This is a genomic window from Cognatundibacterium oligocarboniphilum (assembly GCF_013377855.1).
Taxonomy (GTDB): Bacteria; Pseudomonadota; Gammaproteobacteria; order Burkholderiales; family Burkholderiaceae_D; genus Undibacterium; species Undibacterium oligocarboniphilum.
In genome coordinates, this window is record NZ_JABXYJ010000004.1 from 230,685 (window position 1) to 288,355 (window position 57,671).

The window sequence follows — 57,671 nt, forward strand, 5'->3', positions numbered from 1 at the left end:
GCTTTGCGCGTGCAGTACCAGCACTACATCGCCGCCATGCTGGCGCTGGCCAATGTGCCGCATCCCGAGCTGGCAGCGCGGCGGGTGTTTGATCTGGAAATGAAAATAGCAAAAGGCCACGCCACGCGTGAAGCGACTTCCGATGTCCTGAAAGCGGACAACAGCTGGCGCAGAACCGAGTTTGCCAAAAAAGCGCCGGGGCTGGACTGGAATACTTATTTTGCTGCCGCCGGGCTGGAGGCGCAACCGGTGCTGACGATATGGCATCCCGGTGCAGTCAGAAATTCGGCCGCGCTGGCTGGCAGCGTATCGCTGGAAACCTGGAAAGAATATCTGATTTTTCATGCGGTGAATCAGCGCGCCGGCGTGTTGCCGCAGGCGTTTTTTGAGCAGAAATTTGCGTTTTACAGCGCACTGAGCGGCGTCAAAGAGCCGCTGCCGCGCTGGAAATATGCGGTCAGTGCGACCAATGAAGCGCTGGGTGAAGAGGTCGGCAAACTCTATGTGCAGGAACATTTTTCTGCTGCCGCCAAAGAGCATATCCGCGGCATGGTCGATAATCTGCTGCAGGCATTTGCGCGCCGGGTGCAGACGCTGGGCTGGATGTCGCCACGCACCAAGGCCGAAGCACTGGCAAAGATTCAGAACACCTATGTCGGCGTCGGTTATCCCGACCAGTGGCGCGATTATGCAGGGCTGCTTGTCGCGGCTGACGATGCTTACGGCAACCGCGAACGGGCCGAGCTGTTCCAGTATCAGCAGGCGCTGGCAAAGTTCGGCAAGCCGGTGGACGTGCGCGAATGGTGCATGAATCCGCAGCTGGTGAATGCGGTCAACATGCCGCTGCAGAATGCGATTAACTTCCCGGCAGCCTATCTGCAGTCGCCGAATTTTGACCTGCATGCCAGCGATGCCACCAATTACGGCGCAATTGGCGCCACCATCGGCCACGAGATCAGCCACAGTTTCGACAATTCCGGCGCCATGTTCGATGCCAGGGGCGAGTTGCGCAACTGGTGGAGCAAAGCCGATCTGCAGCATTTCATGCAGTCGTCCAAAGCGCTGGCGGCGCAGTTCAGCAGCTACCGCCCTTTCCCCGATCTGGCGGTGAACGGCCAGCAGACGCTGGGGGAAAACATTGCCGATCTGGCGGGGCTGACGGCAGCGTATGATGCCTACCATGCCTCGATGGCGCAAAAAGGGCAGGCGGTGACGGCTGACACCGAGCGGGAATTTTTCCTGTCGTATGCCCGTTCTTTCCGCAGCAAGGTCAGGGACGAAATCCTCCGCACCATCATCATCACCAATGAGCATGCGCCGGAACAATACCGGGTGCAGACGGTGAGGAATCTGGATGCCTGGTATCAGGCGTTTGATGTGCAGCCGGGACAGACTTTGTATCTGACACCGAAAGACCGGGTTCGTATATGGTAAATGCCGGTGCGGGATGATCCGGCGCAGGCAAGCCGTCATCCGCAGGCTGTCCGGCCTTCATCCGGACAGTCTCGGAGTGCGCCTGCAGAAGCGGGCAATGTCGCTCATAATGCTAACCAGTGAACTATTCCGGTTGGTCCGGCAGCATGAATGACAAGGTGACAGCATGGCGCGTTTATCAATACTCGATTTATCTCCGATTGCGCAGGGCAGTGATGCGGCGCAGTCATTTAAAAATTCCCTCAATCTGGCGCAGCATGCCGAACGTTGGGGATATCAGCGTTTCTGGCTGGCAGAGCACCATGGCATGCCGGGCATTGCGAGTGCCGCGACGGCGGTGCTGATCGCGCATGTGGCCGGCGGCACCTCGCGCATCCGGGTTGGCGCAGGCGGTATCATGCTACCCAATCATTCGCCGCTGGTGATTGCCGAGCAGTTCGGCACGCTGGAATCGCTGTTTCCGGGGCGCATTGACCTGGGGCTGGGGCGGGCACCCGGTTCCGACCAGCGCACAGCGCGGGCATTGCGCCGCAATCTGTCCGGCGATGCCGATGCGTTTCCGCAGGACGTGGCGGAGCTGATGGACTATTTCGCCGATGCCCCGCATGCGGCAGTACGCGCCGTGCCCGGGGCAGGTCTGCAGATTCCGGTATGGATACTCGGCTCCAGCCTGTACGGTGCGCAGCTGGCGGCAGCGCTGGGGCTACCCTATGCCTTCGCCTCGCACTTTGCGCCGCAGCAGATGATGCAGGCGATTACACTGTACCGTGCGCAGTTCCGTCCTTCGCAACATCTGGCACAACCGTATGTGATGCTCGGTTTCAATGTATTTGCGGCAGACAGCGATGAACATGCGCATTTCCTGGCGAGTTCGGCGCAGCAGGCGTTTCTGAATCTGCGCAGTGGCCGGCCAGCGAAAATTCCGCCGCCGGTGCAGGATTTTCTGCAGCAGATTGGCGAAGCGGAACGTTATCTGCTGCAACAGATTCTTGCCTGTTCCGCGATCGGCTCACCAGAGACCGTCCGCACCCAGATACAGGCGTTTATCACGCAGACCGGAGCGGATGAGCTGATGATTGCATCGAATATTTTTGACCACGATCAGCGTTTGCATTCGTATGAAATCGCTGCCAGCGCAATGGCGGCCGTTGCTGCCTGAAGCCGGGAAAATACGGCTGTAACGGTGGGCAAACGCGGGGCTATCCGGACGTCATCGTCCCAGAAAAAAACCCGCCAACTTCTGGTTGGCAGGCTGAAAAATGCTGGAGGATACTTAGGAGCAGACACCAGCACGAGGGTAACTTATCCGGCGATCTGATCTGAAGCGGCATCCGGCAGCGGACTGATTTTGTCGCCCGCACTGCGGCGGCCGCGCAGCAGTGACCACAGTTTTCCCAGACTGCGATAGATCAGGCGCACGAAAGTCAGCGTCAGCAATGCTTCGATCATCGTCACAACAAAGCCATACGCGGCATTGACGCGGGTGCTGCGGGCGCGCATTTTTGCCATCATGCGGTCATGGGCAATTTCAATACTGTCGTAGAAGGTCGGCACCACCAGCAGTGTCAGCAGCGTCGAAGTGATGGTGCCGCCGATGATAGCAATCGCCAGCGGACGGTAAAATTCACCGCCTTCCCCCAGTCCCAGCGCGACCGGCATCATGCCCGCGATCAGCGCGAAGGTCGTCATCAGGATCGGCCGCAGGCGGATGCGTCCGGCCTGCATCAGCGCCTCTTCACGGTCCATGCCTTCGGCTTCGTTTTTACGCGCCGCATCCAGCAGCAGGATCGCATTCTTCGCCACCAGCCCCATCAGCATGATGACGCCGATCAGACTCATCAGGTTGATCGTGCTGCTGGTCACCAGTAACGCCAGCACAACACCGATCAGCGACAACGGCAGCGACAGCATGACCGCCAGTGGCGCCGTGAAGGAGCTGAACTGGATCACCAGAATCAGATACATCAGACCGATACCGGACACCAGCGCAATCATCATGGCGCCAAACACTTCTTCCTGATCCTGCCCGGAACCGGCGATCGACAGCCCGTAACCTGGCGGGTAATTCATGGATTCCGCCAGTTTCTTCGCATCGGCAATCACTTCGCCATTGGAGCGACCCTGGGCATTGGCAGAGACGGTGATAGTGCGCTTGCCGTTACTGTGTTCGATACCGGACGGTCCTTTGCCCATGGTGATCGTGGCGATCTGGTCCAGCGGCACCATCTGATTGGTGCCGGATACCGCGATCGGCAGGCGCTCGATGTTTTCCTTGCTGACTCTGTCATCCGGATGCAGACGTACTGCCACGTCGCGGGTTTCGCCGGTCGGGTCCACCCAGTCACCGACTTCAATCCCGGCAAACGCGACCCGCAATGCCTGTGCCGCGTCACTGGAAGAGATGCCCATGGAATTGGCCAGGCCGCGATTCAGCTCGATCTTCAGCTCTTTTTTCGGATCCTGCTGCGACAGGCCGATGTCCACCGCGCCGGGTACGTTCTGCAGTTTTTCCATGTAGGCGTTGGTGATCTCCAGCAGCTTGCGCGAATCCGGGCCGGTGAATTCAATCTGCACCGGCTTGTTGGCGCCATTGTTCAGGTCATCCAGCACGGTATATTCCGCGCCGACTAACGGCTTGATCTTCTCGCGTAATTCCACCGCAATCTCTTTCGCGCTGCGTTTGCGCTCGGTCCGCTTGCCGATGTCAACGTAAATCCGGCCGCCAGCGGCATTGATATTGCTGTTGGTGTCCTTGGTTTCCGGGATGCTGCGGGCGATGGCCGCAGCCCGCTCCATTTTCAGCCGCGCATATTCCAGCGAGGAGGACGCCGGTGTGCGAACCTGGATCATCAGATTGCCGGAATCGGCTGCCGGCAGAAAACTGGTGCCGCCCCATTTTGCCTGCAGGGCTAACGCAGTGATCAGACTGACCAGTGCGATGGTACCCATCCAGCGGCGATGATGCAGCGCCCACGCAATCACCTGGCTGTAACGGTCGGACTGATGGTCGAACCAGTCGTTAAAGCGGGCCAGGATTTTTCCCACGCCTTTTTTCGGCGCGGTATGGTGATCCGGCGGATCACCCCAGTAAGCCGACAGCATCGGGTCGAGCGTGAAGGAAATGCCGAGGCTGACCAGCACAGAGCAGGTTACGGTCAGCGCAAACGGACGGAACCATTCTCCCGGCATGCCCGGCATAAACGCGACCGGAATAAACACTGCGATAATCGAAAATGTGGTGGCAGCGACCGCCAGCCCGATTTCTGCGGTGCCTTCCAGCGCTGCCGTGCGGCGGTCAGAGCCCATCTGCATGTGGCGGACAATGTTTTCGCGCACCACAATTGCGTCGTCGATCAGCACGCCAATCGCGAGCGACAGACCGAGCAGGGTCATGAAATTCAAGGTAAAGCCGCACAGCCAGACTGCGATGAACGCTGCGATGACCGAGGTCGGCAGACTCAGCGCGGTAATCATCGTGGAGCGCCAGGAATTGAGGAAGGCATACACCACGAAGATTGTCAGACCTGCACCCAGCACCAGCGATTCAATCACGTTGTTCAGGCTGTTCTGCGCATCTTTGCCGCCATCGCGGGTAATTTCGAGTTTGGTGCCGGGATGTTCTTTGTCAAAGTTATCGTTGATTTCCTTGACCATATCCCGCACCTGTTTGGCAACAGTGACTGTGCTGGCATCGCGTGATTTAGTGATCTGCATGCCGACATTCGGCTTACCGCTGCGGATGCTGAGACCATCGATATCCGCGAAATTATCATCAATCGACGCGACCTGTGCCAGACGCACAATCTGCTCGCCATTGCGTTTGACCACGACTTTCTGGAATTCTTCCGGCGACTCGATGCGACCGACCAGGCGTATGCTTTCCTCATCCAGATTGCCGCGTACCTTACCGACCGGCGCATTGGTATTCTGGTTGCGTAATGCGGTCACCACTTCACCGACGGAAACGTTATATTCGCGCAGTTTTTCCGCATGCAACAGGACAGACAGTTCCCGTTTCAGCGAGCCGTTCACCACTACCGTGGCAACGCCGGGAACAGCGCGGAATTTATCGGCCAGCTTGTCTTCTGCCAACCGGGAAATTTCAGCGTGTGTCATGCTGCTGGAAGATAAAGCCATGTTCAGAATCGGCTGGGCAGAAGGGTCCCAGCGGTAGATCACCGGCTCCCGCATTTCGGTCGGCATCTTGTAACGCACATTGGAAACGACATTGCGCACATCATCGCTGGCCTCGATCATGTTCTTTTTAAACACGAACATGATGTCGAAACGCGCCACGCCCTCATTGGCGGAGGAGCTCAGTTCTTTCACACCCTGAATGCTCTGCAGCGATTTTTCCAGCCGGTTGATGATGTCGCGCTCCACCGTGTCCGGCGAAGCGCCGGGGTAGTTAATCACCAGCGACAGGCCGGGTACCTCGACGTCGGGATTCTGATTGACCCGCAGCTTGCTGAGTGCCAGCAGACCCATCGCCATCAATGCAATGATCAGCACAATGGTGGCGATCGGGCGCTTGATACTAAAGTCGGATAAGAACATGCTCAGTTTCCTCCTGCATCCAGGCTTTTCGCCGTGTCTGTGGTGCCGGCAGCATTGGCGACCGCCAGTTTGGCGGCAGCCATTTCAATCGCCTGTCCATCCTTGAAACTGGAGTTCGGACTACGCATCACAATATCGCCTTCGGTCAGGCCGCTGCGGACTTCGTAATTGCCGGTGCGCTGATCGCGTTTGCCGATATTCAGGCTAACCCGTTTCAGGGTTTTTTCCGTCACGCGCCACGCGTAAGACTGATCGCCGGATTTGACCACGGCGGCTTCCGGCAGGGTCAGCGCATTGACCGTGGTGGATTCGATATTGCCTTCGGCATACAGCCCGGATACCCGGGGCTGGCTGCTGTCGGCAAAAGCCACCAGCACCTCTACCTGACGTGTGACGTCATTGGCGGCGGGATCAACCCGGGTGATCTTGCCGCGGAATTCCTGGTTGCCATAGCCGTTAATCCGGAAGCTGACCGGCTGACCAGTCCTGACCTGCGCGATTTTGTCGGTCGAGACATGACCGGCGAAACGCATGCTGGCCGGGTCGATCACTTTGACCAGCTCTTTACCGATGGCAGCCGTATCGCCGGCAGATACCTTGCGTTCGCTGACCACGCCGTCAAACGGCGCACGCACTACGGTGCGCTGCAGTTGCTGGCGGGCAGTGACGGCACGCGCTTTGGCAGCAGATAATTCACTGCGGGCGGCGTTCACTTTGACTTCTGCATCGTCCATTGCTTGCAGGGAAGTCATACCAGACGCACGCAGGGTTTTCAGCCGCTGCAGTGCACGGTCAGACTGATCCAGTGCCAGCGCGGCGCTGCGTGCTGCATCGTCTGCCGAATTGAGGTTGTCGCGGATCGCGGTTTCGTCCAGCCGCACCAGCACGTCGCCTTTTTTGACCGCATCGCCATTTTCCTTCAACACCTGCAGCACAATGGTGGAGACTTCGGCACGCAGGTCGGCCTTGCGTTCCGGCTGGATCGAGCCGGTAATGACCGGGCCGGATGCCAGTGCATTGCTCTCGACCTTCAGCACGTCTTCAGGCGCAATCAGCAGCTTGACCGGCGCAGCTGCCTTCGCGTCTGTTGCCGCTGGTTTGGCACTGCTGGCCGATGCGCTCGCAGAGGTACTGGCGCTGCTGGCTTGTTGATTCTTATCGTTATCTTTGCTGCAGGCCGTGATCGCAAAGACCGAGACGATAGCGAGGGCCAGATATTTTTGAGTGAGCATAATAGGTCTCTTGCACTGGTGAAATAAAGGGGGGCGACAGGGATGTTGCAGTATTCCTAAATCGTGCAACTGAGACAAGTGATAAGGATTTAAGTTGCAGTTTTGGTAGGATGAAATGCGTATTTCGGGGAACGAAACGCAGCAGGCTGAATTAATCAGCCTGGAAATAATGCCAATATTATAATTTATTTTATCAGAACTCCGCCAGTCCAATCCGTGCTCTGACATTGCCATCTATGGCAGCAAGCGGCGGGTATTACTGTGCGTCAGGCGTGTTCCTGCAGGCTGGCCAGCAGACCGTCAGCAGCGTCTTCGATGTAGTCCAGCACGGTATCAAAACCACGGGGGCCACCATAGTAAGGATCAGGAATTTCTTCTGCGACTGGATTGCGTGCATAGTGCATGAACAAGTGCAATTTATGTCGATAAGCGGCCGGGCAGGCGGCTTCCAGCAGTTGCAGATTATTTTTGTCCATTGCCAGCACCAGATCAAACCGGATAAAGTCTTCCGCCCTGACCTGACGCGCTCTTTGCGATGACAGATCAAAACCGCGTTTAATCGCAAACACATGCGAGCGCGCATCCGGAGCTTCGCCCACATGGTAGGCATGGGTACCGGCAGAATCAATCACCAGCTGATCCAGCAGGCCGGCCGCTTTTGCTTTCGCACGAAACACCCCCTCTGCGGTAGGAGAGCGGCAGATATTTCCCATACACACAAATAGGATAGAGCTGACTTTGGGACTGCGTATCGTCATTGCGGGGAGTAAATAAAGCGGAAACCAGAGTCGCGATGTTAGCACCGATGTATAGCCATAAACCTGATCAGCACGGTTTGTAAATGTCAAACATGTATAAATCAAATTCAGCGGATTGAACTACCGGTAGCATGCCATGCAACACTGCAGCTGCGCCCTGGTGGGTTGACTTCGCCGTATTCGACACGGTAAAAAACGAAAGAACAACAATTTCTCTTATTTACATTTACTCACACATTTCGTGTCAACAGAATGCAGAATCACCGCGTTCTTGGCTCACGTAGACTGACTACGCAAGGCAAGCAAAATTAACTTACTCAAGAACAGGACTCATCATGAAAACGATTATCTCCGCTATCATCGCCACGACATTTGCTATGGGTACAGCTTTTGCTCAGACACCTGCTGCACAGTCTGCACCAGCTGCTCCGGCAGCAACCGCCGCCAAAGTGGCTGCACCGGCCACAGCAGCACCTGCTGCCGCAGCCGACACCAAGGCAGCGACACCAGCACCAGCGAAAAAAGCAAAACATAAAAAACACGCTAAAAAAGCAGCCAGCGCTGAGGCAAGCAGCGATGCAGCAAAAGCAGCACCTGCAAAATAAGCGTATTTTTATCAGAGAAGTTACTGACTTCCGGAAAACGGCACCGTCGAGAGACTGGTGTCGTTTTTTTATGTCGTCTTTCCGGCCGGCACGGCATTACCGGAATATCTGTCCGGCAGCAGATGAATGAGGCCGCACTGCGCTCATGAGCGTGCGGTTTGCAAAGAACGGCGCCTCAATCCGGTTGACATCAAAACACATCAACCTGATCGTATAGAACAAATCTCCTAAACCGGGAATTTTTAAAAAAACTGCGTCAACACAAACCTGCTGCATCGCGTTCTTGGCTTACGTAGACTGGCTACGCAACGTAAGCAAAATCAACTCACGAAAGAACAGGACTCATCATGAAAACGATTATCTCCGCTATCATCGCAACGACATTCGCTATGGGTACAGCGTTCGCCCAGACACCAGCAACAACCACTACAACTGCGGTAACAGCCACAGCGCCAACTGCCGAAGTGAAAGCAGCCGCTGCTTCTGCTGCAGCCAGCACCGAACATAAAATGCATCAGCACCATGCCGCGATGCATGCTAAAAAAGAGGCTGCAGAACAAAAAGCTGAAGCGAAAACAGAAGCGAAAACAGAAGTAAAAACTGATGTGAAAGCGGAAGCAAAAACAGCAGTCAAGGCAGGCGTAAAAGCAGAAACCAAGACCGATGCAAAAGCAGATGCCAAAGCAACACCAGCGAAATAATCACTGATCATTTCCCAGTCGTCTGTTTCACTCGCGGAACAGGCAAAAAAACCGGCATCACAGATGGCGCCGGTTTTTTTATTTTTACAGTACAGCCCAGAAGCGCTGCATGCACTTCAGCACTTCTTCATCAATCAGGTTTTCATTTTTTTGACAATTTCGGAGTGATTTCTTTGTTCTCATTGCGTTGACAGCAATTTTGACCGGCGGCAGCCACTCGCCGGTTTTTGGACGGAAATATCCATTGGCGGGATTCCAGAAGCGAAAAGGTAACCTGGGCAGTCAGATGAGCAGGCAGGCTAAAATTTTTTCACTATAAGAAATCCATCATCGTTATCAGTTTCCAATCTTCAAACACACGAACCGATTCGGAATTTTTTATAACATTCTAGTTTATTCCTGCGACGGACTATGCGATATTTTATTTGTGTTTCCGCATGTAAATCACCCGCGGGCAGGGATTGGCGGCAGACATTTGCGGGCACCAGAACGATACCGTCACAGACCATTGGCGACAAGAAATTTCCATCAGATCTGGGCGGTCGCCCATACCCAGATTGCAGGTGGATTCCAAAGCGCGGTCTATGCTGTTTCCCTGAAAAAATCCGTAGCCGCTGATTTTGCGCAGTGCATCGGCGGCTTTGTCCGGTGCAACACTGCCTGGGCGTATGATCAGGTCGCGTTCTTTCAGCGCAACGCTGGTTTCTGTCTCGGCGGCATCGCAACTCCAATGACGACCGTCCCGCCCGCACTGCGCCACGTAGTACAACGGCTTGCCTTGCAATTGTGCGTGCGGACGGCATCGGACATCTGCAAAATGTGCCTGCCCATTGTTTTCAAATGCTTGCGCATCAATCACCGCTGCAGCCAGTCCATAGCGATCACCGCATACCATTTGTTCGATTTGTAAACGTTCCTGACGCGACAGTTTTGCCGGGTAAGTGGTTTCTGTCTGCGCCCGTACCGTTCCGTACAGCAGTGCAGCGCACATCAGTGCCGCAGAAAAGAGAAAATCAGCTCAGTGCATTATCAGTCGCCGCTAAGCCGGTGCAGAGTCAAACACAGGTGAGTGATTGTAAAACCAATCATGCCGTCGTGAACATGATGTGGGTGAAAAGAAAGAAGGGGAGAGGCAGCAGGTCGTCTGGTGACGCGCAGGCTGCATCCGGTATCAGAAAAACGCAACACGGCACCGGATGTTGCATGGCAAGAACAGCGACGCAACAGCATCGTGGACAGCCACTGACCAGCGTCAGTGGCTGAACGCAGATCAGCGGTAAAACGCCTCGACCACGCCTTTGACCTTGATCATCATCGGATTACCTTTGCGGTCGCGGGTCTTGCCGGCCTGCACGCTGATCCAGCCCTCGCTGATGCAATATTCCTCAACGTCGGTGCGTTCTTTGCCGTTGATTTTGATCCCGATATCGTGCTGAAATACCTCAGCATTGTAAAAGGGGCTGCGCGGATCGATGGACAAACGATCCGGTAATGGGGGGAGTTGTGATGTCGTATTCATGGGGCAGGATTATCCATCAGATAGCCGCCGGGTTCAATGGCTGAATCGGCTAACTGGAATCACCGTGTGGCAGCTTGCGCCATCAGTGTCCGCAGACGCTGGTGTGCCGCATCTTCATGGTCAATTTTCCATTGCTGTTTGGCGTACAGATAATGTCCGGTAAACACATCCAGATAGGCTTCCAGCGTCTGCGCCGCCAGCGTTTCGCCCGCCAGCGCCAGGCACAGCGCGGCCACTTCCGAGGTACACAGATGATCGTCGCGGCGCGAACGGCGTAGCTGATAACGTGACACTTGCTCCGGTTCCAGACTCAATACCGGAAACGGTAACAGGTAAGGGCTTTTTTTAAAAATCTTCCGAGCTTCCGACCAGGTGGCATCGAGCAGGATGAACAGCGGACGCTTTGCTATATTGGGTATCGCTAAGGCCGTATCGCTGTCCGCATTGGAGACAGCCGCCGGTACCGCAGGCAGCAATTGCGTAATCACCCGTTCCGGCGCGACAAACTCGCCCGGAAACACGACGTAAGGCTGCCATTGCGGGTCCGCCAACAGCGTCAGCAAAGCCGGATCGGTTTCCGTGCGCGCCCAGCCAAAAGCCATCGTATCCGGTACCACATCGGCGATCAGCCAGCCGGTATTACTTGGTTTTAAAGTTTCATGTTCTGCCATCAGCAGACAAAAACCGGCGTGCGTCGGCACCACGGTGCGCAGATGACACAGGCAATGACTGAGAATCAGACGGCAGCCGCCACAACGCTCGCCATGCGGGCCGCCACGCGCCAGAAACGGCCGTGTACTGCGCGCCAGCCGGGCGGTACGCAAACGGGAGACAGCATGAGGAGAATGTGCAGCAGATGACATCACAAAAAACGAAACAACGAAATAACGAAACAATCAATCAGCCAGTACAGAAAAGCACTGCGATACAGAAAGCGCCCGCCAGTCTGCAGCAAGGCCAAACAAAAAACCACCTGCATGATAACAGGCGGTCTGTATGAAAACCGGCGAACGAGACAGCCGGTTTATTTCGCAAATTTAGCGTAATACGCCTGCACTGCCGGCAGTGCTGCAATGCGCGCCATGTGCGCATTCAGCGCTGGTGCGACTTGCTGCACCAGGTCTGTCGGTACATGGTCCAGACGACCGGAATTCAGCGCGCGGATATCGACAAACACTTTCAGGTCAGCCACCGTCAGGCGGCCATCGGCGAAGTATTCACCGCCATGTGCGAGTAACTGCTGTTCCAGCCAGCGCAGATACACCGACATCGACCCATTCACCAGCGCCAGCCGCGCCGCCTTTTGCTCTTCACCTGTCATGCGAAAGGTCGGCCCTATTTTGATGCCCGCTTCCTCTACCACGAAACTGACTTCATCGCAGTACAAAGCCTGCAAAGGATCTGTCGGATACAAACCCGCCAGCTTGCCTGCATAGCGCAGCATCGCATCACACTGCGTCACTTTTACCCCATCCACCTCCAGCACAGGCACCTGTCCGAACGGGGCAGTTTGACGCACATCGGCAAATTCAGGATATGCAAAACGGTGATCCTCAAACGCCACTCCGCCAATCGCCAACGCCAGCCGAACCGGCTCACCACGGCCACCGTGAAAATCGAAATAGGTCAGTTTAAGTTGAGGCATAGGGTTTCCTTGAAATAAATTAATGCATCGATTTGTCGAGTAATAGGTAGCTTGGTCGCCGCGTCGATCATAGCATGCGCGGAAATTGCGAGTGAGGTGTCAAATTGAGGATGGATTTTTAACTTTCTATATTTGGGGAGTCACCGTTCTTAGTTCATTGTTAAAGCAAGTGCTGTTAGATGAGATGTATTTCGATGCATTGGCAGTTGGAATACCAGAGTTATTTTTTGAAGATTATGATGAAGAATTGGATCATGACTGCCATGAATTTGATCGTTTGGATTTAGTAGATCTACCATTAACGGATGATCAAGGTCGAGCCATAGACGATTTTTTTGCAAGGTTAATGACCGCAAAATTTAAACAAACGTGTCTTTGAAGAAAGTAGATGTCAGCTTTGGATACGGAGATTGATTAGGTAATGATTAGCCTAAACTTATCAACTGGGGAATCAGGGGAGCTCTCACACTGCTATATTAGTTAAAATTGCACAACCACCTTGTGATTTTCAATAATTCTGCGAAACGCTGGACTTATCGTCGCCCAATCAATCACGTCGACCTTGAACGGTAAATCTGACTCGGAGAAATCGTGTTCAATTGCGGCGAGCAAACTGAGTGTTAAAGAGGTATTGCCGATGATGGCGAGATCCAGATCTGAATAAGATTTTTCAGTGTGGGTTGCCCTTGAGCCAAACGCCCAAACTTCGTTCTCTGGGACGTGTTTTTGCAATATGGCAGAGACGATCCGCCATTGCTCTGGCGTGATGGCGATGTTTGGCTGTATGTTGGCTGGATTTGTCATCACGTGTTTCACGTTGGGGGTGTACCGCGTTTTTTCAGTTCTGCGATTAATGCCTGCCCCTCAAGCAAAAAATCCGGCACGATTTGAATGACTTCGATCGCTTTGGATTCGTCATAGGTATGGCTGGTGATACTCCGTGCTTTACGGTAATCTTTCCAGCGATCCCAGCCGTTGCGCAGTAAGCCTTGCTCGCTGCCTGTCCTGATTAAGTCCGCGAATGGCAGCTCATCGATTTCAACCGGATTAGCTGCTGCAAGTTCGAGATAACGCTTGAGCATCTTGTGTGAGAGCTCGTAGCAGAATTCAAAGCGTTGAATGCACGCATCGCGATAAAGTGAATTGTGTGCATCAGCAGCGTAGGCTTGTAATGCTTCGCTCAGACGTTGCAAGGCATTTTCTAGTGAGCTCAGGTCGAGTTGAATAGCCATGATTTCTTCGCTGGTATTCTGATAAAGAAAAATCTTAATTCAGTGCGGCCTTGTCGCGCAATGTTTATGCGCCTCGCAGGGGCGAATGACTGAAAATACGTGTCGATAATATGTATCCGGCCTTACTGTTTTATATTTTCTCATTCAACAAAAAAGCTCGGCCAAGCGGCAAGGCTTTTTTGTTATTGTAGGATCCTATTTTAGCTTGGATAGTCAACTTTCTAAATCAATGCAGTAGAACTCCAAAATAGGAAAGCTTTGATCTTTTCTCTCAATTTTTTAGATTTTCCTATCTAGCTCAAATGATGTGCTCAGATCTTTTCTTGCTGATGATCCAAAATGGTCGAGTGGCGTCGGACCAGACACATTTCAAAGTTCCTCGGTGCTATTAAAGTGGAACCTGCAGAAGCATCAGTGGCGGAGTCTACACAACGTTACACGTCAATATTCCCCGCCCTCAACGCATTGCCTTCGATGAAAGCGCGGCGCGGCTCCACGTCGTCGCCCATCAACGTTGTGAAAATCTGGTCGGCGGCGATGGCGTCTTCGATTTGCACTTTCAGCAGGCGGCGCACGGTGGGATCCATGGTGGTTTCCCACAGTTGTTCTGGATTCATTTCGCCCAGTCCTTTGTAGCGCTGTTTGGAGACGCCGCGTTCGGCTTCGTCGCGCAGCCACAGCATGGCGTTGTGGAAGTCTTGTACTGCGATTTCCTTGGCTTTTTCGCCTTCGCCGCGACGGATGAAAGCGCCTTCGCCGATCAGACCTTTGAAGGTGTTGGCGGCGTTTTCCAGCACTTTGCAGTCGATCCCATCGACAAAATCGGCATCGATGTGGCTGACTTTGATATTGCCGTGATGCAGACGTTCTACGCGCAGGCTGAAGCTGCCGGACAATTCGTCGCTGCGTACCACTGCTTTGACGGATGGGTCGGCAATCGCGGCGGTCATGGCGTCGGCTGATGTTTGTGCATTTTCTGCGCTATCGAGTTTCAGGGTGACGCCGGTCATGATGGCGGTCAGTGCTGCGCGGTCAATCAGACGGGATAAGCGAGTCATGACGGCGTTGGCCAGGTTGTACTGGCGCACCAGTTCGCCCAGCGCCTCGCCCGTGATGGCATCGGCACCGGTAGCCGGGATCAGTGCGGCACCGGTCAGGGCGACTGTCATCATGTATTGTGCTTCTTCGGCATCATCTTTCAGATAGCGTTCATCGCGGCCGGCCTTGACTTTGTACAGCGGTGGCTGGGCGATGTAGATGTGACCGCGCTCCACCAGTTGGGGCATCTGGCGGTAGAACAGGGTCAGCAGCAGGGTGCGGATGTGCGCACCGTCGACGTCGGCATCGGTCATGATGATGATGCGGTGATAGCGCAGTTTGTCGACATTGAATTCATCGGGACCGATGGAAGTGCCCAGCGTGGCGATCAGGGTGGTGATCTGTTCGGAAGACAGCATTTTTTCAAAGCGCGCTTTTTCGACGTTCAGCACTTTACCGCGCAGCGGCAGGATGGCCTGGAATTTACGATCGCGGCCTTGTTTGGCCGAGCCGCCCGCAGAGTCACCCTCGACGATGTAGAGTTCGCACAGTGCCGGGTCTTTTTCCTGGCAGTCCGCCAGTTTCGAGGACAAACCCAGGCCGTCCATCACGCCTTTGCGGCGAGTGAGTTCGCGGGCTTTACGGGCGGCTTCACGGGCGCGGGCCGCCTCGACGATCTTGCCACAAATGATTTTGGCATCGTTCGGCTTTTCCATCAGGAAGTCGGTCAGTGTTTTGGCGACGATTTCTTCGACCGGGCCGCGCACTTCGGAGGACACCAGTTTGTCTTTGGTCTGCGAGCTGAATTTCGGTTCCGGCACTTTGACGGACAGCACACAGGTCAGACCCTCGCGCATGTCGTCACCGCTGACTTCGACTTTGGCTTTCTTGGCGAAGTCGTTTTCTTCGATGTATTTGTTGATGACGCGGGTCATCGCAGCGCGCAGGCCGGTTAAGTGGGTGCCGCCGTCGCGTTGCGGGATGTTATTGGTAAAGCACAGTACTTGCTCGTTATATGCGTCATTCCATTGCATGGAGACATCCACGGTAATGGTTGTGCCCTGATCCGACTGGCGCTCGCCGGTGGCCTGGAAAATGGTCGGGTGCAGGACGCTTTTGTTTTTGTTGATGTATTCCACAAAGCCGCGGGTGCCGCCTTCGAATGCAAACAACTCTTCCTTGCCGGTGCGGTGGTCGTTCAATTTGATGCGTACGCCATTATTCAGGAACGACAATTCACGTATGCGTTTGGATAAAATTTCGTAGTGGAATTCGACGTGATTGAAGATTTCTTCATCCGCCCAGAAATGCACTTCGGTACCGCGCTTGTCGGTTTCGCCGGTGACTTTGATCGGGGATGTGACGACGCCGTCCACGGTTTCGATTTCGCGATTTTGCACCACGCCTCTGGCAAATTCCATCTGATGCACTTTGCCATCGCGGCGGATCGTCAGCTTCAGCAATTTGGACAGCGCATTTACGCAGGACACGCCCACGCCATGCAGACCGCCGGAAACTTTATACGAGTTCTGATCGAACTTACCGCCGGCATGCAGCTCGGTCATCACGATTTCAGCGGCGCTGCGCTTGGGATCATTTTTGTCGTCCCATTTAATGCCGGTCGGAATACCGCGGCCATTGTCGGTAATCGAAATCGAGTTATCCGAATGAATCGTGACGTTGATTTCGGTACAGTGCCCGGCCAAGGATTCGTCAATCGAGTTATCCAGCACTTCAAATACCAGATGATGCAAACCGGTGCCGTCCGAGGTATCGCCAATGTACATGCCGGGGCGCTTACGCACGGCTTCCAGGCCTTCCAGAATCTGGATGGAGGACGCGCCGTAAGATTGATTGGGCTGCGCTGGAGTGTTGTCTTGGGTGTTATCGGACATGGCTACCTTCTGTTATTTGGTATGACTGGTTCTAACTGATCTGGGGTTCCGGCACCCTCTTACTTTGACGGCAGAGGGCGGGGAGAGGGACAGGCGTGCTTGCAGCTGAAATGAACTAACCAGATTGCACACGCTGATCCGGCACCGGAGACTGGCTGCTGGCATGCCCCTCGCGACGCACCTCTGCTGCTGACAAAAGAGGTGCGCTCAGGCTTCATCAGCCTTAAATGCGCATAGGCATCACGACATATTTAAAGTCAGTATTATCTGGAATCGTGATCAGCGCTGACGAATTGGAGTCGCCCAACGAGATGCTGACCTGATCGCATTTCAGGTTGTTCAGCACATCCAGCAGATAACTGACATTGAAACCGATGTCTACGCTGTCGCCGCTGTAATCGATTTCGATTTCTTCCATCGCCTCTTCCTGATCGGCATTGGTCGACAAAATCTGCATACTGCCCGGCGTGATCACGCAGCGTACACCCTTGAACTTGTCCGAGGTCATGATTGCGGCGCGCTGCAGGGAACGCAGCAATTGCTCACGGCCGAGCGTGAAGCTGTTTTTATAGCCTTTCGGGATCACGCGGTTAAAGTCGGGGAATTTGCCTTCGACCAGCTTGGAAATCAGTTCAATATCAGCGAAAGTCAGTTTGACCTGATTATTCGCAATGTCGATCTGCACAGGATCGTCTTTGTCTTCCAGCAGACGCTGTAATTCGAGAATGGTTTTGCGCGGAATGATGACTTCGTGACGAGGAAATTCCTGTTCGACTTCGACCTGGCAATACGCCAGACGGTGGCCGTCGGTGGCAACGGCGATCACGTTTTTGCCATCCACCACCAGCAGCAAGCCGTTCAGGTAGTAGCGGATATCCTGTTGCGCCATGGAGAAATGCACCATGTTGAACAGGTGTTTCAGGGTTTTTTGCGGCAGGCTGACGCTGGCGTTGAAATGCTCGGCCTGCGCTACAGTCGGGAATTCTTCTGCCGCCAGCGTCTGCAGCGAAAACCGTGATTTACCAGACTGCACGCTCATGCGCTTGTTGTCCAGCTTCAGCACCACATCCTGGTCATCGGGCAGGGCGCGCAGAATATCGAGCAGTTTGCGCGCCGCGACGGTCGTGGCGATGTTGTCACCACCCGAGCCGATTTCTGCTTTGGTTGTGATTTGTACTTCGATGTCTGTAGAGAGGAAAGATACCTGTTCACCGTCTTTACGGATGAGAATATTGGCCAGAATCGGCAAAGTGTGCCGACGCTCGACAATACCACTCACAATTTGCAAAGGCCGGAGCAGGGTATCCCGGTGGGTTTTAACCAATTGCATTTGAAATCCTCGCTGTGGTTGTCATTGATCAATGATGTTTTTTGTACGTCTTAATACTGAACGCTTACTATCTACTGTCATGCCGGGTTGCCGGAAATGTCCTGTGCTTTGTTAAAAGAATAAAGGCAGACTTTATTCTGGCAACCTGTTTGCTTCATACCGGTCAACCTTTGAGTGTCTGTTCCAGCACATGCAGTTCGTGATTGCACTCCGGGTTTTTGGTGCGGTCCGCCGTAATCTTGCGGACTGCATGCAAGACTGTGGTGTGATCGCGTCCGCCAAACAATTCGCCGATTTCAGGCAAACTCTTCTGCGTCAGTTCTTTTGCCAGATACATCGCAATCTGGCGTGGTCTGGCGATATTGGCCGGACGTTTTTTCGAATACATATCGGCGACTTTGATGTTGAAAAAATCAGCCACGGTTTTCTGGATATTTTCTACCGAAATCTGTCGGTTCTGCACCGACAGTAAATCTTTCAGAGCTTCCTTGACGACATCAATCGTGATGTCTTTGCCGTGGAAACGGGAATACGCCAGAATTTTGCGCAATGCGCCTTCGAGTTCGCGTACGTTCGAGCGCAGATGTTTGGCAACGAAAAACGCCACGTCATCCGAAAAATGCACACCTTCGGAATGGGCTTTTTTGAGCAAAATGGCAACCCGCATTTCCAGTTCCGGCGGCTCGATCGCGACCGTCAGGCCGGAGTCGAAACGCGAAATCAGACGGTCGTCCATGCCGGTGATTTCTTTCGGATAAGTATCGCTGGTGATAATGATCTGTTTTTTTGCCGCGATCAGCGCCTCAAAGGCATAGAAAAACTCTTCCTGCGTCCGGCTCTTGCCGCCGAAGAACTGAATATCATCAATCAGCAACAGATCGAGCGAGTGGTAGTAGCGTTTGAATTCGTCGAAACCTTTGCGCTGGTAGGCGGTCACTACGTCGCGCACATACTGTTCGGCGTGGATGTAGCGGATTTTGGCATTCGGGTTATCGACCAGAATCTGGTTGCCGATCGCATGGATCAGGTGAGTCTTGCCGAGCCCGACGCCGCCATACAGAAACAGCGGGTTATAGGACACACCCGGATTATTTGCCACCTGGATGGCTGCTGCGCGCGCGAGTTGATTCGCCTTACCGGTCACAAAACTGTCGAATGTCAACTCGACGTTGATGCGACTCAGGTCGCGCCGCGGCGAGACTTCGGGCGCGCTGCTTTCATTGATAATTTCGACGGAAGCCACGCCCGGCTCTGTATCCTGAGCACCGTGGCGGACTGTCGCCGGTGCCGGAGCGGCTGCTGGCTTCTTTCCGCCGCGCGGGTCCAGCACGAACTGCACTTCAACCGCATCGTCCCAGTACTGGTTGGCCAGCTCGCTGATGCGATTGGCGAATTGCGCCTTGACCCAATCCAGCTTGAAGCGGTTGGGCGCGGCAATGCGCAGCTTGCCGTTCTCGAAATCAAGCGGGACAAGCGGTTTGATCCAGGCGCTGAATTGTTGCGAAGGAAGCTCTTGCTCTAGTTGTGACGAACAGGCTTGCCAGAAATTTTCCATGAATAACTTTACTGTATTAAATGCAAATGCGCGGTCCGCATCTATCAAAACCGTACAGAACCTGAGTGAGTACCGGGAAGCAGCCCGGAAGGCAGGATCCGCAGCAGTTCTTTTAACCTGTCCGGCCAATGATCGAATTTGCCAGGAAAGTTGCCTGAAAGGCATAAACCGGTGCCGCGCTAATCCTCTATTTTAACCGCGACTGACCGAGTTATCCACAGCCGCTGCATTAAATTTATTCTGTGCGCTGCAGCAGCCGGGAAATCCGGGGACGATTAAAATTTGCGCTAAGTGATTGACACGTAAGCTAAAAATGGTGTCTAATTCAGGGTTCCCTACCCTCTTTTATTGGATAGTGCATTACCTCTATGTCTATATCGGTATTGCAGCAGCCATGAGCAGCGGTTTTGGGGCAGTAAAGGCGAAAGGCCTGACGAAATGCGTGAGCCGAAGTCGTACGCACGACAGCCTTTATCCGTAATTCCGATTTTTTTTATTGCTCAAATAGCGAGACCAACATGAAACGTACTTACCAACCTTCCGTCGTTCGCCGCAAGCGCACTCACGGTTTCCGCGCACGTATGGCAACCCGCGGTGGCCGCGCTGTTCTGAATGCACGCCGTGCCAAAGGCCGTAAACGCCTGGCAGCCTGATTATCCATGTTGGTCTGCGACGGCCCAGGCTGAAAACGCATGATCAATTATTCAGCTGATTCAGTTCAGGCTGGTGCAGGCAATGCGGATTTTGCCCGTATCCGGCGTATCGTTAAAACGGATGAGTTTTCATCCGTTTTTCGTTTGCGTCCCGTGTTCAGGACATCGCACTTTGTTCTGTATGCCAGAGCGAACCATTTATCGCATGCCCGTCTGGGCGTCGTGGCCGCCAAACGGTTCGCGCCGCGCGCAGTCACGCGCAACACGATCAAACGTGTCACGCGTGAGATTTTCAGGTGCGCTGCACTGAAAAACGTTGATTGCATCGTGCGCCTGTCCCGGCCGGTCAATAGTAAAGACGGCCCCGCCACGACTGCCTGCCTCAGGCGGGAGTTGCGGGCGGAAATTTTGCGCCTGTTCGCGGCGCCAGCTTGCCAGCAAACGGGTTGATATGAAAACGCTGCTGCTCCTGTTATTGCGCTTTTACAAGTATGCAATCAGCCCTATGCTGGGGCAGAACTGCCGTTTTTATCCCAATTGTTCCGAATATGCCGCCGAAGCAATCCGGTTGCATGGCGCCGCCAGGGGCAGCTATCTGGCGGGCCGGCGTGTGTGCAAATGCCATCCCTGGCATCCGGGCGGTGTCGATCATGTTCCGCCTGTTGCTGAAAAAACAGAAACCGTCCCCACATCCGGCAAGTGTCATCATGAACATTCTGGTGATGCTGGTCATTCTTCACATCTTTCCTGACATAAAAAATGGATATTAAACGTACCGTCCTGTGGGTTATTTTTTCCATGTCGTTGCTGCTGTTATGGGATAACTGGATGCGCCACAACGGCAAATCTTCGATGTTTTTCCCGGCAGCCAGCACACAGCAGGCTAAACCGGCTGCGGCCTCTGCAACAGGCGCTGCTGGCATTGCGGCTCCTGCAGTCAATTCTGACAGCGTTGCCGCCAGTTCTGCAAACGCCACTGCGGTTGCCGCCAAAACTGAACTGATCACGATCACAACGGATGTGATTAAGGTGGATATCGATACACTGGGTGGCGAGGTCAGACGACTGGAATTGCTGAAATACAAAGATCATCCGGCACCGGAACATTTCTATCTGCCATTTCTTGAAGCGGTTGGTCTGAAAGAAAAAGCCAAAACCGAACGGAATGTGGTGTTATTTGATGCCGGTGAAACCCGCACGTATCTGGCGCAGACCGGTCTGGCGAATGCAGCGTTGCCGAATCACAAGTCCGTGTTTACCGCTTTGCCGGGCAAGCGCAGTCTCGACGGCGCTGACAGCGTGCAGCTGGTGCTGGAATCGCAGCAGGGTGGTGTGAAACTGACCAAAACGCTGACCTTCAAAAAAGGCGACTATGCGATTGGCGTCAAACACACGGTGACCAATAACACTGCAGCGCCGATTACACCGGCACTGTACCTGCAACTGATTCATGACGGCACCAAGCCTGCCGGCGGTTCCATGTTTACCGGCCCGAGCGAGTTTTACGCACCGGCCATTTATACCGAGGCAGAGAAATTCCAGAAGCTGGACTTTGAAAAAATCCACAAGGCCGAGCAGGAGCAGCCCGGCAGCAGCAATAACAGTCATGTGAAATCGGCAGATAATGGCTGGGTCGCCGTGATTCAGCATTTCTTTGTCTCGGCGTTTGTTCCCCAGGACAAAGGGGCGCGTGAATTCCGTACCGAGAAGGTGCGCGATAACGTGTATTCCATCAGCACCATTTTGCAGCTGGGTACGATTGCGCCGGGCGCTGCCAAAGACAGCGACGCAGTGCTGTATTCCGGTCCGCAATCGACCGCGACACTGGAAAAAATTGCACCAGGTCTGGAGCTGGTGAAGGATTACGGTATTCTCGCCCTCATCGCCAAGCCGTTGTTCTGGCTGATGGAGCTGATTCATGGTCTGATCGGTAACTGGGGCTGGACGATTGTTGTCTTTACGATCTCGATCAAACTGGCACTGTTTCCGCTGTCGGCTGCCGGTTATCGCAGCATGGCAAAAATGAAGGTCGTCACGCCGAAGATGCAGGCAGTGCGCGAACGTTATAAAAACGATCCGCAAAAAATGAATCAGGCCATGATGGAATTGTACAAAACCGAAAAAATCAACCCTCTCGGCGGCTGTTTCCCTATCCTGATCCAGATGCCGGTATTTCTGGCGTTGTACTGGGTGTTGCAGGCCAGCGTGGAAATGCGCGGTGCACCGTGGACTGGCTGGATTACCGACCTGACTTCGCCGGATCCGCTGTTTATTTTGCCGCTGATTTATGCAATCTCGATGTTCATCACGACCAAGCTTAATCCGGCTCCGGCTGATCCGGTGCAGGCGAAGATGATGATGTTCATGCCCCTGATTTTCTCGGTCATGTTCTTCTTCTTCCCGTCCGGTCTGGTGCTGTACTGGGTTGTGAATAATATCCTGTCGATTGGCCAGCAATGGGTGATTAACAATAAGCTGATCCCGCCTGAACATAAGGCATAACGGCCAGCCAAAAAAGCCCGCAGTCAGCGGGCTTTTTTGTTTCGAGTGCAGAATCGTCCAGTCTGTCTGCCGCGGAATGGGGCATTCAGGGCCGCATCCTGCATATCTGTGGCATTTGCGTCACAGCACCGATTAAAATTCCGCACCTCCGGAGTGCGGGCAACGATAAAATTTCATCATGATTTACGATCCTGTTCCTATTGCCGCCATCGCTACCGCACCCGGACGCGGCGGCATCGGCGTCGTCCGCATTTCTGGCAGAAATCTGGCACCCATTATCCGCGCTTTGTTTGGCAATACGGTGTTGAAGCCGCGCCATGCCAGCTATCTGCCATTCCGGCACGCTGATAACAGCATCATCGATCAGGGGATTGTGCTGTATTTCAACGCCCCGCATTCCTACACTGGCGAGGAGGTGCTCGAACTGCAGGGGCACGGCGGCCCGGTGGTGATGCAGATGTTGCTGGCGCGCTGCCTTGAGGCCGGCAAAGACGGCGGCTTGCGGCTGGCGCAACCGGGTGAATTCACCCAGCGTGCTTTTCTGAACGACAAGCTTGATCTGGCGCAGGCGGAGGCGGTGTCCGATCTGATCGAAGCCTCCACCGAAGCGGCGGCCAAGTCCGCATCGCAATCTTTGTCCGGCGCGTTTTCCAAAGTGATCCATGAACTGGTCGACAAGGTTGTGCATCTGCGCATGCTGGTCGAGGCGACGCTGGATTTTCCGGAAGAGGAAATCGATTTTCTGGAAAAATCCGATGCACGCGGCCAGCTCACCACGATACAGGCGGCGTTGCAAAAAGTATTTGACCAGGCCGCACAGGGCGCTTTATTGCGCGCCGGTCTGAATGTTGTTCTGGCAGGTCAGCCGAATGTCGGCAAATCGTCCTTATTGAATGCCCTGGCCGGCGATGAGGTGGCCATTGTCACACCGATCGCCGGTACCACCCGCGACAAAGTGACAGAGACCATCCACATCGAAGGCATACCGCTGAACATCATTGATACTGCCGGTATCCGCCATGAACATGATGATGCGGAGCCGGGTGGCATCGTCAATGCGATTGACACGGTCGAGCGGATCGGCATCGAACGTACCTGGGCGGAGGTCGACAAGGCAGATGTGATTCTGCATCTGCTGGATGCCAGCCGCGGCCCGACCCGTGCCGATGAGGCAATCGTGGCGCGCTTTCCCGATGGTGTGCCGGTGATCCGCGTATGGAACAAGATTGATCTGTCCGGCCATCATCCCGGCGTCGACCAGATGAGTGATGCCACGCATATCTACCTGTCGGCGCAGGAGCATGCCGGCATCGAGTTATTGCGTCAGGAGTTATTGCGCATCGCCGGCTGGGAGCAGACCGGCGAATCGCTTTACCTGGCGCGCGAACGCCATCTGATCGCCCTGAAACACGCCCATGAACATCTCCAGCAGGCTGCTGAATATGCGGCACAGAACGATCAGTCGCTGGATCTGTTTGCGGAAGAGCTGCGTCTGACGCAGGATCGTCTGAACAGTATCACCGGCGAATTCAGTTCCGATGATTTGCTGGGGGTGATTTTTTCCCGCTTTTGTATCGGCAAGTAAGCCGACTCAGTATCCCCCTCTGAAAAGAGTGCAGGTTCGATTCCGGACCAAGATAGTATGGCTTTTATGCAACGAAAACGTTAGCTATACCCGCATGGCACTGCTCTTTTAGATGCTGTTTATTTCCGAATATCAGCAAATCACCGCGTTCCATCAAAAAATTGTAATCCGTTTATTTGCAGTTGTAGGCACCAAAACACGCCTTAAAAAGCACCTGTAGCACCGACAAATTCCCCTTGAAACTGCTGATCTTAGTTGGTACCTCGCCTTTTGGATAACGCCGAATAGTGGGTAGCTCCACACATCGATAGCCAAGTTTAGGTACCCGGTACGACAAATATGCCAGCAGTTCATAGGTCTGGAATATATTGCGAAACGGAGCAATTTTCGGATCAAGTAACATTTTTCGGCTGTAGGCCCTAAACCCCTGTGTGGTGTCTGTCCAATTGAAACCAGAAAACAGGCTCAGCATAGGTGCATGGATGAAGCGGATAGCAAAGTCACGGGATAACGGCGTGTTTTCAGCCACGCCGCCGGGCACAAAGCGTGATGCCTGAACAAAATCCAGCCCTTGCTGCAGCTCCTCGATAAAGCGCGGAATAGCTGCCGGGTCGTCCTTGTCATTGCCGTCAATCGAGATGATGCCCTCGTAACCCTGATCCAATGCAAATGCATAAGCACAGCGTAGTTGCCCACTCAATTTTCCCGGTCCGGTCTTGACCAGCAGGCCACGCACACCTTGCGCCTGCAAGCGATCAATGGCCAAAGAACCATCGGTACTGCCACCGTCGACGATGATGATGTCTGCCATGGCGGCAATCTGCAAGGTTGCCATCCGATCCAGTAGACTGCCAATTCGCGCCCCTTCGTTAATCACCGGGATCACTACGCAATAGGTGTGTTGCCTCTCCAACCATAGGGGTGTATTGAACGTAGGCACCTGCCATGAGGTACGCACACTTGTATCGATAGATGTATTCATGTTTTTATTCCGACAAACTCAGGCGACCCGCGCCGTAATCAGCACCACACCGGTAACCACCAGCAAAATGCCTAGGCCGGTGGTCCAGTAAAACGGCTCTTTGAAAAGCAGCACCGACAGCAGCGCCACAGCCGCCACCGCACCCGAAGTCAACACGGGGTGCGCCACATTCAGTGGCAAGCGCGAGAGTGCAGCGGCATACAGCAGAAATGCGGCCCCATACAAGCCTAGGCCCAGCCAAAATGGCCAGTTGCTCATGGTACCCAAGGGATCACGCAACGACGGAAACTGGCGCGGTGGCATCATCGCCAACTTGACTAACACACTGGCCGATGCGTTGGCGGTAATGCCCAGAATCAAAATCAGCCACTTCATGAACTCAGACCCTTGGCTTTACTGCGGTAGTGAGCAATGGCTACCCCAAGCGCGCGCTCAATCGACTCCAAATGCGATTCCTGCTGAGTGGTCAACATCTCAATAGTGACCAGGTGGTGTGGCAGATTCTGTGACAAGGCCTGGCACATGGCGGAATGGTCCGTGTTACCATCGCCCAGCGGCAACAAATTGGGTTCACTCGCGTGCACATGACCGATCAGTCCAGCGCTCATCTGCAACACAGTGGCCGGGTCTTCCCCATTGATGGTTAACGCCCCGGTGTCAAACTGCATGCGGATAGCTGTGTGGGCAATTTGGCGGACCACCTGCTCAGTCTCAAAGCTAGTGGTCATGAAATTAGCACCATAGCAAGTGGGATTAGGCTCCAGACAAATCATCACGCCGTGTGAGGCCGCTATATCGCCTAGTCGCCGGAAAAACGACGTGGCGATTGCCATCGTCTCATCATAACTCAGACCACTACGGTCTCGGTTTTTGGGAGAACCAAAAACCATGCGTGGAGCCCCCAGAATCTCGCCGATCCGGCACACCGCGTCCAGATGGTTCAGCAGCGCAGTCTGTAACTCTGGCGTGCCAAAGACGTTAAGCCCCTGGGTGTTAAAGAGCAAGGCCTGCATACCGCTAATTTCGATGCCGCGGTCCATCCACCATTGCCTGACCCGCAAGATGTCAGCTTCCATGGCCTCCCCCGGCTTTGGAAAATACTTGCCAGGGACAATGTCGATGGCATCCACTTTGTAGCGTTGCAGCAAGGCGGCAAGTGCATCGTCTTCTGTTATGTCCCAGGCAATGTTAGAAATGCCCAGCCTCATGCGCTCCCCCCATCTTTGAGTGGCAGAGTCTTTGGTTCCGACTGAGCATAGGCACGAACGGCCAGAAGGGTTTCGCGTTGGCTGTATTGGTAGTGGCCCTTACCACCAAATACCGCGGCATGGCGTGTGCGCATGTCATAGATGACTGCTTGGTTGGCCGAAGGTTGGTCGAACGTTTTGCCAAATCCCAATTCCGACAACTCTGCTACGCTGATTGGCTCGGCGGTCAGATGTACCAACTTCAAGTCTGCTTGCAGCGCCGTTTGAATGTCCCTCCACAAATTGACCATTGGATAGAACTGAAAAATACCACGGCTGTCGATAGACTGCAGATTGTTGTCGTTCAAAAAATCAAAGATCACATTCTTGCGCAGACCGGGGCCGACAAGACCGGGGAGCCGTACAATCAGGTGCCTGGGAAAGTGACTCTCAATAAATTTCTCAAGCAAACGCCGATGTAGACCATAGGCATGCAAACCTTCCTCGTCAACCGAGGTATCCTCATCAACGCCGATAGGGTATTTGAAGACATCGACGGTGCTGATCAGAACGAAGGTGTTGCAGGTGACGGTCTTGAGGTGCGCGATCAGCCTGTGGATGTTTTGACTGTCGGCAAGCGGATCCCGATTGGCAATCCATTTTTGTGCTGGGGCAGCAGCGCAAACAACCGTATCAAAAACATTACCTTCAATAGCGCTTATAGTCCTAGAGCGATAAGTTACTCCAAAATCTGTTTGACTTAACAGAGTACCCCCAACAAAACCCGTGTAACCAATTAGTGCATTCATTGCTACTCTCTTTATTATTTTGGTGTGGCGAATACATAGCCATTACCTGAATCGTGAAATATGTAATTTTCTTGAATAAATCGATTAATGGCCGGTAAACGATCACGCATGTGCCGACCATAAATATTCATAGACCAGAAGGGTGAGTCGTAGACGATAAGCCCAGGTGGATTATTTCTTAATTCGTTTAATACAGAAGCCTCGTCATTCTTTGATATATACACGGCATATGTGTATTTGGTGCAATAAGTTTTTTTTAATAGCAGCGAGAATACTCCTTCGTTTGACCACAAGAACACGCAATCAAAATTATATCGATTTGCTGCGTCTATCCCATAATGTTTACCATCAATCAACACTTGATCAGGCAATGGATGAACTAATTGTCTAGCCTTATTAAGATCAGAGACAATCGAATTAGAAAATATTATTATTAATAATAATTCGACGCCCCAAATAATCCTTTTATCTGATCTACTGAGCACTGCGTAGGTTCTATTTACATAACTGAACAACTGAGCTAGATGTTCATTCACTCCACGGACCATGTCTGATTTTGGTGGCATTAAGATTAGCAAAAAAAACGAAGGCCAAACAAAGTAATAGCTAGTTGGAAATCCTGGCAAACTGTACATCTTGGTGAGAAAAACCAATTGAATAAAGATGAGCCCCAACGCAATAGGTAGCAATCTTTGTTTTCCCTGATGAGTTGACTTTATGATGGCATGAAATATAACAACTAGCGAAAAAATCAGCATTGCTAATGCGCCAGGCAATGCTGGCAGTTTATACTTAAAAGCTAAAAACCAGACGTCTTGAGTATTTTTTAACCAATAAACAATGTTGTGATAATTATCTAGAAGTGAGCCAAAGATCGTTGATTGCGAAACAATCACCAACGTGGCGATGTAGCCAAGAGCAATAGCGAACGCGGAGGCTCCGTTTCTCTGAAAAAGCAGCGTCACTGCATAAATTATTACCCATATTGCAGACAAAATACCACGATCGTAGCTCCAATAAAAAGACATAGCGGCAAATGCACCTGATGCAATCATATGGAAATAGGCACTTGATACACTGCGGCAATACAAAGCCCTTGCACCGACCCAAAGACTAAGAAGTAAGAATAGATCCCGAGTTCCTAAAAAAGCTTGTTGTTTTTTTAGTGGATCATCCCCTGTGGCGATAGCCATCCAAAGAAACAATACGTAGAACAATAGACCCCATACTATTTTCTCTGACTGCTCCCTTAGCATGATGCGAGACAAATCTATATACAAAACCCAACATAAGGCTACCGCGAGAATATTTAAAAAACGAGTCCAGATCAATAGATGACTATCACTTGCAATCACGCTCGCTAAAATTGATGGCAAATAATCCATTGCCCCATGTATCAACATTGGAAAAACAGATATTCCGGAGTAGTAACTACGAATGGCATGGAGATTACCAATGTATTCACCCTCGTGGAACCCGTCGGTTAATGGCTTGGTTAAGTTAACATCGAATGCCAGTCCAATCGGAAATAATATAAAGACAAAAACAAATATCAGTTTTTTGGTGAATTGGGTCACTTAAAGACTTTCATTTTCTAATTTCGTTAGTACATCATAAATATTATCAATCTTCCCGCCCAATACCGAATAACACCCCGGCAATTCCGGATGCTTCTCAAATAAAATAGGTCGCCCGTCATCCCCTTCGTTTTTCACCAAAATGGTTTTCACTTCAAACAAAGATTCGACATATTTAGCATCCAGTACGGCAGGCAGATAGCGACCCACATCACGTACCATACGGTCAACCCGCGTCGCTTGGTCATAGTTGGTTAATTTTTGGTAAGGATCTATTCCTTGTGCATCATTCCAGTGCAGATGCGGCGTGTAACGCACATGGGACAGAGTGTGCAGACCACGCGCTGGAAACGGCATCATCGAAAAGAACGGACCATCCATTACCGTGATACCCAGCCCCTTCAGTGCGGGCGGAGCCTGCATCAACGCCATCTCAGTTATTTCCTGTTTCAGCCGGGTTTGGGTACCAGGAAAATCGCCCTTGAATTGGTTCAACCCACTGTAAGTGCAGTTAAAGATGAAGCGGCTGGTGTAAAGCTCCTCATAGCCTTGTTCGGGGGCGGCTGTCACCTGTAGCCCGCCATGTGGGCCATTAGCTATAGCCGTCACCCGAGTTTGCAAACGCGTCTGAATGCCGCATGCCTTCAATTCCGCAGCAACCCAACTGGCCAGCTCGGTTGTATCAAAGGCGTACTCTTCAACCAGAAAGACAGCTTCAATCAGGCGCGGCTCAAACAAAGCCGCTTGTGCGGGTGCTGCGGGTTGAATTTTGGCACCAATTTCATGACAAAAGCGTTCAAACTGCCGGGCGGTGACTTTGGAGTTGCGCCGGGCGATGGCGTATAGCTTGGTGAAGTCCTGTTTGACTGCATTCGGCCAGTCACGCACAAACTTGGGTAGATTAACTCGGCTGCGGTAGGCCGTGGTGAAGCTACGTGGGTAATGGTAGCCGTTGTGTACGCGGGCCTGGTTGTTGTAGGACGCACGCTTTAATAAAGCTGGCTCACGCTCGATCAACATAATGCGTTTGAACCCGCGTTCCTTGGTCAGGTAAATGGCAATGGCAGCACCGTAAAAGCCACCACCGATGATGATTGCATCTTGTTGGGCGGTGGCGCCACTCATTTTGGCACGCGTTCAAGGCCAACGCCCATAAGCCCATTAGGCGCAATTGATTTTGCGGCGACTTCTTCGATATTGAGCTTTTCGTGCCGGGTCATGCGGGCGCTAGTGAACTCTTGCCCCACATGGTAGAGCGGACCTTCGTTCGACAGACTAACCATATTGACGATATATTCGCCAAGAACCAGCAACACCATTGAGATCAGAAAGAACATGCCGGACTGCTGGAGCGACAGACTCACCCAACCGGGCGCCACATCCGACTTAAACAAACCAACAGCCACCACATAAAACGAATACAGCAGGTTGGCGAACGCGCCGAACATGGACAGCATGGTGACCAAGCGCATGGGCGCACGTGTGGTTGACACAAGTAGCCTCATGCCCCGATCCACGCTTTCCCACAAGCGCTTGGGCTGCTCTGTTTTGGGTGGCGCGCTGTAGTCAAGGTTGCTTTGCGCAAAACCGCCAGTGGCCGGCAAATGACGGTAGCTTACGGCGGGTTGTGGGTGCTGCAGAATGAAGTTAACCACGCGTTTGCTCAGCACCCGATATTGCGGTGCCTCCTTGGCAAGGTGAATGCCATTCAAGCGCTTGTAGAGGCTGTTAAAAGTCGCATACGCAACACGGTATGCCAGACTTTGCGGTGATTTTTGCGCATTGCTGGCAAAAACGACCTCGACACCACTGACTGCCTTGTCCAGCATCGTCGGTAAAAAGTTGACATCGTCTTCCAAGGGATTAATCACAGCGACAAAGTCGCCTAGGGCGTTTTCCAAGCCGACCCAGGACGCGGTGTCAGCATCGACCTCTTTGGTCAGGGCGTACACCTGCAAATTGGCGAACCCCTGCTCACCCGTGAGCACTTTCAAAACGGCAACGCTGTCGTCGTTTGAGGCGTTGTCCACAATGATAAGTTCGTAGTCGCTGACCAGCCCGGCCAAACCGACCTCGGCATCTTTAAGTATTTTTTCAAGCTGAGTGGCTTGGTTACGCATTACCAAAACAACAGACAAGAAAACCGGAAACAATGCCATTAAAACCTTTCTTATTACTATTATTTTCCAACTTGAGTGAATTGTTGAGTTGCAAATTTTACCACGAAGTCAAAAAAATTTTAAGTAAATTTAAAAAGCATCCGTAAATAAACGATAATTCGTTTCCATATGCGATTCCGATGACTGTGCTTTGAGGCGAGATGACAAAAGCGAATCACGGGAAATCACAGATATTTTTTTGGGAGCTGCGTGCAGCCAGTAATTCCAGTGCACCAACGTGTGCCAGACCAACCTTACCAAAGCAGAGTTGGTGGTGGGCGCAAACCAAAAGAACCACAACTACTCTTAGAAAGCATCGTCTAAATGCTGCCAACCGGATTACCTACCCCATCCACTGCCACATGAATCTTGCTGGTTAATCCGTTACGCGAACGACCTATGGCTTGCCGACCTGTTTTTTGGGTGTCGGCTGAATGTAGATGAACTCGCACAATTGTGCTGTCTACCATCAATAATTTCATATCCCTGCATGGCTGACTGCCTCAACGATGCTTTGCCATACACCCGTCTCGCCCCAACGTTTGAACCGGATGTACGTCGTTTGCCAACTCCCCAGTTCCACCGATAAATCCCGCCATGGTGAACTGGTGCGAACTATCCATAGAACAGCCTCAATAAATAAGCGGTTACTTGCTATGACCAACCTTTATCTCCCGCCTTATCAGGCAACAAGGACGCTAATTTATGTCACTAGTCATCCCTTAATATCTTGCGTACTGCACTTATTTCGACATCTCAAATTTCAAATACCGAATGTAAACACATTTTACTAAATTTAACAGTCCCCTTGCACAGACGGAAAAATATAATTCTACCTATCGTAAAATAAGTACGCAATCTGGTACGCAGCCAGTCGCCTGCACAGAATTTTTGGATGTCACAAAAAAGGATGCGTAAGCATCTGTAAATTAATCCCATGAAAGAGCATGTCAACTTGCCGATATTTGGTTGCTTGAAGAATTAGAGCAATACGCACGATGGTTCTCTTTGGCTTAGAGGGTTTCCTGAACGTCTAGTATGCTTAGAAGGTACGCAGAGGCTCGGATACAGGCACTTTTTGCAATTGAAACACTTAATAACATAACATTTTTTTTAGTACACAAAATGACTGACGTTTTCAGAGAGTGTTTCTGGGTAAGGGTTTCATGGTGTTGTCTAGCTTCTGTATCGAAACCGTTTTTTGTGAATCACAAATATCCTGATCAGATCGGTGTGGACTGATCGGGAAATGCTTTTGACCAGTGCAGGATTTCAACGCTGGCACGCAATCCATGTTGCCAGAATGGGTCTGTGACGATGAGTGCATTGACTGCTGCTTTGCCTGCTGCCTCAACGATCCAGCAGGCTCCCAGAGGCGCCTGCTCTGGTTCGATACGCAGTGATCCTGCGACCCGGATTGACTGCTGATGCTGGCTGAGCCAGTCAAGATGGGCCGCCATGTGCTGCTGACGTACCGTCAGCTTATCCTGGTGGTCGTGAAATATCAGGATGAAGAGCATCAAAATCCCCGTGCAGGTCAGTACAGCATTTGATCATAAAGAAGTTTGCATATGTTAAGGTATGTGGATACCGATTTTTCTGTGTGCATCATGTGTCAATTACTAGGAATGAATTGCAATACGCCGACCGATATCGTGTTCAGTTTCACGGGATTTGCGACGCGTGGCGGGTTGACGGACGAGCATAAAGACGGCTGGGGCATTGCTTTTTTTGAAGGCAGCGGCGTGCGCCTGTTCGTCGATCACCAGCCGGCAATCAGCTCGCCGGTGGCAGAACTGATCAAGCATTACCCGATTCAGTCAAAGAATGTGATTGCGCATATCCGCAAGGCGACCCAGGGTGAAGTGACGTTGGAAAACTGTCATCCGTTCGTGCGTGAATGCTGGGGGCGTTACTGGGTTTTTGCGCATAATGGTGATCTGAAAAATTTTACTCCTGCGCTGGATGGCAGCTTTCTTCCGGTCGGCAGCACCGACAGTGAGCAGGCATTCTGCTATCTGCTGCAAAGCCTGCGCAGGCAGTTCGGCAACTGCCTGCCGGAAACCGGCGAACTGGCTGTTTTTTTGCAGAAAATCTGCGCTGAAATTGCCGCTTATGGCACATTCAATATGATGCTTTCGAACGGTGAGGCGTTGTTTGTGCATTGTTCCACCAGGCTGTATTACATCGTCCGTCAGTATCCGTTTACCACGGCCAGTCTGGCGGATGAACAGGTGACGGTCGATTTTTCCGAACTCACCACACCACAGGATAAGGTCGCGGTGATTGTCACCGAACCCCTGACCAGCAACGAAATCTGGACGCCGTTTGTACCTGGTGAATTCCGGGTGTTTGTCGATGGCGATGTGCTGACTGCAGAGGCGTTATGAGCCAACGTCGGGTTGATCAGCTTGATGCGAATCTGTTGCGCGTGCTGCACACTTTGCTGACGGAACGCAGTGTTACGCGTACTGCGATGAAACTCGGCCAGTCACAGCCGGCGGTGTCCAATATGCTCAAGCGTCTGCGCGACATTACCGGCGATGCGATTCTGGTGCGCGGTAAAAATGGCATGACGCCGACAGAACGCGGTAATGCATTGCTGGTGCTGGCCAGACAGGGATTAACCACGCTGGAAAGTATCGCCAGCCCGCCGCCGGCTTTTGTGGCCGCCAGCAGTCAGCGGGTATTCCATCTCGGCGCACCGGATTATCTGAGTGTTTTGCTGATTCCGAGGGTGATGGAAAAAGTCCGTGAACTGGCGCCGCAGGCGGGGCTGGTGGTGCATGCCCTGAGCGCCGGATTTGATTACGCCGCTGCACTGGAAAGCGGCGAGCTGGACTGCGTGATCGGCAACTGGCCGGACGCCCCGCAGCATCTGCACATCGCCCAGCTGTCGGAAGATGAGATCGTGTGCATGGTCAACCGCAGACATCCGGTGGTCAGCAAAGGCTTATCGCTCCGCCATTATCTGGATATGCCGCATCTGGCACCGACGCCCTACATGATGGGACACCGCAGCATCATTGACAGCACGCTGGCAGAGCAAGGCCTGAAGCGGCGGATACAGATGACGATTCCGTATTTTGGCATGGTGCCGTATGTGCTAGCAAAGACCGATCTGATTTTTACGACCAGCCGTAGTTTTGCGTTGCAGTGCGCGAAGGATTGGCCGATAGAAATTTTACCGGTACCGTTGGCGATGCCGTGCATGCAGTTCTTCATGTTGTGGCATGAACGGGTGCATGCGGCAGCGGAAGTGCAGTGGTTCCGACGGCTCATTGCCGAGGCTGCGGGCGAGGTGTTTTCTGGTGCGGGTCAATCACGCTGAGAAGCGTGCTGTGGATTAAAAAACACCGCATTTCCTGATGGAGCTTGCGGTGTTTTTTTAAGGCGCAATGACGCTGGATCAGCCGGGTATTTTGCCTTCCACGCCCTCGACGTAGAATTTGATTTCATGCAGGAATTTGTCGTCGGCGACAGCATCTTTGCCGAGGACTTCCTTACCGGTATTGTCCCTGATCGGACCTTTCCAGATCGGCGCGGTGCCATCGATCACACCCTGACGGCGTTCAGCGATGAGCTTTTTCACATCATCCGACAGCGTGGTGTTGAAGGACTTCAGGTCGATCATGTTTTCTTTCAGACCCCACCAGGTCGAACCGGATTTCCAGCTGCCATCCATCACTTCGCCGACGCGCTTGATGTAGTAACCGCTCCAGTCGATGGTCGAGGCAGCAACGTGTGCTTTCGGGCCGAACTTGGTCATGTCGCTGTCCCAGCCAAACGCCAGCACACCTTTTTCTTCGGCAGTCTGCACGACGGCGGCGGAGTCGGTATTCTGCATCAGGACATCCACACCCTGACCAACCAACGTAGTAGCCGCTTCGCGTTCCTTGCCCGGATCAAACCATTTGTTGACCCAGACCACTTTGGTCGTGGCTTTCGGATTCACAGAGCGGGCGCCGAGCGTGAAAGAGTTGATGTTGCGCAGCACTTCAGGAATCGGTACCGAAGCGACGACGCCGAGCTTGCCGGACTTGCTCAGTTTGCCGGCGGCGACGCCTGCCAGATAAGCGCCTTCATAGGTGCGGACATCGTATTGCGCCAGATTGTCGGCAGTTTTGTAGCCGGTGGCGTGTTCAAATTTCACATCCGGAAAATCTTTGGCGACTTTCAGCATCGCTTCCATGTAGCCAAAAGTGGTGCCGAAAATAATCTTGTTGCCCTGCATTGCCAGATCGCGGATCACCCGTTCTGCATCGGCGGCACTTTCCGGCACATTTTCGACGAAGGTGGTTTTCACCTTGTCGCCGAATTTCGCTTCCACCAGCTTGCGGGCGGCATTGTGCGCATAGGTCCAGCCTGCATCACCGACCGGGCCGACGTAGATAAAGCCGACCTTCAGCGGCTCGGCACTGGCAGCGCTGGCGCTGGTGGCTGCTGCGGGAGCTTCGGTTTTCGCTTCTTCCTTTTTACCGCAGGCGGCAAGGCCAAAGAAGGCCAGCGACAGCACGGCTGCCAGGGTTTTTCTGCGAGAAATTTTCATATCGGATTTCCTCCTGTGAACAAAATGATTGAAACGGCACGCGGGTAACGGCGACATCAGTGGTGGAACGGCTTGCCCAGTGAGGCGGGCATATTCAGACGTATCCAGTCCGGATTGCGCGAAATCAGCACCAGCACCAGTATCGTGGCCACATAAGGCAGCATCGACAATATCTGGGATGGAATCGCCAGCCCGATTGCCTGAAAGTGAAATTGCAAAATTGTGACGCTGCCAAACAGCAAGGCACCGAGCAACACCCGTGCCGGACGCCAGGTGGCGAATGTTGTGAGTGCGAGAGCGATCCAGCCGCGCCCTGACACCAGTCCTTCGACCCACATCGGTGTGTACACCACCGATAGATACGCGCCGGCCATGCCGCAGCAGGCGCCGCTGAACAGCAGTGCAGCATAGCGGATACGGCGTACCGGATAGCCCAGCGCATGGGCCGATTCGGGAGACTCGCCCACGGCACGTAATATCAGTCCGGAACGGGTGCGGTACAGGAACCAGACCAGCGCAACACACAGCAACAGGCTGAAATACACCATCCAGTGCTGGTCGAACAGCGCTTTGCCGACGAAGGGCAGATTCGCCAGCCCCGGAATGCCGTGGTTGCCGGCCGGCAGGGACTGTCCCACAAAAGACTGGCCGATAAATGCGGATAAGCCGCTGCCAAAAATCGACAGGGCCAGTCCGGTGGCAACCTGATTGGTCGAGAGAACTAGCACGAACCAGGCAAACAGGCTGGCCATCAGCATACCGGCGATGGCGCCAGCGAGAAAACCGAGTTCGGGGATATGGGTCTGATGCGCCACGGCGAAACCAGTGATGGCAGCCACCAGCATCATGCCTTCCGCGCCCAGATTGAGCACGCCGGCGCGTTCGTTGATCAGCAACCCCAGCGCGGCAATCAGCAGCGGTGTACCGGAGTTGATGGAGGCGGCAATCAGTGCAGCAAAATTTTCCATAGTGTTATTGTTTCCAGCGCAGGCGGTAATGGATCAGCGTATCGCAGGCAAGCAGCATGAACAGCAGCATGCCCTGAAACAGACCGGTCATGGCGGAAGGCAGGCCAAGACGGGATTGCGCCATTTCCCCGCCCAGATAAAACAGCGACAGCACCATGCCGCCGAAAATCGCGCCGACAGGGTTTAAGCGGCCGATAAAGGCAACGATGATGGCGGCAAAGCCATAACCGGGAGAAATCGACGGCAGCACCTGACCGATCGGTCCGGTGACTTCAAAGGCGCCCGCCATGCCGGCCAGTCCGCCGGAAATCAGCAGCGACAGCCACAAAGCCTTGCGGCTGGAAAAACCGGCATAACGTGCAGCGAGCGGTGCCAGCCCGCCGACAGTCAGGCGGTAACCGGCAAAGCTGCGGTAAATGAAGACAGTCATGCCTGCTGCCGCAATCAGCATCACGACAAAGCCGATATGCAGGCGGCTGTGGAACAGGTGGGGCAGCAGAAATTCACTGGAAAAGACCTTGGACTGCGGAAAATTCATGCCGTCCGGATCTTTCAGCGGGCCGTTGACGGCATACATCAGCAACAGTTGGGCAATGTAAGTCAGCATCAGCGAGACCAGGATTTCATTGGCATGAAAACGGTCCCGCAGCCAGGCCGTGATGGACGCCCAGCATGCGCCGCCTGCCACACCGGCGATGGTTGCCAGCACCAGTACCGCAGCGCCGGACAAGGCTGCGCCAGGGTGATCGAAAGCCAGCACGGTGGCACCGGCTGCCAGTCCGCCTGCGATGAGTTGACCTTCAGCGCCGATGTTCCAGACATTGGCGCGGTAGCAGACCGATAAGCCAAGTGCGCATAACACCAGCGGTGTGGTTTTCAGCAGCAGTTCGGTGATGGCGGTCTGGCTGCGCAGCGGCTCCAGCAAAAATACCTGTAAGCCGGTCAATGGATTTTTTCCCAGAATCAGGAACAGTAATACGCCAAAAAAGACAGTCAGCAGCAATGCCAGCAGCGGCGAAAAATACGCCATCCAACGCGAGGAGGCCGGGCGTAATTCAAGCTTAAGCATGTGTATGCTCCGGTTCAGCGGCAGATGCCGGAGCGCCATTCTCACTCCATAATCCACTCATCCACAATCCTATTTGTTCCCGGCTGACCGTTTCTGTCCTGACGGCAGGAGACAGGCGGCCTTTGGCAATCACATGCAGCCGGTCGCATAATTCAAATAATTCGTCCAGCTCTTCGGAAATTACCAGCACCGCGCAGCCGCGGTCCCGCAGCTGGCGTATTTCGGCATGAATCTGCGCGGCGGCACCGATATCCACACCCCAGGTCGGCTGCGCCACGATGAAAATTTCCGGTTCGTGCAGGATTTCACGGCCAACGATAAATTTTTGCAGGTTGCCGCCTGACAGACTGCGTGCCAGCGCCGCGGGTCCGGAGGCTTTGACGCGGAAACGGGTAATGATGTCGCTGGCGGCCTGCATCGTTTGTTGAAAATTGATCATGCCCCGCTGCACAAACGGAGCGGTCTGTTGCGACAGCAGCATGTTATCGGTCAGGCTTAGCTCCGGTACTGCGCCGCGTCCCAGGCGTTCTTCCGGCACCAGGCTTTGTTTCAGCGCGCGACGGGCAGCGGGACCGCGGTTTCCAACCGGGACATCGTTAATCTGTATCATGTCAGGCGCTGCGCGGCGGTCTTCGCCGGACAGGGCGGCCAGCAATTCCTGCTGTCCGTTGCCGGACACGCCGGCGATACCGGTGATTTCCCCGGCACGCAGCGTCAGGCTGATGTTGTCGAGTGCAGTGGCGAAAGCATGGGCCTTCGGCAGGTTCAGCCGTTGTACCTGCAACCGGACCGGGCCGACCTGTATTACCGCAGATGCCGGATGCTGAGCCTGCGTGTCGCCGATCATCAGGCGCGACAGGCTGGCGGCGGTTTCCTGACGCGGATCGCAGTGTCCGGTCACTTTTCCCATGCGCATCACGGTAGCGGAATGACACAGTTCGCGGATTTCATCGAGTTTATGGCTGATGTACAGAATGCTGCATCCTTCTGCCGCGATCTGGCGCAGGGTGACAAACAGTTTTTGCACAGCCTGCGGTGTCAGCACGGAAGTGGGTTCATCCAGAATCAGTAATTGCGGTCTGGTCAGCAGCGCCCGCACGATCTCGACCCGCTGCCGCTCACCGACGGACAAGGTATGTATATAACGATGCGGTTCCAGCTCCAGTCCGTAAGTGGTTCCGGTCTGCCGTATTTGTTCTGCGAGTTGCTGCATGTCGGTGCCGGCGTCCAGACCCAGTGCAATATTTTCCGCCACGGTCAGGCTGTCAAACAGCGAAAAATGCTGGAACACCATCGAGATACCGAGCCGCCGCGCTGCCTGTGGATTGCTGATCCTGACTTCCTGACCGTTCCATTGCATGCTGCCGGAATCCGGTTGCACGGCACCGAAGATGATTTTCATCAGTGTCGATTTGCCTGCCCCGTTTTCTCCCAGCACTGCGTGAATTTCGCCGGGAGCAACGCTCAGGCTGATATGGTCGTTGGCAATGACGGCAGGGTAGCTTTTACAGATGCCGGTCAGCGTCAGCCGGGAGAATGCCGGGGCAGCAAAAGAAGTCACGTATACCTTTCCAATCTGGAGAAATCGCCGGGGCGCGGATGAACCGGGCGGCGCTTCAGGGCGAAGGAGGCCGCGCTCAGAATAACAAAGCAAAGTGACAACAAAAGCGACTGCAGACTCAGGTTAGGGAGTATGTTGTGCCGGGAACATCACAAAATGAATATGCTGCGTATTCGGCCGACATTATAAATGCCGCAGCGGAATATTTACAGGATCAGAATCGCTCTGAAGTCGTTGACATTGGTGCGTGTTGGTCCGCTGACAATTAATTGATCCAGGGCAGAGAAATAACCATAGCCGTCGTTGTTTTCCAGCATCAGCCGGGCAGACAGCTGGTGGGTAGCCGCCAACTGCGCCGAGGCAGGCTCATAGTAAGCACCGGCGTTATCCTCAGAACCGTCAATGCCGTCGGTATCACAGGCCAATGCATAGATCCCGGAATGACCATTCAAGGTATGCGCCAGACTCAGCAGAAATTCAGCATTGCGCCCGCCGCGTCCTGTGCCACGCACTGTGACCGTGGTTTCGCCGCCGGAGAGAATCACACAGGGTTTGTGAAATGGCTGGCCTTTTTCTGCGACCTGGCGCGCCAGTGCGGCATGCATCAGACCGATATCACGGGCTTCGCCTTCGATGCCATCGGACAGGATATGCGCTGCGACGCCCTGCGTGCCGGCATAGTAGGCGGCGGCATCCAGCGCATGCTGGGCAGTGGCGATGATGTGATGGCTGTGGCGGGCAAAGCGTGGATCTTCCGGTTTCGGGGTTTCGCCTGCGCCGGATTCAAGATGTGCCAGGATATTGGGTGGTATCCCGATCTGGTATTTGCGCAGGATCGCCAGCGCTTCGGCACAACTGGTGTCGTCCGGCAGCGTCGGACCGCTGGCGATGATGCGGGGATCGTCGCCGGGGACATCGGAAATCAGCAGCGTGACGACGCGCGCCGGTGCGCAGGCCAGGCCGAGCCTGCCGCCCTTGATGGCGGACAAATGTTTGCGCACGCAGTTCATCTCACTGATGGCAGCGCCGCTTTTCAGCAAGGCTTTATTGATGGCCTGCTTCTGTTCCAGCGTGATGCCTTCGGCAGGCAGCGCCAGCAGCGATGAGCCGCCACCGGAAATCAGGCAGAGCACCAGGTCTTCCCGGTCTAAACCCTGCGTCATGGCGAGAATGCGTTTCGCTGCTTCCTGACCTGCAGCATCCGGTACCGGATGCGCCGCTTCAATGACTTCAATTTTTTCGCAGCGGGCACCGTGTCCGTAACGTGTGACGACTAATCCGCTCAGCTCGCCCTGCCAGTGCCGCTCCACCGTTTGCGCCATCGCGGCAGCGGCTTTGCCTGCGCCGATCACGATTGTCCTGCCGGACGGTGGCGGTGGCAGAAATGCCGGCAGGCACTGGCTGGCGCTGACTGCAGCGACGGCGGTCTGGTACAGGGAGAGTAGAAAGTCACGCGGCGATGCAATAGTCATGGTGAAAACTCTGAGGATGAATACAGGTAAGATGATGGTTTCTTTAACAGGCTCAGGCTGCCAGAGTGTCCACGTACTCCGGCGTTACGGTATTACATGGTCAGTCCTGGCGCCGCAACAGCGAACCATCATAAGCGATATGTCCTACGATTTCAGTGAAGTAAATTCAACAATGCAAAAATATGTCGACCGGGAAATCCTGGCCGGCGTATCGACCGCCGTGCTGGCGGGGCGGGAACTGGTACATCTGCATTGCAGCGGCTGGGCCGACCGCGAAAACGGTATTGCCTTACGCGAGGATCATTTGTTCCGGGTATTTTCCAACACCAAACTGGTGACTTCGATTGCCATTTTGCTGCTGATGGAAGACGGGCGGCTGGGGCTGGACGATCCGGTCGAGGACTATCTGCCGCAACTCGGGCGGCGGCGCGTGCTGCGGCAGGGAGCCACCAGTCTCGACGATACCGAGCCGGCCCGTTCGTCGATCACCATCCGTCAATTGCTGAACCACACCTCTGGTCTGAGTTACGGTTTGTTGGATCATGGCAGCCTGATGTACAAAGCCTATAACGAACGCAAAGTGCTCAACGCCTTTCAGACACTGGCGGAAATGATGGATGTGCTGGAAGAATTACCGCTGAGTTTTCACCCCGGCGAAGCCTGGGAATATTCGATTGCCAGCGATGTGCTGGCGCGGGTGGTGGAGGTGGTCAGCGGACGGAATTTCGAGCAGTTCATCCGGCTGCGCATCTTCAACCCGCTGGGCATGGACGATACCGGATTTTATGTTTCCGAACGCGATCTGGGCAGGCTGACAGCCTACTACGGCGGCAGCGATCCGGCGAATGTGTTGCAGCGGGGTCTGCGCAGACTCGACAAATCGCCTTATCCCGGCGCATTCACGATGCCGGTGGTACGCTTATCGGGTGGTGGCGGGCTGGTGTCCAGTTTGCACGACATGCTGGCGCTGATGCGCAGTCTGATGCCGGATGGCGACACGATCATGCAACCCGGGACGATTCATCTGATGATGCAGAATCATCTGCCGCATGGCATGGGAATTCGCTTTCCCGGTGTCGGCGATGTGCCGGGTAAAGGGTTCGGCTTGGGCGGCGCGGTAACTTTGCAGGCGTCATCCATTGATCCTCCCGGTTCGGAAGGAGAATTTGAATGGGGCGGGATTGCCGGAACACACTGGTGGATTTCACCCAGCCACAATATTGCCGGCATCCTGATGACGCAGCGGTTGATGAGCTTCTGGCATCCGTTTTCGTTTGATTTCAAGCGCCAGGCTTACGCCGCGCTGGGCATCCGCTGAGCAGCGTGCCAGCCAGCCTGCGCAGGCAGACTTCATGTAGCTGACATTTTTCTGGATTATGATCCTGTCAGAAATGCATGATTTTTTAATAGGAGAAAATTTTGAACGGACGTTTATTCAGTACATTTTCTTTTGCTGCCGTCGCTTTGGTGGCTGCGGGCGTGTTAAGCGGTTGCAGCACGACTGTGCCGGAACTGGCAGGCAAAAAACAGCTGCCGGCCGTGGCGTTACAGGATCCTGCCACCTTGCCCGACACCTGGGTGGTTTTGGGTGAGCAGGGGCAGCCGGTAGCGCGCGCCGTGACAAGCGCTGCCGAATGCCCGGTATTGCTGCAGGATGGCACACCGGGCAGCATGCAGGTGCGTGCCCGTCCTGAAACGATTGCCCAGCGCAAGACAGCCAGCAGCCCGGATAATTCCAAGCCATCGGCTTTCCCGGTACTGGTCTGCGAAGCACCGCTGAAACCGGGCATCAGCCACGCCAGCATCGGTGGCCGCGAGCTGGCCGTGCCGAAAGCGACAGTACAGAAAATCGTGGTGATCGGCGATACCGGTTGCCGGATGAAACTGGCGGACAATTATTTTCAGTCCTGTAATGACAGCGACAAGTGGGCTTTCCGCAGCATGGTGCAGGCGGCGGCACAGACGCATCCCGATCTGGTGATCCATGTCGGTGATTATCATTACCGTGAAAATGCCTGCCCTGACGGTAATCCGGCCTGTGCCGGCAGCCCGTGGGGATATGGCTGGGATACCTGGAAAGCCGATTTTTTTGATCCGGCAAAAGCCTTGTTGCAGGCCGCACCCTGGGTGATGGTGCGCGGCAACCATGAATCCTGCCTGCGTGCCGGGCAGGGCTGGTGGCGCTTACTGGACCCGCGCCCTTTGCAGGCGGGCCGTGATTGTAATCTGGCGGAGAATGACCAGAAAGGCGATTACAGCGCACCTTATGCGGTGCCATTGGGCAAAGTCGGGAATGAAGCTGCACAGCTGATCGTGTTTGATTCTTCCAAAGTGCCGAATAAAGTGCTGGCCAAAGAGGATGTTCCTCACCGGACGTATATGGAGCAGTTCAAAACGGTGAATGCGTTGGCAGCCAAAGCGGATTTTAATATTTTCATGAATCACCATCCTATCCTCGGTTTTGGTGTGGAAAAGAAAAAAGATGGTCAGCTGTCTGTCTGGCCGGGTAATGCCGCTCTGCAGGATGTATTACAGAATCTGAATGCGACGCCGTTGTTTCCTTCACAGGTGCAGGCTACCTTGTCCGGCCATGTTCATCTGTTTGAGGCATTGACTTTTTCCAGCGGCCACCCGACGCAGTTTGTCTCCGGCAATGGCGGCTCCTCGCTGGATATGCCATTACCGGCAACTGCCGTGACGGGAAAAACACCGTATAGCGCAGCGGTACTGGAACATTTCAGTAATTCTAACGACGTGGGTTTCATGACGATGGAGCGTGAGCTGCAGTCGTGGAAGATTCAGGCATGGAATAAGGAGGGCAAGCTGATCACCGAATGCCACATGGAAAACAGAAAAACCGTCTGCCGGGCGGTGAATTCTTAATCAGTGTGCGATAAAACAACAGAACAGGGCATGAATATGCCCTCGCTTTGTAACGTTGTGTAGAAAGCATATCAATTCATTATCTTGTCATATCGTCTTCCTAGACTTTCCATTTTTCTTACCCAGCTAATGAATTGGAAGGCAAGGCAATGAAGCGTAATAAGCAAGCGTTTGCACGAAACATGATTTCCGCCCACGTGCTGATGGCAATCACTCTGATGGCATATCAGCATGTGCATGCCCAGTCCGTGGTTCAAAATGAGACTGTCGCATCCGACTCCGCACTCGATGCGGAAGCGATCAAATCCAAAGTAGTGATCAGTGGTTCTGCCGTCGGTAATCGCGCTCCAGTGCAGAGCTCGCTGAAAGCGACGCAGCCGCAATCTATTATCACGGCAACCTTCATCGAACAATCCGTCACTGATTTGGCGGATTACAACGCAGTGGCGCGGATTGCCCCAAGCGTTGGTTCCGGCATTTCCGCCAATGGCCCCGGTCTGGCTGAAACCAAGGTTACGCTGCGCGGCTTCCAGGATGGCGAATACAACATGACGTATGACGGTATCCCTTTTGGTGACACCAATGATCCTACACATCACTCCACTTCTTATTTCCCGGCCCGCATTATCGGTGGCATGGTGATCGAGCGTGGTCCCGGTAACGCCAGCAACCTGGGTCAGGCAACCTTCGGCGGATCGATTAATCTGTTCTCCAAAGAGTTGTCACAGGATTTCCATTTCACACCGTATTCCACCTTCGGTTCATGGAATACCCGCATGTATGGCGTGCAGATCGACAGCGGTATGTTCCAGAACTACGGCAACGCCATGATGATGTTCAATGCATCGCACATGACAACGGACGGTTATCTGACCTACAGTAGCGTGACGGAAGACAACTACCAGTTCAAACTTCAGCGTCGTCTGGGCACTGACACGACGGTCACCGTATTCTCGACCTACAACAAGATCAATAGCTACACCCCGGATAAGGCTGGTGTGACGATGAATCAGGCCGCACAGTTCGGCAAAAATTACGCGCTCAACAACGACCCGACCAGCCAGAACTATTATGGTTATAATTTTAACTATAAGACCACGGATTTTGACTACATCCGCCTGCAATCCAAGTTAGCGGGCTGGAACCTCGACAATACGCTGTACACCTACGCCTATAACAATGATACCTATTCCGGTCAGGACGCCAGCGGTGCGACGGCCAACGGTACCAAAGCAGGTCCGACCGGCAACAAGGATGTGCCAGGTTATAACAAACTCAATTCCTATCGTGTTACCGGCGATATTCTGAAAGCCACGAACCAGCTGAGCGCTGGTCTGCTGCGCGCCGGTGTCTGGCTGGAGAGCGCCAACACCAATCGCCATACCTACGATATCGACTGGACACTGGGCGTGCCGAATCCGAAAGAAGCGACTGCACCGAAAAGCGTTTCTTACGACCAGCGTTCATCCTGGAAGCAGTATCAGCCTTTTGTGGAATTTGAATGGGCGGCCGCAGCCGCTCTGACGATTACGCCAGGCCTGAAATACAGCCATTTCACACGTCAGCTGGATGCGAGCGTGAATCAGGGCACGCGTATTCCGACCAGTGCCGAACAAACGTACACATCGACGCTGCCATTCCTGACGGCCAATTACAGCATCAACCAGGAAATGTCCGCTTACGCGCAGATCGCCAGGGGTTTCCTGGTGCCGAATCTGTCCATGTTCTATGTGAATAATCCCTCACTGAGCGCACCGAAACCACAGACTTCAACCAACTACCAGATCGGTGTGGTGCATCAGGCGCGCAACCTGACATTTGACGCCGATGTGTACTACATCGACTTTGACAACAAAATTGCTTCTACCGGCACCGGTAACGATCTGGTGTACTACAACCAGGGCGGTGTGATCTACAAAGGCCTGGAAGCGGCAATCACATATTATCTGGGCAGCGGTTTCTCCGTACACGCAAACGGCTCAGTCAACAGTGCAAAAGCCAAGGATACCGGTCTGCAGATCGCCAAAGCGCCTGACAGCACCGCTGCACTTGGCCTGTTGTATAAAGCAAACGGTCTGTATGGTTCGCTGATCGCGAAAAATGTCGGCAATCAGTATGCAAAGGATGGTGAGCCAGCGGCTTACAAAATCCCGGCATACATGACAACGGATCTGACAGTCGGCTATCGCTGGAAAAACCTGGGTACACTGGTCAAAAATCTCAAAACTCAGATTGGCATTAACAACCTGTTTGACAAGCAGGATGTGACATCGATCTCTGCCAGCAGCAAAGGCACTGCCTTTGATCAATACACCTTTCAGCCAGCACGCAGCTGGAGCGTCTCGGTCAGCGCTGATTTCTGATCACGGTTTTATTCATCAGCAAAAACGGCATGCCAACAGGCATGCCGTTTTTTTTCAAAAGCTGTATTTATTTAGCCACGAATTTGTAAGATAAAGTGAAATTTTCTGGTAGCTGCGATAGGCCTGATTTACTGTGAAAATGTCAGTGTATGAAACGCTTTGTATCAGGCAATCTCATACGGCGCCCCATTTTTTCACTGGCTGCTGTTGCACGATTGAACGTTCACCAGTGACGGATTCCAGACCGGAATAGCGGATTTTCTGAAGGTTTACTCGAAAGATGATGCTTTGAGGAAAAACTTTGCAGGAATAAAATGAAGAAACTTTCGAGGAGATAGCATGAAATTAAAACCTTTTATGGCCTTATTGGTAATGTCTGCTGCGGTGTCTGGTGCCTGGGCAGATGACAGTTCAAATATCACCATCAGTGGTTTTGGTACGGCTGCCCTGACCCGGACCAATACTTCGGATGCGGAATTTGCCCGCCCCAATCAGTTGGCCGGTGTCACGACGGACGCAAAAACCGGCGTTGATTCCAATTTCGGTATTCAGGTGACTGCCAAAGCCAATGACTGGTTGTCTTTCACCGGACAGGGATTGGTTCGTAAGAATGTGACAGATAACTTTGGTGCCGAACTGGCATGGGCGTTTGCCAAAGCCAAAGTGAATGACAACCTGAGTCTGCGCTTGGGGCGCGTTGGTCTGCCGGTGTACATGATTTCTGATTACCGTAATGTCGGTTATGCCAACACCATGCTGCGTCCGCCGGTTGAGATGTACACCCAGGTGATTCTCGAAAGCGTTGATGGCATCGACGGTATTTATCAGACGGCTGTCGGCGAAACGAATATCACTGCCCAGTTGTCTTATGGTGTCACAGATTCTGATAGCCGTTCTTCCTATACGGCGAAATTCAAAAAACTGTCCAGCCTGAACGTCGTGCTGGAAAATGGCCCGCTGACGCTACGTTTTGGTCGTGTCGATACCAATGTCACAGTCGATAACTCCGCCAATCTGAATCTGCTGGTCGGCGGTCTGCGCAAGTACGGCTATAACGCCGCTGCGGACAGCATTGCCGTGCAGGATACCAAGGCTTCATTCACATCGGTTGGCCTGGGTCTGGATTATAAAAACATTGTGATCCAGGCTGAGTACGGCAAGCGTAAATCCGCCACGCTGGCGATTCCTGACACATCGTCCTGGTACACCATGTTCGGTTACCGCATGGGTGCCTTCCTCCCTTACGTCGTGCATGCATCCGCCAAGCAGGACAGCCCGCGCACTGTGGCCGGTACGCCAACAGCAGGGCCTTTGCTGGCTTATACCTATGGTGCGAATGCCCTGGCATCGGCTTCACCGATCCAGACCAGCAACAGTCTGGGCGTACGCTGGGATTTCCACAAATCTGCTGCGCTGAAATTACAGTTCGACCGCATGTCTCCTGAAAATGGTCCTGGTACGTTTATTAACGCCAAGCCGAATTTTGCCGGTTCTGTGAATGTATTTGCCGCAGCGGTCGATTTTGTATTCTGAGGAGTGAGGAATGAATAACATGTTGCAACGTATCTTGCTGGCATGCTCCATGCTGGCGTTGGCAGCCAGTGTCAGCGCGGCTGAGATTGTGGTGATTGTGAATCCGGCTAATCCGGCGACCGCGATGACAACTGCGCAGGCATCCCAGTTTTTCCTCGGTAAATCCACCATGTTCACACCGGTGGATCAGGCAGAAAGCGCATCGATCCGGGCGGAGTTTTACAAAAAAGTCAGCGACAAGGATTTGTCTGAAGTCAAAGCGATCTGGTCCAAGCTGGTTTTTACAGGTAAGGCTGCTGCGCCGAAGGAATTGCATTCCAGTGCCGAAGTGAAAAAGGCCGTGGCTGGAAATCCGACTGGCATTGGCTATATCGAAAAATCTGCCGTTGATTCCAGCGTGAAAGTGGTGACAACACTACCGTAATGCGATTATCAGTGCTGTGTGAAAGCAGCACTGATCGCGAAGATCAGGAAAAAGGAAAGCAGATGATTTGCTTTCCTTTTTTTATTTCAGATTTATTCGTTTCGATTTAAAGCAATCATTGCCGGGTTTATCTTTTCAGCTGGACTGATTTAATCCGTAGTATATTGGTTGCCAGGTTCTCGTTGTAATGGCAGTGCTGATATCTGGGCTTGTATAGCAGGTTTTCAGGTATGCAGGATTTGCCGGCGATATATCGCAATTCTATCGGGCGGTTCCTGCCTGACCAAGCCGGCGGCGCTTTGCCTGCAATTTTTATCATCTTGTATCCGTATCATCAGCGCTTCATGATTGCCATTCATCTTGGTTGGTATTATCTGCATATCCGGAGTCTGCTATGAAGTTTTTCCATGATCTGAAGATAGGCGTCAAATTATTGACAGGATTTGCGGTCTTATTGTTGTTGACCGTCCTGATCGGAATTTTTTCGATGATTGAACTGGCGCGGGTGAATGCCTCCGCGATGAATCTGGGAACCAACTGGATGCCCAGTGTGAAAGCCGCCATGGCGGTGAAGGAGCGGGTTTCCCGTATCCGCTCTCAGGAAGCGCAGATGGTGTATGCGGAAAATCCGGAAGAGGTGGAAAAATACATCAGCCGCACCAAAGAAGCGATTACCGGTTTAAAAGAAAACGAAGCCGAGTACGAAAAACTCATCAGCGAGCCTGCAGAACGCGCACTGTATGACGATTACCGGAAGCTGATTACGGAATACCTGCAGATTACTGACAAGATGATGGCAGCAGTACGTGCCGGTAATGGCGCTGAAGCCGTTACTATGCTGCGTACCGATTCGTCCAAGGTGAACAGCAAAATGCGGGATCTGGTCGATAAGCTGGTAAAGGTGAATACCGAGGGTGGGCAAAAGGCTTATCAGGACAGTATAGATACGTATAATCGTTCACGGATTCTGATCAGCAGCGCACTGGTGATCAGCATTGTGCTGGGGCTGATGCTGGCATTCTGGATTTCGCAGCTGGTATCTGCTCCGCTGCGTCATGCTGTCAAGGTGGCGCAGACGGTGGCGGCAGGTGATCTGACCAGTCAGATCACGGTGCGTAGCAAGGATGAAACCGGTCTGTTGCTGCAGGCATTGAAAGACATGAATGAAAGTCTGCTCAAGGTCGTGAGCGAGGTGCGCCATGGCACCGAGGAAATCCGCCATGCTTCCACTGAGATTGCGCACGGCAATATGGATTTGTCCAACCGTACAGAAACACAGGCCAGTTCATTGGAAGAGACGGCATCGTCCATGGAGCAGATCACTTCGATCATCCACCATAGTGCCGATAATGCGCGGCAGGCGAATCAGCTCTCACATTCCGCATCAGAAGTCGCGCAGCGCGGCGGCAATGTGGTGGCGCAGGTGGTGGACACCATGGGCTCGATCAATGAATCATCGCGCAAGATTGTCGATATTATCGCAGTCATCGACGGCATTGCATTCCAGACCAATATTCTTGCCTTAAATGCCGCCGTGGAGGCGGCCCGCGCCGGTGAGCAGGGGCGCGGATTTGCGGTGGTCGCATCCGAGGTGCGCAATCTGGCACAGCGTTCAGCCGGTGCGGCAAAAGAGATTAAAGAACTCATCAATGATTCGGTTGAAAAGGTCGCGCAAGGCAGCAAGCTGGTCGATCAGGCGGGCAGTACTATGACGGAAGTCGTGGAAAGCGTGCGGCGGGTCAGCGACATCATCAGCGAAATTACGGAAGCTGGTCTGGAACAAAGCGCGGATATCGCGCAGATTAATGATGCGGTCACGGAAATGGATACGCTGACTCAGCAAAATGCGGCGCTGGTGGAAGAGGCTGCTGCTGCGGCGGCATCGTTACGAGAGCAGGCCGAGCATCTGAGTGATGTAGTCAGCGTATTCCGGCTGCAGGCAGGTGGTAGCACGACAGTTGTAGCAACACCGATCACTGCAGCCACCCGCGCGGTGCCCTCATTACCCCGTGCAGCAGCCAAGACCAATACGCCAAAACCAGTACAGAAATCAGGCGGCGCGATACCTGTGCGGCCTGCCAAAAAAACTGCTGCGACGAACGAAACCGGTGACTGGGAAGAATTCTGAATTCAGGCCGCAGTCATCGGGGTGCAAGAAAAAAGCAGGGGAAAATGTCACTCCCCCTGCTCTTATTTTTTGGGTTGGCACACAGCCGGGCTGTGTCTGCCCTGGATTGCATCAGCAGACAACGCGGCGTGCGCCGTTTCTTCAGGCCAGTTCGCTTTGCCGGACGATGGTATGGGAAATCAGGCCGTATTCTTTGGCTTCCTCTGCGCTCATCCAGTAGTCGCGGTCGATATCATTCGTGACCCGTTCCAGGCTCTGACCGGATTCTTTGGCGATCAGTGCCGAGATGCGTTCACGAACTTTCACGATTTCCCGGGCCTGAATCGCAATATCAGTGGCCTGTCCACCGCAGCCGCCGCTGGGTTGGTGAATCAGAAAACGGGTGTTCGGTAGACAGACACGGCGTTCTTTCGGCACCGACAGAAAGACGCTGACCGCAGCGCTGCCCACCCAGCCTGTGCCGACCATATTCACCGGTACGTTGATGAATTTGATCATGTCGTGAATCACGTCGCCGGATTCTACGTGACCGCCGGGCGACGATACCAGTATGGTGATCGGATCGGCGGATTCTGCCGCCAGTGCGATCAGGCGCTTGCTGACTTCGGCTGCCAGCTTGTCGTTAATCGTGCCAAACACGAGCACCGTGCGGGATTGAAATGCTTTTTCTTCCAGAAAGCTGTTGCGGTTGGTGTCGTTGTTGTCTTTATCGTCTGCCATGAAATATCTTTTTCGATAGGTTGAGTGAAAACTGCTGGGTATGAGGAAATCTCTGTCTGACCATGCCTTATTTAAATGGCTGCCTGACTACCTTTTTTCAAGTAGGCTTCTGCCAGCCTGACCCAGTAAGTGGCGCCGAGCGGCAATAGGTCATCATTGAAATCATAGCTGGGATTGTGCAGGTTGCAGGGTCCCAGACCATGTCCGGCTGCGCGGTGATCGCCATCACCATTACCGATAAATACGTAACACCCCGGCTTATGCTGCAACATAAAGGCGAAATCCTCCGCGCCCATGGTCGGTTCGACGGCAGCATCGACCTGCTCATCCGTAAATATGCTGCGCAAGACGTCGACCGCGAAATCGGTTTCTTTTGCATGGTTAATCAGCGGCGGGTAATTCCGTTTGAATTCAAAAGTGACCGTGGAATCAAAAGCTGCGGCCGTATGCTCTGCAATGGACCGCATGCGTTCTTCAATCATGTCCAGCACGGCCGTGCTGAAGGTGCGCACCGTGCCGACCAGGCTGGCGTCATCCGGGATCACATTGGTGGCGCTGCCTGCGTGAATCTGCGTGACGGACAGCACGGCGGAGTCCAGCGGACTGGTGTTGCGGCTGATGATGGTTTGCCAGCTTTGTGCAATCTGGACTGCCGTCATGACCGGATCATAGCCTTTGTGAGGCTGGGCTGCGTGCGCACCTTTGCCGTGCACCGTTACAAAAAATTCGTTGGAAGATGCCATCATCGGACCGGCAGTCACACCGAAGCTACCGACCGGAATGCCCGGCCAGTTGTGCATGCCGAACACCGCATCCATCGGGTATTGCGTAAACAGGCCGTCATCCATCATTGCGCGAGCGCCGCCGCCACCTTCCTCAGCAGGTTGGAAGATCAGGTACACAGTGCCATCGAAATCGCGGTGCTGTGCCAGGTAACGGGCTGCGCCAAGCAGCATCGCCGTGTGGCCGTCATGTCCGCAGGCATGCATTTTCCCCTCATGGCGGGAAGCGTGGGCAAAGGTATTGATTTCCTGCATTGGCAAAGCATCCATGTCGGCGCGCAGACCGATTGCCCGGTTGCTCTGGCCTTGGCGAATAATGCCCAGTACGCCTGTACCACCCAGTCCGCGCACGACTTCGATGCCCCAGGCTTCTAGCTGGCGCGCGACGACATCGGATGTCCGGTGCTCTTCGTAACACAGTTCCGGATGCGCGTGGATATCACGCCGGATTTGCTGGATTTCGTACTGAAATTGAATAATCGGATCAATAAGTTTCATGCTGGTCTCCATATCGCCTGCAGCCTGTGCCGATTGACAGGCATCATCCTGATCGTCAGACAGACGGGCGATGTATGCTCGATATATTCTGATGGGCGGTACAGTGACCGCCGTTGCTGCTTGGTAGAGATACGATACCAGATTCCTTGCCTGTCCGGCGTATTCGTCGGCTATAGCAGAGGGCAGCAAGGAAACAGGGGGGGGATGGAATGCCGGGAATTGCATAACGGAAAGATATTTCGATTGATAATGTCTGGTATACAAAAAAGAAAGCAGCTTTTTTTGCTGCGATGCAGTAAAGTTACACCTGTCTCCTCCAACACCTCCTAAGGTTTGGATTTAACCCGCAACCGCAAGGTCGCGGGTTTTTTTTGCCCTGAGCAATAGTGTGACTTCGTGCGGCTCAGATGAGTACGTTAATGGCAATATGGATGAAATACGCCATTCAGATATTTGTTTTGTGAATGGTTGATATGCAAAAATAGTCGTTGGCGTATTTGTTGCGCTGCGATATAGTTACACCTGTCTCCTCCAACACCTCCTAAGGTTTGGATTTAAGCCCGCAACACTGCGGGCTATTTTTTTGCCCGAATTTGTTCAGCGTCGTTTTCAACATGCCTGCAGCACCCAGCTGCCATCCAGCGCGATTTCTTCGCAATTATTTCCCTGACCTATGCGATCCATCACCAGAAAATCGCTGACGCTGTGCAGCGCGATCAAAGGGTGGTGCCAGACCCCTTTGCCATAATTCACGCCTTGCCAGCCGCGTGCGATAAAGGCGCGCATCTGCTCAGGGGCGAATTCTCCTGCAGGCGCAACCACGATCAGATAGGCGTGTGCGGAGTCTGTGCTCAGCGGCACAAAGGCCTGGCTACCTAGCGGGTGGCGTTCCATGATGGTGATCGGGAGCGGCAGGCTGCGCGGCTGGGTGCGGAACAGGCTAAGAATGGTTTGTCCGCCTTCGCTCTGGGTATCGGCACAGGCCAGTGCATGATAGCGTTCGGTCGTGCCCTGGTTGATCGGATAATGGCGCGCACCTTCCAGCATAATGACTTCGCCATACGGGGCAAAGGCTGCGTGGCTCAGAGGCTCGGGGATCAGTTGTGGCATCGCGTGCTCCGCTTAGTTTTGACGCTGGGCAAGTCGCATGAGAACGCTGCTGCCCGCTACGCAGGTGGTGTTATTCAGCCTTGAGTTGGGCCAGTTTGCCGAGCAGGCGCAAGCGTGACACACCACCATCCGGGAAAATATTCAGCCGTATGTGGGTAATCACGCCGAGTGACTGCACTTCACGGCTGTAGATATGCTGATGATCCATTTGCAGTTTTTGCGGGGCCAGCAATTCCGGCCAGAACATAGACTGGGTGATCAGCGATGTCTCTGTACCGCCTTGCATGGCGGCGGCCTGGATAGAGCAGCGATCCGGGTAGTTACCTTTGAAATGGCAGGTATCGACTTCTATCTGCTCAATCACGCCGGGATGCGCGAGTGCGATGATGCACCAGTCATTGCCGGGCTCACGGCGGCGCCGGGTTTCCCAGCCATCACCCATATTGACGCCGCGGCCAGGCATCAGCAGATTGGAGGCGAGTCCGAAATGCTGATTATTGCTGGCCACCAAATAGCCGCCATTTTCCATCGCAATCAGATCATGCAGCGCATTTGGATCTGCCGCAGACCAGTTATTGTCCGGTTGTGCATACACACGCAGACGCGCGACGCCGCCATCTGGATAGATATTGAGGCGGATGTGGCTGTAAGTCTGCTCTGCATCGATTGCATGATAGTGGTGGCTGTTGCCTTGCAAATTCACCGAGGGCAACACTTCATGCCAGACCGTGCCGGAATCCGGCTCACCATCGGCCACCAGGCAAGCCTGCAGTGAAGCGGCGGGTGGATAATTGCCGGTAAAGTGGCTGGTATCGATGTTCACCCCTTTGAGTATACCGGGACGTGCCAGTCGTACCACGCACCAGTCATAGCCATTGACGCGCTTGCGGCGGGATTCCCAGCCATCCATCCATTTGCCGTTGGTATCGTATTTGCCGGGGATGAAGACAGCTGGTTCCGGGTTCAGCATGCGCGCCATCTCGGCGAAAAAATCATCGCTGCAACAGAGGGCGCGTGCGCCCAGGCGTGCATCAGCCAGATTCGGATAGCGATGGGAAAATTCCGGTGCGTTCGGGTCCAGGGTAATAATAGCCATCAGAAATTCCTTAAGGTTGCGTTGCAGGCCGCTGCTGTGCCCAACGGGCAATCAGCGTGCGTTCCTGTTCAGTGATCTGGGTCAGATTGCCGAGTGGCATCAGTTTTTGCTGTACCACCTGTTGAACAATCAGTTGTGCTTTGGCTTGTATCTGTTCCGGCGTTTCCAGCAGCAAGCCTTTGGCCGGGCTGTCCATCATGGTCGGATGGTGGGAGTGGCATTGCACGCAGCGCGCCTGAATCACGCCCTGTACCTGCGCCAGCGTGACTGCAGTTACCCCATTTTCTGTCGTCGCCGCAGCCGGTGCGCTGGCTGGGCGCGGTGCGATCCAGGCTGCAATCGCTGCCAGCAGCGCGATGGCGATCAGAGGATAAGCCAGCTGATTCTTTCCTTTGTGGCGCAGGATGAAATACTGACGCACCAGTACGCCCGCCAGCATGATGACGACCAGTACCAGCCAGTTGTGCTGTGTGCTGTACGTCATGCTGTAATGATTCGACAGCATGGCGAACAACACCGGCAAGGTGAAATAGGTATTGTGCACACTGCGCTGTTTGCCACGTTGTCCGTGTACCGGATCGACAGTGTCACCGGCACGCATGGCGGCAACCACTTTGCGCTGGCCGGGAATAATCCAGAAAAACACATTGGCGCTCATGATGCTGGCCATCATGGCGCCGACGATCAGAAACGCAGCACGCCCCGAAAACAGATGGCAGGCGCTCCAGGCCGCCAACACCACTAAGGCCACGATCAGTATCGACAGTAATTGCTCTTTTTTCGACAGCAAACGGCATAGTGCGTCATACACCAGCCAGCCCACGATCAGAAAAGCGAAGGCTGCAATGATGGCCAGTGCCGGGCTCAGTTGGGCGACCGCAGGATCGATCAGATAGCTGCGCGCATTGAAGATATAGACCAGCAGGAACAGCGAAAAACCGGATAACCAGGTGCTGTAGGATTCCCAGTAAAACCAGTGCAGTTGCTTCGGCAGACGTGGTGGTGCGCCCAGATATTTTTGCGGATTATAAAAGCCACCGCCATGCACGGCCCACAATTCACCGCCCACGCCTTTGTCTTTCAGCTGCGGATCTAGTGGTGCGGTCAGATGATTATCCAGCCACACAAAATAAAACGAAGAGCCTATCCACGCAATAGCAACGATGACATGCAGCCAGCGCAGCAGGAGATTGGCCCAATCTAATAGATATGCTTCCATGTAACATCCTTCAGGGGCGGCAGAATGATGGTTTAACTACCGCGATAGGTCGAGTAAGACCAGGGCGTGCAGACCAGAGGTACGTGGTAATGCGCGTTGGCGTCGGCAATCGCAAAGCGCAGCGTGACGATGTTCAGAAAAGCCGGCTCCGGCAAGTCCGTGCCCAACGCGGCGAAATAACTGCCTATATCAAAGTCCAGTTCATACGTGCCGTTTTCCATCGCATCTGCTTCCAGCAGCGGCTGGTCACAGCGTCCGTCGGCATTGGTGAGGCGGCTGCAGATCAGCGTTCTGCCATCTGCCTGCTGGCGGTATAAGTGCACAGCAATGCCGCGTCCCGGCTTGCCATGAGCGGTATCGAGCACATGTGTGGTCAGCCGTCCTGTGTGTGATCCCATATGTTTCCTTCTTGAAATTAGGTGAGTACCGGCTTGTCACTGTATTTGACGGTGATGCTGCGGCAGCTTGGTCAAACTTAGAAAAATTGTCGACAATCTTAAACTTTTGAATTTAGGCATGTCAAACAAAACCCTTAAATACAGTGGTTTGGCGCGCTTTTTCCACAGAATTTAAAATTTATCCGATCTGTGTATGTAAAAATTGTCGACAATCATGCTTAAATAAGGGAAATTCTGATGTTGAAAATTATGTCTGCTACTAAACCTATCTCCAGGCTCAGCGTTGTCACTGAAAGCGGCAACGACAAAGAGCAACGCATGTATCGCGATATCTATGACGCCATCATGGATCATCGCCTGCCTGCACGTACCAAGCTCACAGAGCAATCTCTGAGCCAGATTTATGACATGGCCAGACATGGCGTGCGCAAGGTGCTGGGTCAGCTCGCGCATGACGGCCTGGTCGATCTGGAGCCCAATCGCGGCGCATTCATTGCCAGTCCGGGTGAAAAAGAGGCGCAGGATATGTTCGAGTTGCGCCAGTCGCTGGAGCAGCTGGCGCTGGAAAAAGTTTTGCAGCACGCTGCACCTGAAGCTATCCGGCAATTACGACACATGGTGGAGCGCGAGCGGCAGGCCTATGAGCAGGGTGATCGCCCGCTCTGGATACGTTTGTCGGCTGACTTTCATATCGAGTTGGCGCGCCTGTCCGGCAATGATTTGTTGGTCGAGTTGCTGCGCCGCCTAGTGTCGCGCACGACGCTGCTGATTTCCAGTCAGGAGGTGCCAGCTACCCGTCCCTGCTCGTTTGATGAACATTTGCGGGTGGTGGAAGCGCTGGAAAAGAAAGATAAAAAAACTGTCCTGTCAGAAATGGCGCAACACCTGCATCAGTGCGCATGTCGTACCCCGAAAAATGTTGGCAAGGGTTTTGATCTGAAAGCTGCACTGAAACCCCGGAAAATCCAGAAATGAATACTACCGTCGCTTATCCGCGTGATCTGATTGGTTATGGCCGCCATGTCCCGCATGCCAACTGGCCGGGACAAGCCAGAATCGCCGTGCAGTTTGTCCTGAATTACGAAGAGGGTGGTGAAAACTGTGTGCTGCATGGTGATGCCGCTTCAGAGCAGTTTTTATCGGAAATCGTTGGCGCTGCTGCGTATGAAGCGCGTCATATGTCGATGGAATCGATGTATGAATATGGCTCACGCGCCGGGGTCTGGCGCATTTTGCGTGAATTTGAACAGCGTCAGTTGCCGCTGACCGTGTTTGGCGTCGCGATGGCTTTGCAGCGCCATCCGGAACTGACGCAGGCGTTTGCTGAACTTGGCCATGAAATCGCCTGCCATGGTTTGCGCTGGATACATTATCAGCATATGGACGAAGCCACCGAGCGAGCGCATATACAGCAAGCGGTGCAGATCATGCGCGAGCTGACCGGTCAGGCGCCGCTGGGCTGGTATACCGGGCGCGACTCGCCAAATACACGCAGGCTGGTGGTGGAGCATGGCGGTTTTGCTTACGATGCCGATTATTACGGTGATGATTTGCCATTCTGGACCGAGGTCGAAACCAGTCAGGGCGAGCGCAAACCGCATCTGGTGGTGCCGTATACGCTGGACAGCAATGACATGCGCTTTGCCACGCCGCAGGGCTTCAATACCGGAGATCATTTTTTCCAGTATCTGAAAGACAGTTTTGATGTGTTGTACGCAGAAGGCGATCCGGTGGGTGACAATGCGCCCAAAATGCTGTCAGTCGGTATGCATTGCCGTTTATTGGGCAAACCCGGACGTTTCCGTGCCTTGCAGCGCTTCCTCGACTATGTGCAATCGCATGAGCAGGTCTGGATCTGCCGTCGTATTGATATTGCACAGCACTGGATGCAGCAGCATCCGTATGCTTCCCGGAAAGGCAGCATCGCATGAGTCAGCAGAACC

At 53.7% G+C, this 57,671-nt stretch carries 53 protein-coding genes (2 of these 53 cut by a window edge); 21 read left to right on the plus strand and 32 right to left on the minus strand.

The genetic code is table 11. The annotated features are described in order from the left end of the window. Together HV832_RS08300 and HV832_RS08305 are read left to right on the plus strand one after the other, a co-directional pair. Nucleotides 1-1,434, plus strand: the 3' portion of a protein-coding gene (locus HV832_RS08300; protein WP_176803105.1) for a M13 family metallopeptidase. 636 nt of this gene lie to the left of the window's left edge; only the last 1,434 of its 2,070 coding nucleotides appear in the window; the start codon falls outside the window, past its left edge; its stop codon occupies nucleotides 1,432-1,434. 166 nt (nucleotides 1,435-1,600) lie between these two features. After that, a complete protein-coding gene (locus tag HV832_RS08305; protein WP_176803107.1) occupies nucleotides 1,601-2,593 on the plus strand; it encodes an LLM class flavin-dependent oxidoreductase in 993 nt (330 codons plus the stop codon). 143 nt (nucleotides 2,594-2,736) lie between these two features. Here the strand turns inward: HV832_RS08305 and HV832_RS08310 are convergent, their stop codons facing one another. The 3 genes from HV832_RS08310 to HV832_RS08320 form a co-directional block, all read right to left on the minus strand. After that, a complete protein-coding gene (locus tag HV832_RS08310) occupies nucleotides 2,737-5,991 on the minus strand; it encodes an efflux RND transporter permease subunit (RefSeq protein ID WP_176803109.1) in 3,255 nt (1,084 codons plus the stop codon). Nucleotides 5,992-5,993: 2 nt separating this feature from the next. Continuing rightward, a complete protein-coding gene (locus HV832_RS08315; protein WP_176803111.1) occupies nucleotides 5,994-7,223 on the minus strand; it encodes an efflux RND transporter periplasmic adaptor subunit in 1,230 nt (409 codons plus the stop codon). 266 nt (nucleotides 7,224-7,489) lie between these two features. Further along, entirely contained in the window at nucleotides 7,490-7,981 is a 492-nt protein-coding gene (locus HV832_RS08320) for a low molecular weight protein-tyrosine-phosphatase (RefSeq protein WP_176803113.1), read from the minus strand. Nucleotides 7,982-8,316: 335 nt separating this feature from the next. On the opposite strand from HV832_RS08320, the gene HV832_RS08325 reads away from it, so the two are divergent. Together HV832_RS08325 and HV832_RS08330 are read left to right on the plus strand one after the other, a co-directional pair. After that, nucleotides 8,317-8,586 carry a hypothetical protein gene (locus tag HV832_RS08325; protein WP_176803115.1) on the plus strand — a complete coding sequence of 90 codons (270 nt, stop codon included), beginning with the start codon at nucleotides 8,317-8,319 and terminating at the stop codon, nucleotides 8,584-8,586. Between the two features lie 347 nt (nucleotides 8,587-8,933). Next, entirely contained in the window at nucleotides 8,934-9,287 is a 354-nt protein-coding gene (locus HV832_RS08330; RefSeq protein ID WP_176803117.1) for a hypothetical protein, read from the plus strand. Between the two features lie 421 nt (nucleotides 9,288-9,708). On the opposite strand, the gene HV832_RS08335 is transcribed toward HV832_RS08330, so the two are convergent. From HV832_RS08335 to HV832_RS08350, 4 genes are all read right to left on the minus strand, one after another. Next, nucleotides 9,709-10,278 carry a hypothetical protein gene (locus HV832_RS08335; protein ID WP_176803119.1) on the minus strand — a complete coding sequence of 190 codons (570 nt, stop codon included), beginning with the start codon at nucleotides 10,276-10,278 and terminating at the stop codon, nucleotides 9,709-9,711. A 279-nt stretch (nucleotides 10,279-10,557) separates the two neighbouring features. Beyond that, nucleotides 10,558-10,806 (minus strand): DUF3297 family protein, encoded by a 249-nt coding sequence (locus HV832_RS08340; protein WP_176803121.1) that lies wholly within the window; start codon nucleotides 10,804-10,806, stop codon nucleotides 10,558-10,560. Nucleotides 10,807-10,865: 59 nt separating this feature from the next. After that, nucleotides 10,866-11,669: a tRNA-uridine aminocarboxypropyltransferase gene (locus tag HV832_RS08345; RefSeq protein WP_176803123.1), complete on the minus strand. Its 804-nt coding sequence runs from the start codon at nucleotides 11,667-11,669 to the stop codon at nucleotides 10,866-10,868. A 161-nt stretch (nucleotides 11,670-11,830) separates the two neighbouring features. After that, nucleotides 11,831-12,451, minus strand: a complete 621-nt coding sequence (locus tag HV832_RS08350) for a glutathione S-transferase (RefSeq protein ID WP_176803125.1) — start codon at nucleotides 12,449-12,451, stop codon at nucleotides 11,831-11,833. Nucleotides 12,452-12,542: 91 nt separating this feature from the next. On the opposite strand from HV832_RS08350, the gene HV832_RS08355 reads away from it, so the two are divergent. Further along, on the plus strand, nucleotides 12,543-12,830 hold the full coding sequence (locus HV832_RS08355) for a hypothetical protein (protein WP_176803127.1): 288 nt from the start codon (nucleotides 12,543-12,545) through the stop codon (nucleotides 12,828-12,830). Between the two features lie 101 nt (nucleotides 12,831-12,931). On the opposite strand, the gene HV832_RS08360 is transcribed toward HV832_RS08355, so the two are convergent. The 5 genes from HV832_RS08360 to dnaA all read right to left on the minus strand — a co-directional run bounded on the left by HV832_RS08360 (nucleotide 12,932) and on the right by dnaA (nucleotide 19,501). Beyond that, nucleotides 12,932-13,255 (minus strand): nucleotidyltransferase family protein, encoded by a 324-nt coding sequence (locus tag HV832_RS08360; protein WP_176803129.1) that lies wholly within the window; start codon nucleotides 13,253-13,255, stop codon nucleotides 12,932-12,934. A gap of 8 nt (nucleotides 13,256-13,263) precedes the next feature. Beyond that, nucleotides 13,264-13,683 carry a nucleotidyltransferase substrate binding protein gene (locus tag HV832_RS08365; RefSeq protein WP_176803131.1) on the minus strand — a complete coding sequence of 140 codons (420 nt, stop codon included), beginning with the start codon at nucleotides 13,681-13,683 and terminating at the stop codon, nucleotides 13,264-13,266. A 434-nt stretch (nucleotides 13,684-14,117) separates the two neighbouring features. Next, complete coding sequence (gene gyrB / locus HV832_RS08370) at nucleotides 14,118-16,616, minus strand: DNA topoisomerase (ATP-hydrolyzing) subunit B (protein ID WP_176803133.1); 2,499 nt, start codon at nucleotides 16,614-16,616, stop codon at nucleotides 14,118-14,120. Nucleotides 16,617-16,839: 223 nt separating this feature from the next. After that, nucleotides 16,840-17,946: a DNA polymerase III subunit beta gene (dnaN, locus tag HV832_RS08375; RefSeq protein WP_176803134.1), complete on the minus strand. Its 1,107-nt coding sequence runs from the start codon at nucleotides 17,944-17,946 to the stop codon at nucleotides 16,840-16,842. Between the two features lie 163 nt (nucleotides 17,947-18,109). After that, nucleotides 18,110-19,501 carry a chromosomal replication initiator protein DnaA gene (gene dnaA, locus HV832_RS08380; protein WP_176803136.1) on the minus strand — a complete coding sequence of 464 codons (1,392 nt, stop codon included), beginning with the start codon at nucleotides 19,499-19,501 and terminating at the stop codon, nucleotides 18,110-18,112. 518 nt (nucleotides 19,502-20,019) lie between these two features. On the opposite strand from dnaA, the gene rpmH reads away from it, so the two are divergent. The 5 genes from rpmH (at nucleotide 20,020) to mnmE (ending at nucleotide 24,241) form a co-directional block, all read left to right on the plus strand. Further along, entirely contained in the window at nucleotides 20,020-20,154 is a 135-nt protein-coding gene (rpmH, locus tag HV832_RS08385; protein ID WP_061535510.1) for a 50S ribosomal protein L34, read from the plus strand. 39 nt (nucleotides 20,155-20,193) lie between these two features. Continuing rightward, nucleotides 20,194-20,604, plus strand: a complete 411-nt coding sequence (gene rnpA, locus HV832_RS08390) for a ribonuclease P protein component (RefSeq protein ID WP_176803137.1) — start codon at nucleotides 20,194-20,196, stop codon at nucleotides 20,602-20,604. A gap of 1 nt (nucleotide 20,605) precedes the next feature. Beyond that, complete coding sequence (gene yidD / locus HV832_RS08395; protein ID WP_176803139.1) at nucleotides 20,606-20,905, plus strand: membrane protein insertion efficiency factor YidD; 300 nt, start codon at nucleotides 20,606-20,608, stop codon at nucleotides 20,903-20,905. Between the two features lie 8 nt (nucleotides 20,906-20,913). Then, nucleotides 20,914-22,656 (plus strand): membrane protein insertase YidC, encoded by a 1,743-nt coding sequence (gene yidC, locus HV832_RS08400; protein WP_176803141.1) that lies wholly within the window; start codon nucleotides 20,914-20,916, stop codon nucleotides 22,654-22,656. A gap of 178 nt (nucleotides 22,657-22,834) precedes the next feature. Beyond that, nucleotides 22,835-24,241, plus strand: a complete 1,407-nt coding sequence (gene mnmE / locus HV832_RS08405; protein ID WP_176803143.1) for a tRNA uridine-5-carboxymethylaminomethyl(34) synthesis GTPase MnmE — start codon at nucleotides 22,835-22,837, stop codon at nucleotides 24,239-24,241. A gap of 172 nt (nucleotides 24,242-24,413) precedes the next feature. Here mnmE and HV832_RS08410 read toward each other — a convergent pair whose 3' ends face one another. The 9 genes from HV832_RS08410 to HV832_RS08450 all read right to left on the minus strand — a co-directional run bounded on the left by HV832_RS08410 (nucleotide 24,414) and on the right by HV832_RS08450 (nucleotide 32,475). Further along, nucleotides 24,414-25,223, minus strand: coding sequence for a glycosyltransferase family 2 protein (locus HV832_RS08410; protein ID WP_176803145.1), 810 nt, complete (start codon nucleotides 25,221-25,223; stop codon nucleotides 24,414-24,416). A gap of 18 nt (nucleotides 25,224-25,241) precedes the next feature. Further along, nucleotides 25,242-25,598, minus strand: coding sequence for a DMT family transporter (locus tag HV832_RS08415; RefSeq protein ID WP_176803147.1), 357 nt, complete (start codon nucleotides 25,596-25,598; stop codon nucleotides 25,242-25,244). Continuing rightward, on the minus strand, nucleotides 25,595-26,431 hold the full coding sequence (locus HV832_RS08420) for a sugar phosphate isomerase/epimerase family protein (protein ID WP_176803148.1): 837 nt from the start codon (nucleotides 26,429-26,431) through the stop codon (nucleotides 25,595-25,597). Before HV832_RS08420 ends, HV832_RS08415 begins: the two co-directional genes overlap by 4 nt. Next, nucleotides 26,428-27,219: an NAD(P)-dependent oxidoreductase gene (locus tag HV832_RS08425; protein WP_176803150.1), complete on the minus strand. Its 792-nt coding sequence runs from the start codon at nucleotides 27,217-27,219 to the stop codon at nucleotides 26,428-26,430. Before HV832_RS08425 ends, HV832_RS08420 begins: the two co-directional genes overlap by 4 nt. Before the next feature lie 14 nt (nucleotides 27,220-27,233). Continuing rightward, nucleotides 27,234-28,796, minus strand: coding sequence for a hypothetical protein (locus HV832_RS08430; protein WP_176803152.1), 1,563 nt, complete (start codon nucleotides 28,794-28,796; stop codon nucleotides 27,234-27,236). Next, nucleotides 28,797-29,921, minus strand: coding sequence for an FAD-dependent oxidoreductase (locus HV832_RS08435; RefSeq protein WP_176803154.1), 1,125 nt, complete (start codon nucleotides 29,919-29,921; stop codon nucleotides 28,797-28,799). It lies immediately after the preceding gene. After that, on the minus strand, nucleotides 29,918-30,955 hold the full coding sequence (locus HV832_RS08440) for a glycosyltransferase (protein ID WP_176803156.1): 1,038 nt from the start codon (nucleotides 30,953-30,955) through the stop codon (nucleotides 29,918-29,920). Before HV832_RS08440 ends, HV832_RS08435 begins: the two co-directional genes overlap by 4 nt. Nucleotides 30,956-31,433: 478 nt before the next feature. After that, entirely contained in the window at nucleotides 31,434-31,619 is a 186-nt protein-coding gene (locus HV832_RS17590; RefSeq protein ID WP_176803158.1) for a transposase, read from the minus strand. Between the two features lie 559 nt (nucleotides 31,620-32,178). After that, nucleotides 32,179-32,475 (minus strand): YciI family protein, encoded by a 297-nt coding sequence (locus tag HV832_RS08450; RefSeq protein WP_176803160.1) that lies wholly within the window; start codon nucleotides 32,473-32,475, stop codon nucleotides 32,179-32,181. Nucleotides 32,476-32,565: 90 nt separating this feature from the next. Here HV832_RS08450 and HV832_RS08455 point away from each other — a divergent pair, with 90 nt between their 5' ends. Then, complete coding sequence (locus HV832_RS08455; RefSeq protein ID WP_176803162.1) at nucleotides 32,566-33,345, plus strand: class II glutamine amidotransferase; 780 nt, start codon at nucleotides 32,566-32,568, stop codon at nucleotides 33,343-33,345. Then, nucleotides 33,342-34,286, plus strand: a complete 945-nt coding sequence (locus HV832_RS08460; protein ID WP_176803164.1) for a LysR family transcriptional regulator — start codon at nucleotides 33,342-33,344, stop codon at nucleotides 34,284-34,286. Before HV832_RS08455 ends, HV832_RS08460 begins: the two co-directional genes overlap by 4 nt. Before the next feature lie 78 nt (nucleotides 34,287-34,364). Here HV832_RS08460 and HV832_RS08465 read toward each other — a convergent pair whose 3' ends face one another. From HV832_RS08465 to HV832_RS08485, 5 genes are all read right to left on the minus strand, one after another. Next, nucleotides 34,365-35,504 carry a BMP family ABC transporter substrate-binding protein gene (locus HV832_RS08465; protein ID WP_176803166.1) on the minus strand — a complete coding sequence of 380 codons (1,140 nt, stop codon included), beginning with the start codon at nucleotides 35,502-35,504 and terminating at the stop codon, nucleotides 34,365-34,367. 56 nt (nucleotides 35,505-35,560) lie between these two features. Continuing rightward, nucleotides 35,561-36,472, minus strand: coding sequence for an ABC transporter permease (locus HV832_RS08470; protein WP_176803168.1), 912 nt, complete (start codon nucleotides 36,470-36,472; stop codon nucleotides 35,561-35,563). Between the two features lie 4 nt (nucleotides 36,473-36,476). Then, nucleotides 36,477-37,541 (minus strand): ABC transporter permease, encoded by a 1,065-nt coding sequence (locus HV832_RS08475; protein ID WP_176803170.1) that lies wholly within the window; start codon nucleotides 37,539-37,541, stop codon nucleotides 36,477-36,479. After that, on the minus strand, nucleotides 37,534-39,102 hold the full coding sequence (locus HV832_RS08480; protein ID WP_317889302.1) for an ABC transporter ATP-binding protein: 1,569 nt from the start codon (nucleotides 39,100-39,102) through the stop codon (nucleotides 37,534-37,536). The genes HV832_RS08475 and HV832_RS08480 overlap by 8 nt, the downstream gene beginning before the upstream one ends. Before the next feature lie 206 nt (nucleotides 39,103-39,308). Next, nucleotides 39,309-40,574 carry a glycerate kinase type-2 family protein gene (locus tag HV832_RS08485; protein ID WP_176803172.1) on the minus strand — a complete coding sequence of 422 codons (1,266 nt, stop codon included), beginning with the start codon at nucleotides 40,572-40,574 and terminating at the stop codon, nucleotides 39,309-39,311. Nucleotides 40,575-40,605: 31 nt separating this feature from the next. Here HV832_RS08485 and HV832_RS08490 point away from each other — a divergent pair, with 31 nt between their 5' ends. From HV832_RS08490 to HV832_RS08515, 6 genes are all read left to right on the plus strand, one after another. Continuing rightward, nucleotides 40,606-41,892, plus strand: a complete 1,287-nt coding sequence (locus HV832_RS08490; RefSeq protein ID WP_218131995.1) for a serine hydrolase domain-containing protein — start codon at nucleotides 40,606-40,608, stop codon at nucleotides 41,890-41,892. A gap of 101 nt (nucleotides 41,893-41,993) precedes the next feature. Continuing rightward, nucleotides 41,994-43,457, plus strand: a complete 1,464-nt coding sequence (locus HV832_RS08495; protein ID WP_176803174.1) for a metallophosphoesterase family protein — start codon at nucleotides 41,994-41,996, stop codon at nucleotides 43,455-43,457. Nucleotides 43,458-43,606: 149 nt separating this feature from the next. Beyond that, nucleotides 43,607-45,820, plus strand: a complete 2,214-nt coding sequence (locus HV832_RS08500; RefSeq protein WP_176803176.1) for a TonB-dependent receptor — start codon at nucleotides 43,607-43,609, stop codon at nucleotides 45,818-45,820. Nucleotides 45,821-46,159: 339 nt separating this feature from the next. Beyond that, nucleotides 46,160-47,353: a porin family protein gene (locus HV832_RS08505; RefSeq protein WP_176803178.1), complete on the plus strand. Its 1,194-nt coding sequence runs from the start codon at nucleotides 46,160-46,162 to the stop codon at nucleotides 47,351-47,353. A 19-nt stretch (nucleotides 47,354-47,372) separates the two neighbouring features. Beyond that, on the plus strand, nucleotides 47,373-47,777 hold the full coding sequence (locus tag HV832_RS08510) for a type 2 periplasmic-binding domain-containing protein (RefSeq protein ID WP_399310274.1): 405 nt from the start codon (nucleotides 47,373-47,375) through the stop codon (nucleotides 47,775-47,777). A 394-nt stretch (nucleotides 47,778-48,171) separates the two neighbouring features. Then, complete coding sequence (locus HV832_RS08515) at nucleotides 48,172-49,905, plus strand: methyl-accepting chemotaxis protein (protein ID WP_176803181.1); 1,734 nt, start codon at nucleotides 48,172-48,174, stop codon at nucleotides 49,903-49,905. A 141-nt stretch (nucleotides 49,906-50,046) separates the two neighbouring features. On the opposite strand, the gene HV832_RS08520 is transcribed toward HV832_RS08515, so the two are convergent. The 6 genes from HV832_RS08520 to uraH form a co-directional block, all read right to left on the minus strand. Beyond that, the gene (locus HV832_RS08520; RefSeq protein ID WP_176803183.1) at nucleotides 50,047-50,625 is read right to left on the minus strand and encodes an ATP-dependent Clp protease proteolytic subunit; all 579 of its coding nucleotides are present in this window, start codon (nucleotides 50,623-50,625) and stop codon (nucleotides 50,047-50,049) included. A gap of 71 nt (nucleotides 50,626-50,696) precedes the next feature. Further along, a complete protein-coding gene (locus tag HV832_RS08525; protein WP_176803185.1) occupies nucleotides 50,697-51,905 on the minus strand; it encodes a M20 aminoacylase family protein in 1,209 nt (402 codons plus the stop codon). Between the two features lie 609 nt (nucleotides 51,906-52,514). Then, the gene (locus HV832_RS08530) at nucleotides 52,515-53,015 is read right to left on the minus strand and encodes an ureidoglycolate lyase (protein ID WP_176803187.1); all 501 of its coding nucleotides are present in this window, start codon (nucleotides 53,013-53,015) and stop codon (nucleotides 52,515-52,517) included. Nucleotides 53,016-53,085: 70 nt separating this feature from the next. Further along, nucleotides 53,086-54,111 carry an allantoicase gene (gene alc, locus HV832_RS08535; protein ID WP_176803188.1) on the minus strand — a complete coding sequence of 342 codons (1,026 nt, stop codon included), beginning with the start codon at nucleotides 54,109-54,111 and terminating at the stop codon, nucleotides 53,086-53,088. A gap of 10 nt (nucleotides 54,112-54,121) precedes the next feature. Then, on the minus strand, nucleotides 54,122-55,330 hold the full coding sequence (locus HV832_RS08540) for a urate hydroxylase PuuD (protein WP_176803189.1): 1,209 nt from the start codon (nucleotides 55,328-55,330) through the stop codon (nucleotides 54,122-54,124). Between the two features lie 32 nt (nucleotides 55,331-55,362). Then, nucleotides 55,363-55,728: a hydroxyisourate hydrolase gene (uraH, locus tag HV832_RS08545; protein ID WP_176803194.1), complete on the minus strand. Its 366-nt coding sequence runs from the start codon at nucleotides 55,726-55,728 to the stop codon at nucleotides 55,363-55,365. A 249-nt stretch (nucleotides 55,729-55,977) separates the two neighbouring features. On the opposite strand from uraH, the gene HV832_RS08550 reads away from it, so the two are divergent. The 3 genes in view from HV832_RS08550 to uraD are tightly spaced (each overlapping or abutting the next) and all read left to right on the plus strand, a layout consistent with a single transcriptional unit that may run on beyond the window. Further along, nucleotides 55,978-56,703 (plus strand): GntR family transcriptional regulator, encoded by a 726-nt coding sequence (locus tag HV832_RS08550; RefSeq protein WP_223827183.1) that lies wholly within the window; start codon nucleotides 55,978-55,980, stop codon nucleotides 56,701-56,703. Continuing rightward, complete coding sequence (puuE, locus tag HV832_RS08555; RefSeq protein WP_176803198.1) at nucleotides 56,700-57,659, plus strand: allantoinase PuuE; 960 nt, start codon at nucleotides 56,700-56,702, stop codon at nucleotides 57,657-57,659. The genes HV832_RS08550 and puuE overlap by 4 nt, the downstream gene beginning before the upstream one ends. Further along, nucleotides 57,656-57,671 carry the beginning of a 2-oxo-4-hydroxy-4-carboxy-5-ureidoimidazoline decarboxylase gene (gene uraD / locus HV832_RS08560; protein ID WP_176803200.1) on the plus strand. The gene runs 518 nt beyond the window's last position, so only the first 16 of its 534 coding nucleotides appear in the window; its start codon is at nucleotides 57,656-57,658; its stop codon lies beyond the right edge, outside the window. The genes puuE and uraD overlap by 4 nt, the downstream gene beginning before the upstream one ends.

Coding starts and splice junctions, on each gene's coding strand:
- HV832_RS08305 (WP_176803107.1), top strand. CDS start 1,601: ATGGCGCGTTTATCAATACTCGATTTATCTCCGATTGCGCAGGGCAGT.
- HV832_RS08310 (WP_176803109.1), bottom strand. CDS start 5,991: ATGTTCTTATCCGACTTTAGTATCAAGCGCCCGATCGCCACCATTGTG.
- HV832_RS08315 (WP_176803111.1), bottom strand. CDS start 7,223: ATGCTCACTCAAAAATATCTGGCCCTCGCTATCGTCTCGGTCTTTGCG.
- HV832_RS08320 (WP_176803113.1), bottom strand. CDS start 7,981: ATGACGATACGCAGTCCCAAAGTCAGCTCTATCCTATTTGTGTGTATG.
- HV832_RS08325 (WP_176803115.1), top strand. CDS start 8,317: ATGAAAACGATTATCTCCGCTATCATCGCCACGACATTTGCTATGGGT.
- HV832_RS08330 (WP_176803117.1), top strand. CDS start 8,934: ATGAAAACGATTATCTCCGCTATCATCGCAACGACATTCGCTATGGGT.
- HV832_RS08335 (WP_176803119.1), bottom strand. CDS start 10,278: ATGTGCGCTGCACTGCTGTACGGAACGGTACGGGCGCAGACAGAAACC.
- HV832_RS08340 (WP_176803121.1), bottom strand. CDS start 10,806: ATGAATACGACATCACAACTCCCCCCATTACCGGATCGTTTGTCCATC.
- HV832_RS08345 (WP_176803123.1), bottom strand. CDS start 11,669: ATGTCATCTGCTGCACATTCTCCTCATGCTGTCTCCCGTTTGCGTACC.
- HV832_RS08350 (WP_176803125.1), bottom strand. CDS start 12,451: ATGCCTCAACTTAAACTGACCTATTTCGATTTTCACGGTGGCCGTGGT.
- HV832_RS08360 (WP_176803129.1), bottom strand. CDS start 13,255: ATGACAAATCCAGCCAACATACAGCCAAACATCGCCATCACGCCAGAG.
- HV832_RS08365 (WP_176803131.1), bottom strand. CDS start 13,683: ATGGCTATTCAACTCGACCTGAGCTCACTAGAAAATGCCTTGCAACGT.
- gyrB (WP_176803133.1), bottom strand. CDS start 16,616: ATGTCCGATAACACCCAAGACAACACTCCAGCGCAGCCCAATCAATCT.
- dnaN (WP_176803134.1), bottom strand. CDS start 17,946: ATGCAATTGGTTAAAACCCACCGGGATACCCTGCTCCGGCCTTTGCAA.
- dnaA (WP_176803136.1), bottom strand. CDS start 19,501: ATGGAAAATTTCTGGCAAGCCTGTTCGTCACAACTAGAGCAAGAGCTT.
- rpmH (WP_061535510.1), top strand. CDS start 20,020: ATGAAACGTACTTACCAACCTTCCGTCGTTCGCCGCAAGCGCACTCAC.
- rnpA (WP_176803137.1), top strand. CDS start 20,194: ATGATCAATTATTCAGCTGATTCAGTTCAGGCTGGTGCAGGCAATGCG.
- yidD (WP_176803139.1), top strand. CDS start 20,606: ATGAAAACGCTGCTGCTCCTGTTATTGCGCTTTTACAAGTATGCAATC.
- yidC (WP_176803141.1), top strand. CDS start 20,914: ATGGATATTAAACGTACCGTCCTGTGGGTTATTTTTTCCATGTCGTTG.
- mnmE (WP_176803143.1), top strand. CDS start 22,835: ATGATTTACGATCCTGTTCCTATTGCCGCCATCGCTACCGCACCCGGA.
- HV832_RS08410 (WP_176803145.1), bottom strand. CDS start 25,223: ATGAATACATCTATCGATACAAGTGTGCGTACCTCATGGCAGGTGCCT.
- HV832_RS08415 (WP_176803147.1), bottom strand. CDS start 25,598: ATGAAGTGGCTGATTTTGATTCTGGGCATTACCGCCAACGCATCGGCC.
- HV832_RS08420 (WP_176803148.1), bottom strand. CDS start 26,431: ATGAGGCTGGGCATTTCTAACATTGCCTGGGACATAACAGAAGACGAT.
- HV832_RS08425 (WP_176803150.1), bottom strand. CDS start 27,219: ATGAATGCACTAATTGGTTACACGGGTTTTGTTGGGGGTACTCTGTTA.
- HV832_RS08435 (WP_176803154.1), bottom strand. CDS start 29,921: ATGAGTGGCGCCACCGCCCAACAAGATGCAATCATCATCGGTGGTGGC.
- HV832_RS08440 (WP_176803156.1), bottom strand. CDS start 30,955: ATGGCATTGTTTCCGGTTTTCTTGTCTGTTGTTTTGGTAATGCGTAAC.
- HV832_RS08450 (WP_176803160.1), bottom strand. CDS start 32,475: ATGCTCTTCATCCTGATATTTCACGACCACCAGGATAAGCTGACGGTA.
- HV832_RS08455 (WP_176803162.1), top strand. CDS start 32,566: ATGTGTCAATTACTAGGAATGAATTGCAATACGCCGACCGATATCGTG.
- HV832_RS08460 (WP_176803164.1), top strand. CDS start 33,342: ATGAGCCAACGTCGGGTTGATCAGCTTGATGCGAATCTGTTGCGCGTG.
- HV832_RS08465 (WP_176803166.1), bottom strand. CDS start 35,504: ATGAAAATTTCTCGCAGAAAAACCCTGGCAGCCGTGCTGTCGCTGGCC.
- HV832_RS08470 (WP_176803168.1), bottom strand. CDS start 36,472: ATGGAAAATTTTGCTGCACTGATTGCCGCCTCCATCAACTCCGGTACA.
- HV832_RS08475 (WP_176803170.1), bottom strand. CDS start 37,541: ATGCTTAAGCTTGAATTACGCCCGGCCTCCTCGCGTTGGATGGCGTAT.
- HV832_RS08485 (WP_176803172.1), bottom strand. CDS start 40,574: ATGACTATTGCATCGCCGCGTGACTTTCTACTCTCCCTGTACCAGACC.
- HV832_RS08490 (WP_218131995.1), top strand. CDS start 40,606: ATGATGGTTTCTTTAACAGGCTCAGGCTGCCAGAGTGTCCACGTACTC.
- HV832_RS08500 (WP_176803176.1), top strand. CDS start 43,607: ATGAAGCGTAATAAGCAAGCGTTTGCACGAAACATGATTTCCGCCCAC.
- HV832_RS08505 (WP_176803178.1), top strand. CDS start 46,160: ATGAAATTAAAACCTTTTATGGCCTTATTGGTAATGTCTGCTGCGGTG.
- HV832_RS08510 (WP_399310274.1), top strand. CDS start 47,373: ATGTTGCAACGTATCTTGCTGGCATGCTCCATGCTGGCGTTGGCAGCC.
- HV832_RS08515 (WP_176803181.1), top strand. CDS start 48,172: ATGAAGTTTTTCCATGATCTGAAGATAGGCGTCAAATTATTGACAGGA.
- HV832_RS08520 (WP_176803183.1), bottom strand. CDS start 50,625: ATGGCAGACGATAAAGACAACAACGACACCAACCGCAACAGCTTTCTG.
- HV832_RS08525 (WP_176803185.1), bottom strand. CDS start 51,905: ATGAAACTTATTGATCCGATTATTCAATTTCAGTACGAAATCCAGCAA.
- HV832_RS08530 (WP_176803187.1), bottom strand. CDS start 53,015: ATGCCACAACTGATCCCCGAGCCTCTGAGCCACGCAGCCTTTGCCCCG.
- alc (WP_176803188.1), bottom strand. CDS start 54,111: ATGGCTATTATTACCCTGGACCCGAACGCACCGGAATTTTCCCATCGC.
- HV832_RS08540 (WP_176803189.1), bottom strand. CDS start 55,330: ATGGAAGCATATCTATTAGATTGGGCCAATCTCCTGCTGCGCTGGCTG.
- uraH (WP_176803194.1), bottom strand. CDS start 55,728: ATGGGATCACACACAGGACGGCTGACCACACATGTGCTCGATACCGCT.
- HV832_RS08550 (WP_223827183.1), top strand. CDS start 55,978: ATGTCTGCTACTAAACCTATCTCCAGGCTCAGCGTTGTCACTGAAAGC.
- puuE (WP_176803198.1), top strand. CDS start 56,700: ATGAATACTACCGTCGCTTATCCGCGTGATCTGATTGGTTATGGCCGC.